Below are 43,489 nucleotides of genomic sequence, written 5' to 3' on the forward strand. Positions count from 1 at the left end.
CCGTGGGGTCCACCCGCAGTCTCGGCGCGCGGTTGCAGTCTCGCGGGTGTGGGGTTGGGGAGACACGCGAGGGGATGCCGGGGCGCGCGGCCCGCGTCGCTTACCGTGGACGCCATGGGTGGGCAGGTGCTGGGCGGCGGCGTGATCGTGTTGGTCGCGGCGCTGCTGTGGCTCGTGTACCTCTTGCCCAGCTGGCACAGCCGGCGGCAGTACGACGCGTCCGAGCGTAACGCCGTGCGCCTCAATCAGGCCCTCCGCGTGCTCGCCGAGACGAGCGAAACGCCCGAAGAGGTGCGGCTCGAACTCACCGCACGCACGGCGCTCGCGCAGCAGAAGCTCGCCCGCCGCGCGCTCGCCGAGCGCGAGCAGGTCGCCCTCGAAGAAGCGCGCATCGAACTCGAGCGTGCGCGTGACGAGCGCGCCGCCGCGCGACTCAGCCCCGAAGCCCGACGCGCCCGCGCGCGCCGCCGCGTGCGGCTGACCGCGATGACGCTCGGTGTCGCCGGGCTCGGAATCGCGGGGTGGGGCGTGTGGACGATCGTGTCCACCGGTGCGCAGCTGCTGCTGTGGGCCGGGCTCGCCGCGACCATCGTGGCCGGCCTCGTGCTGCAGCGCATGGCGCGGGTCGGCGCCCGAGCCGTCACACGCACCGCGCAGGACGCGGGTGAGCGCGTCGCCGTGCACATGCAGGACGTCGAACTCGAGCAGACCCGCCGTGAATGGGCTCCGCGCGAGCTTCCCCGGCCCCTCACCGCGTCGGCCGGTTCCCGCGCCGCCGCCGTGCTCGACGCCGAAGACGCCCGTGAGGCCCTTCGTCTGGCCGCCGTCGACGAGGCGATCCGGCGGCGTGCCGAGGCGCAGCGCCCGACGTCGATCGAGACGGCACGACCGCAGCGCGCGGCATCCGCGGACTTCTCGCGCATGGGATACGTCGACGACGCCGAGATCGAAGCGCACGTGCGCGACGTGCTCCTGCGTCGCGCATCCGGTCAGTAGCGCGTTCGATCACGACTTCTCAGCGTGATAATCTTGCTGAGGTTCACGGGCCTGTGGCGCAGTTGGTAGCGCGCTTCGTTCGCAATGAAGAGGTCAGGGGTTCGAATCCCCTCAGGTCCACCGATCGAAAAACCCCCGGTTAACCGGGGGTTTTTCTGCTTTCTCGAATCGCAGTCTCCTGCCGAATTGCTAGTCGGTGATCCAGTCCAAACGCGACGTGCGCACATAGTGTGTCGATCCGATCGCGGGGTATCGAATCGACGGGCGTCGGCCGGGTGACGTCCGCAGCCGCGCGCCACTGTGCACCGTGCACAGCACACCCGGCGCCACGCGGACATGCGGCCCAATGACGTGCAGGGGAGTGCGGCTTAGCGTTGGCGCACATCACCCGAGCCCTCTAGGGAAGGTATCCGCATGAACCGAAAGCTGCTGGCGGCCCCGGCCGTCCTCCTCGCGGGAATGATGCTCCTCGGCGGATGCGCGAACAGCGCCTCACCGGACGCAAACGGACCGGCGGACGACGACGGTCTATCGATCGCCTTCTTCAGCCCGGTCGCCACGAACACCTATACGGCAGCGAACCTGCGCGGCGTCGAGGCCGCGGCGGAGGAGCTCGGCGGAACGGTCACCATGTTCGACGCGGCATTCGATTCCACGACGCAGGTCGGCCAGATCCAGGACGCGCTCACGAAGGGCGGCTACGACATCTTCGTGATCAACCCGCTCAACCCCGCCGCGCTTGTGCCCGTCGCGACGCAGGCGATCGATCAGGGTGTCCAGGTAGTGTCTCTCATGACGACGATCGGGACCGACCTCACGACGCTGCAGTCATCCGTCGACGGCCTCATCACGGTGGGCGTCAACCTGCCGACGATGGGCACCGAGATCGGTGAGCTCATGGTCGAGGCATGCGGCGACACCGACCCCTGCAAGGTCGCGTACATGCCGGGCGATGCCGCGCAGGCCACGGATCAGCTGCGCACCGCAGCGGTCAAGGAAGCGCTGGCCAAGGCCGCCTCGGTCGAGCTCGTGTCCGAGCAGCCCGGCGGTTTCGACCAGGCCGCGGGCCTCGCGACGACCCAGAACATCCTCACGGCGAACCCTGACCTGAACGTCATCTCGGCGGCCTCAGGTCAGCCGATCGCGGGTGCCCTGCAGGCGATCGAGCAGGCGGGTCGCACGGGCGAGGTCATCGTCGTGAGCAACGGCGGCACGGAAGAGGACATCGAAGGCATCCGCGATGGGGCGGTCTTCGCGGCTCCCCTCGCCCTTCCGTTCACGGAGGGCTATGAAGGAATCATGCTCGCCGTCGCCGCGATGAACGGCGAGACGGTGGAGACAGCCGTCGATGTGCGCGAGAACTCGCCCATCGGGCCGATCGCCACCCGCGAGACGCTCGGGACCGACGCCGGTAAGTCGTTCACTGCGGAGTGGACAGCCGGATGATCCGGGGCGGCCGCGGGAGGAGAGCCCTGCTCCCGCGGCCGTGCCGCTTCTCGAGGATGAGGAACCATGTCGAACACTGATACCGCGATTGCGGACATCGTCTCTCTCACGGGCGTCACGAAGAGGTTCGGCGGTCAGGCGGCACTCGCCGACGTCGACATCGCGTTCCGCCCCGGCGAGATCCACGCGCTTGTCGGCGAGAACGGCGCCGGAAAGTCGACGCTGTGCTCGATCATCGCGGGTGCGCTCGCTCCGGACGACGGCGACATCGCGGTCGACGGGGCGCGGGTCGTGTTCAACACACCCGCCGCTGCGCTCGCCGCGGGCATCAGCCTCATCGCGCAGGAAGTCGCTCTCGTGCCCGCCCTGACCGTTCGCGAGAACGTCTTCCTCGGTCAGGAACCGCATCTCGGCGGTGTGCTGCGCGGGACGGAGCTCGACCGCCGCTACGCCGAACTCGATGATCGGATCGGCTTCGGCATCCCGCCCCGAGCGCGCGTCGGGTCTCTGCCGTTCAGCAGCCAGCAGAAGGTGGAGATCCTCCGCGCACTGGCCCGCGAATCGCGCGTCATCATCCTGGATGAGCCGACCGCCGCGCTCGGGCCGAGTGACGCCGCTCTGCTCTTCGACGCCATGCGCGACCTGCGGGCGCACGGCGCGACAATCGTCTTCATCTCGCACCACCTCGAAGAGGTGCTCGCGATATCCGACCGCGTCACGGTGCTGCGCGACGGCAGGATCGTGCGCACGGCGACGACGGCGGACGAGACACGCGAATCGCTCATCCAGTCGATGCTCGGTCGCCCGCTCACGTCGGTCTTCCCCGCCAAGCAGATCGTGATGACGGCTGCTGCACCGGCGCTGTCCGTCACGGGTCTCAGCCGTTCCGGTGTCTTCGACGACATCGATCTCGAGGTGCGTCCGGGCGAGATCGTCGGACTGGCGGGTCTTGTCGGTGCGGGCAGGTCGGAGGTCGCGCGCGCTGTCTTCGGTGCGGATCCGGTCGACAGCGGGGAGGTCGTCGTGCACGGCCGGCCGGGGCGTCCGCGCTCGCCACGCCGCGCCACGTCGCTCGGCATCGCGATGGTGCCGGAATCCCGCCGCGACCAGGGACTGGTGCTCTCGCTTCCGGTCGAAGAGAACCTCACGATGGCGACAATCGAACGCGATCAGGTCGCCGGAATCGTGCGCACCCGCAAAGTCGCTCGCGCGGCCGCCGAGATGGTCCGCAGACTCGACATCCGGCTCAAGAAGCAGGGTGTGTCGGTCGCGCGACTGTCCGGCGGCAATCAGCAGAAGGTCCTGTTCGGCAAGTGGCTCATGACCGGTCCGCGCATCCTCATCGTCGACGAGCCCACGCGCGGCGTCGACGTCGGGGCGAAGCAGGCCATCTATCAGCTGATCGTCGACCTTGCGGCATCCGGTGTCGCCGTTCTGCTCATCTCGAGCGAGATGGAGGAAGTGATCGGGCTCTCGCATCGCATCGTCGTCATGAGCCGCGGTCGCATCACCGCTCGTCTCGAAAGCGACCAGATGACCGAAGCCGCCATCATGGGCGCCGCCTTCGCCCGCGAAGAGGATTCCGCCGCATGAGCGAGGAGAAGACAATGACTGTCACACACGAACCGACGACAAGTACCAACACGGTGGCGACGCCCGCGGGGCCGCTGCACCACCTTCGCCGCTTCCTGACGCACAACGTGATCGTCGTTATCTGCGCGATCCTCTTCGTCTATATGGCGGTGTCGTCGCCCGTCTTCCTCTCGCCGATCAACATGTCGAACCTGCTCGATCAGTGGGCGACGGTGGGCATCATCGCGTGTGCCGGAACCTTCGTGCTCATCAGCCGCATGTTCGACCTGTCGGTCGGAGCGACGTTCGCCCTGTCCGGGGTGATCGCGGCGACCGTCACGAACGCGACGGAATCGGTCGGGTTCGGCTTCATCGCCGGCCTCGCCACGGGAGTGCTCGTGGGACTCGTCAACGGCATCGCCGTCGCGTTCATCAACATTAATCCCTTCATCGCGACGCTCGCCACCTCGCTCATGCTGGGTGGTGTCGCCGTGGCCGTTTCCGGAGGAGTGCTGGTGAGCGTGTCTGTTCCGGGGTTCACTGCTCTCGGGCAGGGGATGCTGCTGGGACTCACGCTCCCCGGGATCGCGCTCATCGCGGTCTTCCTCATCGCGTGGTTCGTGCTCTCGCGCACGGTTTACGGTCGACGGGTTTACGCTGTGGGCGGAGGCCCCGAGGCGGCGCGTCTGTCGGGCATCCACGTGCGCCTCGTGCACACGAGCGTGTTCGTTCTCTCGGGCCTCGCCGCGTCGATCGCCGGGGTTCTCGCCGCGAGCAAGATCGGCGCGGGGCAGGCCGATGTCGGTGCGAGCATCCCGCTCATGGTGATCGCCGTCGTCGTTGTCGGCGGCACGAGTATCTTCGGCGGTGAGGGCGCGATGTGGCGCACCGCGTTCGGCCTGATCCTCTACGCCATGATCGGCAACGGATTCGCGTTGCTCAATGTCAACACGACGATCCAGCAGATCGTGCAGGGTGCGATCCTTCTGATCGCGGTGGGCCTCGACGCCTGGTCGAGGTCACGTCGGTCCTGAATGGCGAAGGCGATGTCCCGCGGTCAGCCGCGGGGCATCACCGTCATCAGTCCGTGACGCAGGGCGTCGACGTCGCTGCCGGCGGCGAGCAGATCGACGTCGCCCATCCGTGACGTGAGCTCGGGATCGCCGCTGTAGATTCCGTTCGTGAGCCCGCGCGTGCGGGCCGCTTCCAAGACGTGCCGGATGGCGTCGACGACCGGCGCAGCCGTGGGCGACGCAGCTCGCATGGACAGACTCAGGTCGTACGGCCCGACGAAGACGCCGTCGATCCCGTCCACGTCGAGGATCGCGTCGACGTTCTCGAGGCCTTCCGCCGTCTCGATCATCGGCAGAACGAGCGGTTCCGCGATGGATGCCGCGACGAGACCGCGTCGCGCGATGCCGGTGCTGCGCGCACCCCGCGGAGGCACGCGGGTGGCGCGCACGATTGCCTCGGTCTGCGCGGCGGATTCGACGGCCGGCACGATGACCGCGTCCGCCCCGGTGTCGATGATCCGGCCGAGTGCTGCGGGGTCGTGCCCCCCGGCACGCACGGCCACCGGGATCGCATGTCGCTCGCACGCACGCACCATGTCGGCGAGATCGGCGAGGGCGATGTCGCCGTGCTGCAGATCGATGCCGATCCAGTCCGGCCGAGCAGCCGCAGCGATCTCGAGTCCGAATGGGCGCAGCATCGTGACCCACAGACCGATGCGCGCCGGCCCGGCATGAGCCGGATCGACGCGCATCGACGAAGGCTGTGTCACAGCTGGCGTGCCTTGGCGGGCGGCGCCATGTACGTGCGGCGACTCGGCGTCAGTCCCATGCGGACCGAGCTCTCCAGCCACGTGATCGCCGCGCCCGTGGGGTCGACGACGGGCGCGGCGAGTCCGCGTGCGGCCAGGCGTCGCTCGAGCTCGTCGGCGACGCCGAGCATGCCGGTGCAGCCGAGGATGATGACATCCGCCGCGTCGCTCTCGATGACGGCCGCCGCCTGCTCTTCGAGGCGGTCGACGAGCAGGCTGTTGTCCTCCTCGAGTCCCAGAACGGGGATGTCGACGACGCGGATCGCGCCGATGCGGTTGTCGACGCCGTAGCGACGCGCGATCCCTCGGAGCATCGGGAGCACGTTGGGCAGCACCGTGACGATGCCGATGCGCTCGCCGAGGCTCATGGCGGTGAGGACAGCGGGTTCGAATCCGCCCACGACCGGCGCGTCGATGATCTCGCGTGCGGCGTGGACCCCGGGATCTCCGAAACAGGTGATGAAGACTCCGTCGACGCCGTCCGTCACGCACTCTTCGATGCGGTCCAGGATGCCGGGAGCCGAGAGCGCCTCGTCGTACTCGGACTCGATGCTCGCGGTGCCACGTTCGAGGGCGACGACCGAGATCGTCGTCGTCGGAAGCGCCCACGCTTCCGCCTCGGTGCGGACGTGGTCGAGGAGGGACTCTCCGATGACGGGGAGGATGACGCGCAGGTGCATGATTGCTCCTTCATTGGGTGGCGGACACTGTCGTGCTCAGAACCTATGCCGCGCTCGGCGCGCAGAGGATGGGCCGTATGCACACCGCGCGCGAACAGCTGTGCGGCGTGCACCCGCTCAGTCACGCCTCCGGGAGCGGAGTGGCCGGACTGCTGTGCACCGCACGTACCGCCATCTGCAGCGCGAGCCGCAGGCTGGAGTCGTCGAGGTCGACGCCCAGCCGCTCCCTCAGCTGCTGTAGGCGCGCTGTCACCGTGTTCCTGTGCACGTTGAGCGCTTGCGCCGTGAACACGACGGATCCGCCGTTCTGCAGATAAGCCGTGAGGGTTGCGAGCAGGTGGCTGCTCGCGGGATCGCTGATCGGGGCGAGCGCGGATTCCGCAAAGGCGCGCGTCACGTCCGATTGCTGAAGCGTCGCCAGCAGCTGCGCCACACCCAGTTCGTCGGAATGATCTACGGATGGACGGAAGTCCCGGCTGCGCGCGAGGTACGCCGCGTTGCGGGCCTCGCCGAGGGTCTCTCGCAGCCCCACCGCACCGTGATGAGTGCGGCCGACCCCGGCGACGAGACCCCAGTCCCGAGGGAGCGATGCGAGAGCGAGCCGCAGGGCGCGGACGACGCCCCGGCCTTGATCGATCGACGGCTCCGACGGCTCCGACTTCCACAGGGCCCACCCGCCGGCGTGATCCGCGATCCCGCTCGTCACGATGCCCTGCTCGGCGAGTTCGCGGCGCAGGGCGGCGGCGATCGTGTCGCGATCCGACGGGGCGCGCGGGTCGTCGGCGACGACGTAGATCCCGGTGTGCCAGTCCTGCAGTCGCCAGCCGACGCTCGCCGCCTTCTCGATGACTTCGCGACCGGGATCGTCGGCTTCGTGCAGCACCGAGCTCAGCAGATGCGCGAGGAACACGGCATCGCGGTCGAGTCGTGCGGCCTCACCGACGAGCCAAGCGCGCACATACGGCTCGACGAGCGTGAGGATGTCGGTGACGACGCCCTTGCGGACGTCGTCGGTGCCCCGCACATCGGCGATGATCCACGCGCTGGAGTGCGTCATGTCCGGCAGCACGACGGGCTGGGCGACAGCGGTCTCGGTGCGCTGCGCGACAGCCAGGTCGAAACGGATCGCTGGAGCATCCACTGTGCCGGAATCGCCCGCGATGAGGCTGCCATCGGACGTGAGTAGGACGACGACGGCTTCGCACAGCGTGGTTGCGCGGGCCGCGATGGTGGCTGGATCGTGCGCGCCGGCGAGCACCGCGGGCGCGCGGAGTGCCGACTGTGCGCGCGCGATGTGAGGTGTGCGAAGACGGATGGCGAGCTCCACCGTGAGCGCGAACGGGTCCGCACGGGTGATCCACAGGATAGGAATGCCCAAGCGGTCGGCGAGCCGCACACCGGATAGCAACGGCTGTCCCTGTGCGGAGACGACGAGGATCGCGGCTGCGCCGAGGTGATCCGCGCGGCGCACGAGAGCATCGATCCGATACGCGGGTGTCACGTCCGCTTCATCGCACACGAGTACCGCGTGCGAGGCGCTGTCGGGCGCGCGCAGTTCGCGGGTCGCCGCATACGGGCGGACGTCATCCACGGACCGCATGACGCCGCTCTCTCCCGCGACGACCGTGGTGCCAGCGAGCAGGGGATCGGCGACCAGTTCCGCGATGGTTGTCATCGGCGAGTCTCCTCGAAATGGATACCGTAAGCTCCAGGGCCGACGAGATCTGCGGTTGTGTCGCCCCACTCGTGCAGAGCAGGCAGGCTCATCAGAAGCACGGTGTTGCCCGTTCGCAGCTCGTGTGAAAGGAGCGGGCGGAACGTCGTGTGATCGATCGCGATGATGACATTGGGAGCGGCCGCCACGGCGACGCCGTCTGACGAGACGAGGACATACTCCTCGAGATAGTCCAGGCGCAGGATCGACCCGTCAGTGACGTCGTGCAGGGACGCGCTGCCGATGTCCGGACCGTTACGGGCGATGACTTCGTCAATACGCGCCCGCCCGATCGGGTGGGCGCCGATGGCTAGCGCGATGGCATCGAGGTCGCCGCTGCGATCCGTGGCGATGTGCTCTCGGTAGCGACGCCCGTACGATCGAGCGGCCGTCACCGAGCCGCTGATCCCATCTGCCGACAGCTGGGAGGCGGTGACCGGGTACATCGCGACGGCAGCCAGTCCTCCCATCGCTGCGATGCCGCTAAGAAGAAGCCGCTGCCGGGCAGCGGGGGTCCGTCCCTCGTACACGGCGACGTCGCCGGACGGCGAGGTCAGCACGAGCGGGTCAGGGCGATGCCCGGCACGGGCGAGAGTCGTCTGCTCGATGAAGGGGAAGGCACGGCCCATGATGTCGCCGTCGATAAGGGGCAGGTCCATCGTGATCGCACTGATAGGGGCCAGGAGCGCGTTCAGGCCGCCGATCTCGATCACGCCGATAGCCGCGACACGGCGCTGGAGGCGGCGCTCCATCATTCGAACCGCCGCGGCGACGTCGCGGGGGTCGATCAGGCGCTCAGCGAACACATCCGGTGAACCGGCGATGCCCACGTGGACGATGAGATCGTCGGGTGCGAGGTCTTTCGCGGCGACGACCGTCAGTCCGCGCCCGTCGTGAGCGGCGGCGGCGAGGGTGCTCGTCAGCAGGAGTTCAGCGGTCGCCACCTCGCCCCCGCCGCCGGAAGCGAGCAATTGCGCTCCGGCGGCGAGGTCGGCGGCATCGGCAGGGCCGAAGGCGTCACTGGTCACGAGCCCATGATCCCAGGCACGAGGCGTCGCGTCAGATGGGCTGGTACGCGTGCGAGTAGCCGAAGTACTCGGGGCCTGCCAGAGCCAGGCCCTCGGGAGAGCGCCAGCGGGGATCGCACGGCGACGCGATGACGCTCACCCGCAGTCCGTAGCGGAGCCTCTCGGTCGTCACGGCCTCGCCGCTCTCGGTGTCCAGGATGGAGATCAGGTCCGGCACGCTCGCGAGCACTTCGTCGCCGCGTCGCGCCACGAGGTTCTCATTCTGGAAATCGACCTCGAGCGTCGTGTCGGCGTCAGTGCCCGTGCCTTCCACGCGAGCCAGACCTCGGTTGAATCCTCCGACGGTCGTCCGCTCGACGTCCGTCAGCTTGCCGCGGAAGAGCAGTCGTCCATTGAGGGAATCGACGGCGGCGAGAACCGGATCGACGTGCGACTCGCGGGCTTCGCGCACAGCACGGCCGATCTCCTCGCAGAGCGTGAGAGTGTCGCGCACCATGTGGTCTTTGAGCTGTCGTCCCGTGAGCACGTAGAGGCTCATCCCGCCGCTGCATCCCATGTCGGTGACGACCGAACGAGCTAGCCGTTCCGCCCACGCGTTGTCGATCGTGTCGAAGGCGACGGCGTTCCCACGTTCGTCTGCCATGGCCATGGGGCTGGCGGTGATGCCGCCCAGCGTCGGCAGCAGCATCTGCAGCTCGGGGTAGGCGCGTCCCATCCCGTCGGCGTCGACGAGGGGAATCCCGAGCTCGGCGGCGGCGACGAACGGGATCATCGAGTTCAGACCGCCGGCTTCGAGCGAGACGGTGTGGGTCGCGGGCCGGCCGATCACTCCTTCGATCGCGCGGAGCGACGTGACCATCTCAGAGCCCGAGGGCATCTTCTCGAGCATGACTGTGGGCGCGCCCATGAACGCGGTTGGGACGATCGTCGCGTCGTCATCGACCTCGTCGACGGACAGCAGCGTGACGGGACCATGTTTCTTGATCGCCTGCTCGGCGAGCAGCATCCCGACGTACGGGTCGCCACCACCGCCCGTCCCGAGGATCGCGGCGCCACGCGCCATATCGGCCAGATTGTCGACGTTGATCTCACGCATTGCCCGCACCTCCGAGGGTCAGTGTTCCGACTGCCTTGACGCGGATGCGCGCCGCATTGCCCGGCAGGTAGGCCAACGGCACCTCTTCGACGTCGACGACGCGAACGCTCGACGGGTCGGCTCCGGCGGCCACCGCGCGGTCGACGGCCTCTTGGCGTGCGTCGTCGAGAACGCCCTGGCGAGTCGCCGACGTGACGCTGAAGACGCGATCGACTTCGCCGCCGATCTCGGCGATCGCCGCGCCGATCGCGTTCGCGACGGCGTAGTGCTCGGGGCGGTGGACCGCGGAAGCCGCGGGCATCGCATCCGGCACGAGGAAGCTGCCACCGCCAACGGCGACGACGGGCACGGCGGCCGACGACACCTTCATGCGGTCGACGACATCGTTGACGTCTCGCGCGATGCGGTCGAGCGTCGCCGCGACGAGCGCACGATCGAGGCCGCTCACCTGGGCGCTGTCGCCGAACGCGACGGTGCCGTGCGCCACCGCGATGTCCGACGCCGTGAGGCGCGTGCCGCCGAACACGAGCGCTTCGCTCGTGAGCCGGTGCCCCACGCTCTGCGGGCCGACGCGGACTCCGTCGTGGTCGTCCAGGACGAGCGATCCGCCACCGATTCCGACCGACAGGACATCGGGCATGCGGAAGTTCGTCTGGACGCCCGCCACTGCGACGTCGGTCGTCGCTTCGCGCGGGAAGCCGTTCTGCAGCATCCCGACGTCGGTCGTTGTGCCACCGACGTCCACGACGACGCAGTCCTGCACGTCGGAGAGGAAGGCAGCGCCGCGCATCGAGTTCGTCGGTCCCGACGCGAACGTTGCGACGGGGTACCGGCGGGCGTAGTCGATATCCATGAGCGTGCCATCGTTCTGGCTCAGGAACACGGACGCCGTGATCCCCGCTTCATCGACGGTGCGACGCAGACCCGTCGTGACCTGCTCGGCGAGTTCGCGAAGCGAGGCGTTGATGATGGTGGCGTTCTCGCGGCCGAGGATGCCCATGCGCCCGATCTCGTGCGACAGGCTGACGGCGGCATCCGGAAGCTGCTCGCCGATGATCTGCGCGGCGCGCTGTTCGAACTCGGCGTTGACGGGCGAGAACACCGACGAGATGGCGAACGACCGGATTCCGGCGGTATGTGCATCGTCGAGCGCGCGCATGAACTCATCTTCGTCGAACGGCGACAGTTCGGACCCGTCGTACTCGTGGCCGCCGTGGCAGAGATAGCTGCGTCCCTGCAGTGCCGCGATGAGACGGTCGGGCCAGCCGATGAGCGGCGGCAGCGAACTGGTCGCCGGCAGCGCGAACCGGATTGCGGCGGTCGGTGCGAGGCGATCCGCCTCGATGAGGGCGTTGATGAAGTGCGTTGTGCCGATCATGACGCCCGCGATGGCGCCGGGGTCGACCTTGGTCTCGCGTTCGATGCCCGCGAACGCCTGCACGATGCCGGTTGTGACGTCGGCGCTCGTGGACGCCTTCGCGGCGCCGAGCACACGGGTGCCGTCGATGAGCACGGCGTCGGTGTTCGTCCCGCCGACATCGATTCCTAGCCTCAGCACGGGGTCTCCTTCCCAGCGCCGCACGGGAGGTGCAGCGACAGTGAGAGAGTAGATCGCGGTGCCGCGAGAGGAAGTGGGCGATCTGCCCAACAGCCTTGTCCCGTGCGGGCGTCATGCCCGGCCGTGCTCAACGCCGCAGTTGCGACACCAGGCCGTGCCGCGGGCTGAAGATCCAGACGAGGCCGAAGACGGCGCCCTGCACGAGCACGACGAGGCCGCCGGATGCGGCATCCATCCAGTAGCTCAGGTAGATGCCGATGACGGCGCTTGCCGCGGAGAGCAGGGGCGCGAGCAGCAGCATCCGGCTGAAGCGGTCGGTGAGCAGGTAGGCCGTCGCGCCGGGGATGATGAGCATCGCCACGACGAGGATGACGCCGACGACCTGGAGAGCGACGACCGAGGTGAGGGCGATCAGGCCGAGCAGCAATGCGCCGAGCAATCGCGGGTTCAGTCCGATCGCGAAGGCGTGCGTCGCGTCGAAGGCGTAGAGCGTCAGGTCGCGGCGCTTGACGAGCAGGATCGCCAGTGCGACGGCGGCGAGGATGCCGATCTGGGCCAGATCGGCGGCGCTCACGCCGAGGATGTTGCCGAAGATGATGTGGTTGAGATCGGTCTGGCTGGGGGTGACCGAGATGAGCACGAGCCCCAGCGCGAAGAGCGTCGTGAAGACGATGCCGATCGCGGCATCCTCTTTCACCCGCGTCGTGCCGCGGATCGCACCGATGAGTCCCACCGCCAGAAAACCGAAGACGAGCGCACCGATCGCGAACGGCGCGCCGACGACATAGGCGATCACGACCCCCGGCAGCACCGCGTGCGACACGGCGTCGCCCATGAGCGACCAGCCGACGAGCACGAGCCAGCACGACAGCAGCCCGCACACGACCGCGGCGATGACCGTCGTGACGAGCGCGCGCACCATGAAGTCGTACTGCAACGGCTCGAGCAGGATGTCGATCACGGCTGCTCCTCGTCTCGGACATCCGCGCCGAACGCCAGCGCCAGGTTCTCCGGGGTCAGCACGTCGGCGACGGGTCCGTGCGCGAGCACACGTCGCTGCAGCAGGACCGCGTCATCGGCCAGCCGCGCCAGCCCCGCGAGGTCGTGCGTCGACACCAGCACGGTGCGCCCCTCGCGCGCGAGATCGGTGAGCAGTCGCACGATGAGGGCCTCGGAGCGTCGGTCCACGCCGGCGAACGGCTCATCGAGCAGCAGGATGCCGGCATCCTGAGCGATCCCGCGTGCGACGAACGCGCGCTTGCGCTGCCCACCCGACAGGCGCCCGATCTGCCGATCCGCGAGGTCGGTGAGCTCGACCCGCGCGAGAGCCGCCTCGACGGCGGCGCGATCCGCCCGGCGCGGCCGGCGGGTGAGGCCCATGTTGCGATACCGGCCCATCAGGACCACGTCGCGCACCGAGATCGGGAAGGCCGGGTCGATGTCCTCGGTCTGCGGTACGTACCCGAGAGCACCGCGGCGCCGGGCGACGGCCGGATCGGCATCGTCCAGGAGCACGCGCCCCCGGTCGGGGTGCAGCATCCCCATGATCGTCTTGAAGAGGGTGGACTTGCCCGATCCGTTGGTTCCGATGAGGCCCGTCACGTGCCCCGGCTCGATCTCGAGCGAGACATCGTCGAGGGCGAGGACGTCGCCGTAGCGCACCGAGACGCCCTGCACGTCGATCGTCATGACCGCCGGCCCGTGAGTCCGTCGATGATCATGCGGGTGTCGTGGCGCAGCAGGTCGAGGTAGGTGGGCACGGGGCCGTCGGGTTCGGACAGCGAGTCGACATAGAGGGTTCCGCCGAACGCGGCGTCGGTCGCCTCGACGACGCGCTGCATCGGCGCATCCGACACGGTCGACTCGCAGAAGACGGCGGGCACGTCGTTGTCGCGGACGAACTCGATCGTCGCGGCGATCTGCTGCGGCGTCGCCTGCTGCTCGGCGTTGACGGGCCAGATGTACTGCTCGGTGAGTCCCGCGTCGCGCGCGAGGTACGAGAACGCGCCCTCGCACGTGACGAGCGCGCGGTGCTCTTCGGGAAGGCCGCCCAGCGTGTCGACGAGCTCGTCGTGCACCGCCTGCAGCTCGGCCTTGTACGCCTCGGCGTTCGCCGCGAACTCGTCGGCGTGCTCGGGGTCGAGCTCGGCGAACGCCGGAACGATCGCGTCGACGTAGATCTGCGCGTTGAGCGGACTCATCCACGCGTGCGGGTTCGGCGTGCCGGTATAGGCGTCGTCGGTGATGTCGATGACGTCGACGAACTCGCTCACGACGACGTGGGGGACCTCGGCGGATTCCACGAACCGAGCGAACCAGGCCTCGAGGTTCAAGCCGTTGTCGAGGATGAGGTCGGCCTCGGATGCCTTCGCGACATCGCGCGGGGTCGGCTCGTAGCCGTGCACCTCGGCGCCCGGCTTCGTGATCGACTCGACGCGGATGTGGTCGCCGGCGACGTTCTGCGCGATGTCGGCGAGCACGGTGAACGTCGTGAGGGCGACGGGCCGGTCATCGGTCAGGTCGACCGTGGAGGTGCAGCCGGTGAGGACCCCGAGCGCGGCGATCGTCGCGATCCACGACGCGCGGCGAGTTTTCGGCATACCGAAAACCTAGAACTTCGGCGCACCGAAAACAACTCTGGGGCGGGGGCGGGGTGCGGGCCCGTGCCGCCCCGGGCCGGGCCTCCGCGCCGACTCGGTGCGCGCGCCCGCGCCGCTCGCGCCGCTCACGTCGACTTGCGCCTTGTGTCGGGGCGCGACGGCGTGTCGCCGACACAAGGCGCAAGCGAAGTACGGGGGAGCGGGCGCGGGGGCAGCGCGCACTTGAGGCCTCGCGCGGTGAGCGGTCGATTCCGTCGACCTGCCGCCGCCCCCCGGCGCCGACTTGCGCCTTATGTCGGCGCGCGACGGCGTGTCGCCGACACAGGGCGAAAGTCGGCTGCGGCGGGGGAGGGTCAGTGCACGTCGGCGGCCACGCGGCCGGCGGCGAGCCGTTCGGCGGCGAGGGCCTCGGCGGCGGCGAGGGGCGTGATGCCGCGGCTCTCGGCCTCGTCGAAGATGCGGCGGACGCTGTCGCCGATCGCGGAGACGCGGTCCATGATCTCGGCGCGCGTGCCCACCTGCTTGGCCTCGAGGTCGAGGTAGATGACACCGCCGGCGTTCACGACGAAGTCGGGGGCATAGAGGATGCCGCGCGCGGCGAGCCGGTCGGCGCCTTCGCGGCGCGCGAGCGGGTTGTTGGCGGGGCCGCACACGGCCTTCGTGTCGAGCGCGTCGATGACCTCGTCGGTGAGGAGGCCGCCGATGCCGGCCGGCACGAAGACGTCCGATGCGACGTGGTGCTCTTCGCCCGGGGCCATCCACTGCGCACCGAGCTCGCCCGCGAGGTTCTGCTTGGCGGGGTTCACGTCGGTGACGGTGAGCACCGCGCCCTCGGCGGCCAGACGCACCGCCAGACGGCTGCCGACCTGGCCGAGGCCCGAGATCGTGATCCTGCGGCCCGAGACATCCGCACTGCCCGTGACGCGCTCGAGCGTCGCCCGCAGCGACTCGTACACACCGAGGCTCGTGGGGCCGGCCGGCTCACCCGAGCCGCCGCCCGCCTCGGGCAGACCGACGACGTGGGCCGTGCGCTCGCTGACGACGAGCATGTCCTCGGTCGTCGACCCGACGTCCTCGGCCGTGCGATAGAGGCCCTGCATCGTCTCGACGGCGTCGCCGAGGTCGAGGAAGGCCGCACGGCGACGCTCCGCGTCGAGCACGACGCCTTCGGGAAGCGCGATGACCGACTTGCCGCCGCCCGAGTCCAGACCGGCCGCGGCGTTCTTGAGCGTCATCGCAGCGGAGAGGCGCAGCGCGTCGCCGAGCGCGTCGCTCCAGTGCGGGTAGGTCCACAGGCGCGCGCCGCCCAGCGCCGAGCCGAGCACGGACGAGTGCAGCGCGACGGCGATGAAAAGACCGCTGCGTCGCCCCGTGGTCACCTCCACGCGCTCGTGCGTGAAATCGGGCAGGGGCAGGGTGTGCGTCATCGCGTTCTTCTTTCGGCGGGCCTTGTGGGCAGTGCGCTGGTGATCGCCGCAGCTTTGCGGCATCCGCGACCATTGCACCACCGATGTGCGGATCGTTCAACCGAGCCGCGCCGAGTTCAGCACATCGACAAGCGCGGCGCGCGGCGCGCCCGCGCGGAGTGGGCAGTGTGCGAGCGGCGGGGCCTAGGCTGGGGTGGTGACCGAGCACCTGCATCCCCGAAGTCGACTCGTCCACGAGGCCCTGCGCGCGGCCGGCATCGACGGCGAGATCGTCGTTCTGCCCGACGCCGCCTCGACCGCTCCGCTGGCCGCCGCCGCCCTGGGCGTCGAGGTGGGCGCGATCGCCAACAGCCTCGTGTTCTGGTCGGACGAAGAGCCCCTGCTCGTCATGACGAGCGGCGCCCACCGCGTCGACACGGCCGCGCTCGCCGAGCGGCTCGGCCGCGAGAGCATCGTGCGGGCGACGGCTCAGCAGGTGAGGGATGCCACCGGTCAGGCGATCGGCGGCGTCGCGCCGACGGGGCATCCGGCGCCCCTCACGACCGTCGTCGACGAGGATCTCGCCGCGTTCCCCGAGATCTGGGCCGCGGGCGGCACGCCGCACACCGTCTTCCCGCTGACGTACGACGAGCTTGTCGCGCTCACGGGCGGGCGCGTCGCGAAGGTCGACTGAGGACGGCGTCCACGTCTCAGGATGGACTGGGCTTTTTGCCGGTGTCAGGCCGGTGACGCCCATTCATCCTGAGTACGCGACACCTCACCGCGGAACGGTCACCGGAAAGCGCAGCGTCGCGGCGACGGGGGAGCCGTCGACGAGGTCGCGTCGCCGCACGGCGCGAACGCGCCCTCCGCTGTGCAGCACGCGGGCGGCGATCTCGTCGACGAGCGGCGTGGCGTCTGCTTCCCGCTCGACCTGGCCGAACTCGTCGATCGTGCCGGTCGCGTCGGCCTCGCGGTCGAACCGCAGTTCATCGATCGCGGCCTCGGCCGCCGCCGCGGCGACCTCGACGAGGCGGCTCGTGGCGAGGCCCTGCGCGCGCAGCGTGCCGAACCGCTCCTTCCACGCGCTCGTCGCGCGGGCCTGAGCGTCCTCGACGATGCTCCGCGCGGCATCGGCGAGCGCCCGGTCGTCGAGCGACCCGGGGTGAGCGTCGATACCGTCATCGGTGAGGCCGGCCTGCGTGCTGACGGCGCGGTACGCCGGGGCGAGATCGGACGACGCCGCGAGCACGAAGCACGCGCCGTCGGGCACGATGCGCGCCACTTCGTCCTGCACGACGCGGCAGTACCGCTCATGCTCGATGCGGTCGCCCTTCGCGCCCTGTGCGCGCCGCATGTCGAACCGACCGTCGTTCTCGGCCTGCTCGAGCACCGATTCGTGGTCGTCGGGCAGGGACAGGGGCTGTTCGACCACGCGGCCGTCGGCGCCGATGCGCGTCAGGCGGGCCAGGCCTTCCGCGAGCTGCAGCACGTACACGTCGTCATCGTCGGTCGCCGCACGCAGCAGCGGCGCCGCCTGGAACCGGTCGGCCACCGCGACGATGTCGCGCACGTGCGAGGGCAGCCGATAGGCGGCGGTGCGTCCGGGCGAGGCGAGCACGACGAGGCCGTCGGACTGCGTGCCCCAGAACTCGTCGTCGGTGAGCAGCCCTCGCAGCGTCTCGAGCACGGCGTTGCGCGTACCGGCCGCGACCTCGCGCTCGTGCATCCGCCGTTCCGCCTCATCGATCGCGTCGCGCAGGGCGATCCGGATCCGCTCATGATCGCGCGGACTCGGCGACGACGCGAGTGCGATCGTGACGCACACCTCGTCGCGGTGGTCCATGAGAGCGAGGAGTCCGGTCTGGTCTGGGGTCTCTTCGGGCGTCATACTCCGACGGTAGACACGGCCGCCGGTCCCGCCCAGGGGCTTGCATGCCGTGCAGGCTCGCGCTAACCGACGCGGCCGATGCGGCGCTCGAGCTCTCGCGCCGCGTTGGCCGCGAGGGCCGGGTCGGGCGCGGCGGCATCGGCCGGCCAGGTGACGGCGATCGCGGCGGCCGGCCATCCGCCGTGGTCGCGCACGACGACCCCGATCGACCGCAGGCCGAGTGTGACCTCGCCGTTCTCCGTCGCCCAGCCGCGCTCGCGGGCTTCGCGCAGCACGTCGCGCAGTTCGCCCGGCCGGCGCGGACCCCGACCCGTGCGATCGGCGAAGGCCGCGGCATCCGGATACAGCGCTCGCACCTGTTCGCGTGGGAGCGCCGCGAGCATCGCGCGCCCCGTCGCGGTGAGGTGGGCGGGAAGGCGCACGCCGACGTCGGTCACGAGCGCCGGGCGGCGCGGCGCGCGCTCTTCGACGATGTAGAGCACGTCGCGCCCGTGCATGACGGCGAGGTGCGCGCTCTCGTGCGCGCGATCCACGAGGTCGGCCAGGACGGGGCGCCCCACGCGGGCGAGCGGCTCCTGGCGCGCATAGCCGCCGGCGAGCTCGAACGCCGCGATCCCGAGACCCCAGCGTCGCTCTTCGGGCAGGTGCACGACGAACGCGTGCTCCTGCAGCGTCGCGAGCAGGTGGTAGACGGTCGATCGCGGCAGATCGAGCGCCGTCGCGATCGTCGCGGCGGGAACCGGACCGCGCTGCTTCGTGAGGTGCGCGAGGATCCGCAGCGTCTGGTCGGCGGCCGGGACTTGGGGCCGCGCGCGCGGAGGCTCCGGGCGGCGCGCCGGCAGTGCGCGCGGGGAGGAGTTGTCTGGCATCTCAGACACAGGATGCCAGAGCCGGGCGCCGCGCACCATGCCGAGCGTGTGGAATCGAGCCATGACCACTCCTGCCCTCGCCGTCGTCGTCGGTGCCGCGCCCCTGCAGCCCGAGGACGTCGTCGCCGTCGCACGGCACGGTGCGCCCGTCGAACTCGATCCCGACGCGATGCGGCGGGTCGCGGCATCCCGTGCTCTCGTCGAGGGACTCGCCGACGACCCCGAGCCGCACTACGGCGTGTCGACCGGATTCGGCGCGCTCGCGACGACCTTCATCGCGCCCGAGCGGCGTCGTCAGTTGCAGCTGAGTCTCATCCGCTCGCACGCCGCGGGAACCGGCGACGAGGTCGAGACCGAGGTCGTGCGCGCCCTGCAGCTGCTGCGTCTGCAGACCCTCGCGAGTGGACGCACGGGTGTGCGGCCCGTCGTCGTCGAGACCTACGCCGCCATGCTGAACGCCGGGATCACGCCCGTCGTGCGGGAGTACGGTTCGCTCGGCTGCTCGGGAGACCTCGCGCCCCTCTCGCACGTCGCCCTCGCGGCGATCGGCGAGGGCGAGGTGCGCGTCGACGGCGAGATCGCTCCCGCCGGCGCCGCGCTCGCCGCGGCGGGCATCGCGCCGCTGGAGCTGCAGGAGAAAGAGGGACTGGCCCTCATCAACGGCACCGACGGCATGCTCGGGATGCTGCTGCTCGCGCTGCACGACATCCGGATGCTGCTGGACACGGCCGACGTCGCCGCTGCCGCCTCGATCGAGTCGCAGCTGGGCACCGACGCCGTCTTCGCCGCCGACCTGATGGCGCTGCGTCCGCAGCACGGGCAGGCGGAATCCGCCGCTCGGCTGCGCCGCTTCCTGCGCGATTCCCCGATCGTCGCATCGCACAAGGACCCCGCGCAGTGCACGCGCGTGCAGGACGCCTACTCGCTGCGCTGCTCGCCGCAGGTGCACGGCGCCGCGCGCGATACGGCCGATCACGCGGCACTCGTCGCGTCGCGGGAGCTCGCCTCTGCCGTGGACAACCCCGTCGTGACCCTCGACGGTCGGCTCGAATCGAACGGCAACTTCCACGGCGCGCCGGTCGGGTACGTGCTCGATTTCCTCGCGATCGCCGTCGCCGACGTCGCCTCGATCTCGGAGCGCCGCACCGACCGCGCCCTCGATCCGGCCCGCAGCCAGGGGCTCCCGCCGTTCCTCGCCGACGAGGTCGGCGTCGATTCGGGGCTCATGATCGCGCAGTACGCCGCGGCGGGGATCGTCTCCGAGCTGAAGCGCCTCGCCGTGCCGGCATCCGTCGACTCGATCCCCTCGTCGGCGATGCAGGAGGACCACGTCTCGATGGGGTGGGCTGCCGCGCGCAAGCTGCGCCGGGCCGTCGACGGGCTCGCGCGGGTGCTGGCGATCGAGGTCATCACGGCGACGCGGGCGCTGGACCTGCGGGCACCGCTGCAGCCCGGGCCCGCGACCGGCGCGGTCCGCCGTCTCCTCCGCGAGGCGGGCATCGACGGCCCCGGACCCGACCGCTTCCTCTCGCCGGACATCGAGACCGCGGCCGCCCTCGTCATCTCCGGCGCCGTCGCCGCGGCGGCATCCGGATCCCCGCACCCAGAACAGGATGCTTCGGCGTCCTGAGCCAGAACACCTGTTCTCGACCGAACCGACCGAGGAGCACGCCATGACCACCCCTGAAGCACGCACCGTCCGCGCCGCGCGCGGCGCCGAGCGCACCGCCAAGAGCTGGGGCGCCGAAGCCGCCAAGCGCATGCTCATGAACAACCTCGATCCCGAGGTCGCCGAGCACCCCGAAGACCTCGTCGTCTACGGCGGCACGGGCAAGGCCGCGCGCTCGTGGGAGGCGTACGACGCGATCGTGCGCACTCTCGACGAGCTCGAGTCCGACGAGACGCTGCTCGTGCAGTCCGGCAAGCCCGTCGGGGTCTTCCGCACGCACGAGTGGGCGCCGCGTGTGCTCATCGCCAACTCGAACCTCGTGGGGGACTGGGCGACGTGGCCCGAGTTCCGCAAGCTCGAAGAGCTCGGCCTCACGATGTACGGGCAGATGACGGCGGGGTCGTGGATCTATATCGGCACGCAGGGCATCCTGCAGGGCACGTACGAGACGTTCGCCGCCGTCGCGCGCTCGCTGGGTCGCGATGACCTGACCGGAACGCTCACGCTGACGGGCGGATGCGGCGGCATGGGCGGCGCGCAGCCGCTCGCTGTCACCCTCAACGGCGGTGCCGTGCTCATCGTCGACGTCGACGAGTCGCGCCTCGCGCGCCGCGTCGAGCACGGCTACCTCGACGAGTACACGACCGACCTCGACGCGGCGGTGGAGCGCGTCCTCGCCGCTCGCGAGGCGGGCGAAGCGCGGTCGGTCGGTGTCGTCGGCAACGCGGCCGAAGTGTTCCCCGAGCTGCTGAGCCGTGGCATCCCGATCGATATCGTGACCGATCAGACGAGCGCCCACGATCCGCTCGCCTACCTTCCCGTCGGTACCGCGTTCGAGGACTGGCGTGCCGCGGCCGAACGCGACCCCGACGGCTTCACCGAGCGCGCGCGGGAGTCGATGGCGGCGCAGGTCGCGGCGATGGTGGGCTTCCAGGATGCCGGAGCCGAGGTGTTCGACTACGGCAACTCCCTCCGGGCCGAGGCGAAGCTCGGCGGGTTCGAGAACGCGTTCGCGTTCCCCGGATTCGTGCCGGCATACATCCGTCCGCAGTTCGCCGAGGGTCGCGGGCCGTTCCGGTGGGTCGCGCTCTCGGGCGATCCCGAGGACATCCGCAAGACCGATGAGGCCGTCAAGGCGCTCTTCCCGGACAACGCCGGGCTCGTGCGCTGGCTCGAGAAGGCCGGCGACGCCGTGCACTTCGAGGGGCTGCCCGCGCGCATCTGCTGGCTCGGCTACCAGGAGCGGCACCTCGCGGGGCTGAAGTTCAACGAGATGGTCGCCTCGGGGGAACTGTCCGCGCCGATCGTGATCGGCCGCGACCACCTCGACTCGGGTTCGGTCGCCTCGCCCTACCGTGAGACCGAGGCGATGGCCGACGGCTCCGACGCGATCGCGGACTGGCCGCTGCTCAACGCCCTGCTCAACACGGCGTCGGGTGCGTCGTGGGTGTCGATCCACCACGGCGGCGGCGTCGGCATCGGCCGTTCGATCCACGCGGGGCAGGTCACGGTCGCCGACGGCACGCCGCTCGCCGCCGAGAAGCTCGCCCGCGTGCTCGTGAACGACCCCGGCACGGGCGTCATGCGCCACGTCGACGCGGGGTACGATCGGGCCGCCGAGGTCGCCCGGGAGCGCGGCCTGAACGTGCCGATGCTGTGATGCCGGCGGACTCTGAAGGAAAGCGGATGCCGTGACCACGACCCTCATCACGAACATCGGCGAGCTCACGACCAACGTCGCCTCCGACGGCGACCAGTACGGCACGATGCACGACGCCGCCGTCCTGATCGAGGACGGCCGCATCGCCTGGGTCGGCTCCGCCGCCGACGCTCCGCGCTTGGACGACGGTGCCCGGGGCGGCGCCGGCTCCGGCTCCGGCCCCGCGGCCGGGCGCGGCCCCGACCCCGCCGCCGGGCGCGGCCCCGACTCCGCGGCCGGGCGCGGCCCCGACTCCGCGGTCGGGCGCCCCGCGTCCGACGCCCCACCCGCGGCATCCATCGACCGCGAGACTGCAACCGGCGGCCGAGACCGTGGGTATTACCCGCAGTCTCGCCCTCCCGCTGCAGTCTCGCGGTCAACGGTGGATGCCGGGGGGCGCGCGGTCATCCCGGGGTTCGTCGACTCCCACACGCACCTCGTCTTCGGCGGAGACCGGGCCGACGAGTTCGAGGCCCGCATGACCGGCGTGCCGTATGCCGCGGGCGGCATACGGCGGACCGTGGCCGCCACCCGCGCCGCGACGGACGACGAGCTGCGTGCCCGTCTCGCCGGCTTCGCCGACGAGCTGCACGCCCAGGGCACGACGACGTTCGAGGTCAAGACGGGCTACGGCCTGTCGGTGCACGACGAGGAGCGACTCGCCCGAATCGCGGCCGAAGTGACCGACGAAGTCACGTTCCTCGGCGCGCACGTCGTGCCCGCCGAGTTCGCCGACGACCGCGACGCCTACGTCGACCTCGTGTGCGGCGAGATGCTCGACGCGTGTGCGCCGCACGCCCGCTGGATCGACGCCTTCTGCGAGCGCGGCGCCTTCACCCCCGAAGAGTCCGAGCGGATCCTGCGGGCGGGCATCGCACGAGGCCTTCAGGCGCGCGTGCACGGGAATCAGCTCGGCCACGGCGACGGTGTGCTCGTCGCGGTGGCTTCAGGCGCAGCATCCGTCGATCACTGCACGTACCTCTCCGATGCCGACGTCGCCGCGCTGGCGGCATCCGAGACCGTCGCGACCCTGCTTCCGGGCGTGGAGTTCTCGACCCGGCAGCCGTACCCCGACGCGCGGCGGCTCATCGACGCCGGCGTCACGGTCGCCCTCGCGAGCGACTGCAACCCGGGGTCGTGCTTCACGAGCTCGATGCCGCTCATGATCGCGCTCGCCGTGCGCGAGATGGGCATGTCGCCGGCCGAGGCCGTCTGGGCGGCGACGGCGGGCGGAGCCCGGGCACTGCGCCGCGACGACATCGGCGTGATCGCCCCCGGCCTGCGGGCCGACCTCGCGCTGCTCGACGCCCCGACGCGCGTGCACCTGGCCTACCGACCGGGCGTTCCGCTCATCGACGCGGTGTGGAAGGACGGCGCCCTACTCTGAGCGCGGCGTGCTCCACGTCCACTCTTCGGGGTCGACGCTCGTCGCGACGTCCCAGTCGCCGACATCCCATCGGAAGGTCGCAACGGCGCACGTCGGCATGTGTCCGATCCCGCCGCCGGACAGCTCGCCCGCGAGCACGCTCATGCCCGGGTCGTGCGCGACGACCACGACCGACCGGGCCCCCGATTCGGCCGCGGCACGCAAAAGCAGCGACGCCGGGGCTCCGTAGAGCCGCTCCTGCTGCTGCACCGGCACGCCCAGCGCGCCGCTGAAGAAGTCCGCCGTCGTGACGGCGCGCAGCGCGGTGCTCGACAGGAGCGCGTCGACCCGCAGCCCCGTCGCCGCGAGGCGCTCGGCCATCCGCGGGGCATCGCGCAGTCCGCGCGCGTTGAGCGGACGATCGTGATCGTCCAGGGCCGGATCGCCCCAATCGGACTTGGCGTGCCGCACGAGCACGAGCCGGGTCACGACGCCGCTCCCGCGAGCCCGGCGAGCATCTCGAGCACGCACAGCGCCGCGAGCCGCACCGTGCGCCCGTCCGCGGCATCGGCCGTCGCGTCGACCTCGACGATGTCGGCTGACCGCACGCGCGGATCGGTCGAGATGCCGCGCACGAGCGCGCGCAGCTCCCACGCGGCGAGCCCGCCCGGCAGCGACGCGGGACACCCCGGCGCCACCGAGCGGTCGCACACGTCGACGTCGATATCGAGATGGATGCCGCCACCCCCGGCCCCCGCGACCTCGAGCGCGTGGGCCGTGACCTCGGCGATCCCGCGGCGGCGCAGGTCGTCGAGCGTCACGACGGTGATCCCGAGGTCGGCGGCGCGGCGGGCGTAGGCGAAGGAGTTCGCGAAGTCGGCGATGCCGAGCTGCACGATGCGGCGCGGGTCGAATCCGGCCTCGATCAGCCGGCGCACGGGGGACCCGTTGGACACACCGTCGCGCAGGTCGAAATGGGCGTCGAGGGTGATGAGGCCCGAGGCGCCGGCGCCGCGGGCGACGGCGTACGTGATGGAGTTGTCGCCGCCGACGGCGATGACCCGTCGAGACTGTGCCGCGAGCGCCCGCACGCGCTCCTCGGTGCGCTGCTCGCCGGCGGGTCCGTCGGGGTCGTCGACGTCTCCTCCGTCGACGACGTGCAGGGCGCCCAGATCGACCGGGGGCGGTCCCATCACGGCCGGGCTGAACCGCTGCAGCGAATCCCGCACGGCGGCGGGGGTCGCGTGGGCGCCGGTCGGGGACAGCGACGTCGCGTGTGCGGGGACGCCGAGGATCGCAGCATCCGTCGTCTCGTCTCCGGCGGGCGGCCAATCGCCCGCGCGAGGCCAGAGGGGATCGTGAGAGAGAGCCATCACTCTCACGCTACTGCAGTCAGTTCGCGACGTAGACCCACGCCGAGCGGCCGCTGGCGAGCACGACCGCGACGCGCCGGTACAGCGACGCCTCGTACTCGTCGCACGCGTCGAGCTCCGATTCGGTCAGCCACATCGTGCGCCCCACGACCTTGTCGAGCGGATCACCGGTCGGCCGCAGCATCGGCTGCCGTCGACGCTGCGATGCATCCTCGACCCGTCGGTCCTGAACCTCGACGTAGTCGAGCCGGTACCCCGGCAGGACATCGGGCTCGTCCTCGAGATGCCTGCCGACGGTGTCGAGCTGCACGTCGGGGCGCTGCAGCGTGCCGTAGGAGAAGAGGAGCTGGTCGGCGTCCACGGCATCAGGCTACGCCGTCTCACCCCAGCAGCGCATGCGCGATCGTGAAGATCGCCAGACCCGCCAGGGCTCCGACGACCGTGCCGTTGAGGCGGATGTACTGCAGATCGCGGCCCACCATGAGCTCGATCTTCTCCGTCGTCTCCGCCGCGTCCCACTTCTCGACCGTGTCGGTGATGATCGAGGCGATGTCGTGGCGGTAGCGGTCGACGAGGAACACCGCGGCATCCGTCGCCCAGCGGTCCACGCGGCCCTGCAGGGCGGCATCCGTCGTGAGCCGCTCGCCGACCTCGGCGAGGGCCGCCGCCGCGCGACGACGCAGCGGGCTGTCGGCATCGGCGAGTGAACGCAGCAGCCCGGCTTTCGCCGTGCCCCACGCCTGCGCCGCGAGATCGCGCACGCGCGGGCTGTCGAACACCGCCGCCTTGGCGTCTTCGAACCGGCCGATCGTCGCGGGGTCGTGCCGGAGGTTGTCGGCGAGGCGCACGAGGTATCCGTCGATCGCGAGACGTGCCGGATGCCGAGGATCGGCGCGGACCGCCGCGACGAACTTCGTCGCCTCACGGTAGGCGGTGTCGTCGATGAGCCGGTGCGCGACCGAGGGGAGCCAGCCCGGCAGACGGCGCGAGAGCAGTCCCGCGAAGGCCTCCTGGTTGTTCTCGAGCCATGTCGCGATGCTGTCGGCGGCGAGGTCGACCGCGGCGTGATGCGCGTCGGCGTCGACGATGCGCGAGAGCCAGTCGCCGAGCGGCGGACCCCACTCGGGGGCGATGAGGTGCTCGCGGGCGAGATCTTCGATGACATGCTGCACGTCGTCGTCGCTCAGCGCGCTGAGCACGCCCGCTGCCATCACCGACGCCTCGGCGGCGATGCGGTCGGCATGGTCCGGCTGCGAGAGCCATTCGCCCAGCCGTGCCGACAGCGCGGTCGCCTCGAGCTTGGTGCGCACGACGTCGCCGCGCAGGAACTCGGTCTCGACGAACTCGCCGAGCGTGCGCCCGATCTCGTCTTTGCGGTTCGGGATGATCGCGGTGTGCGGGATCGGAATCCCGAGCGGGTGGCGGAACAGCGCCGTCACGGCGAACCAGTCGGCGAGGGCGCCGACCATGCCGCCCTCCGCCGCCGCCCGCACGTAGGCGAGCCACGGGGCCTGCTGCTGCAAGACGAAGGCGACGACGAACACGATCGCCATGAAGATCAGCGCGCCGAGCGCGACGCCCTTCATGAAGCGCAGTCCGCGACGCCGCTCCTGATCGGCCGGACTCAGCAGATGAGTCGGGGTGCGCGCCATGGCGTCATCTTCGCACGGGGCGGGGCGGGCGGAGGCCGACGCGGCGGGGCCGAGGGCAGGTCGGGTGGCGAGCCGACGGGGAGGGTGGTCGGTCAGGTCTGTCGACGCGCAACCGCCGCGACCCCGTCGCCGTCAGGACTCGAGCGGCCCGAGCCAGGCCGAGGCGGCCGTCGCGTGGGCGGACTCGGGGTCGGAGGGGTGGAAGAGCCCCGCGACCACGTCGCGGTAGAGCCGGCTGAGCTCGGACCGCGTGAAGTACGACGACCCGCCCGCCGCGAGCACGGCGTCGTCGACGACGGACTTCGCCATCGTCACGGCCCGGTGCTTGACGCCGCTCAGCAGCGTGAACCAGCGCGGACCGTGGTCGACGAGCCCGTCGACGTCGCGGCAGAGCGCCTCGATCTGCGGCGGCAGCGCGTCGTAGGCGAGGGCCATGTCGGCGATGCGCCAGCGGATGTCCGGGTCCTGGCTGTACGTCGTGCCCGTCTTCTTCGACGTGCGCTGCCGCACGGTCTCGACGGCGACGTCGAGCGCTCGCCGTGCGATGCCGGTGTAGACCGAGGCGAGCAGCAGTTCGAAGACGCTGAAGATGCCGAACACGATCGGATCGGGATTCGGCCCCGGCGCCACCCGTCGCACGACCCGGTCGGCGGGCGCGACGGCGCCGTGCAACTCGGTCGTGCGCGACTGCGTGCCGCGCATGCCGAGCGTGTCCCAGTCGTCGCGCGTCACGACGGCCTCTGACCGCGGAACGAAGGCGTACGCCAGCTGCGGGGCATCGGGCGAGCTCGTGTCGAGGCCGTGCAGCCCCAGCTGCGTCCAGACGGGTGCGAGCGAGGTGAAGATCTTCGTCCCGGTGAACGCGTACCCGCCGTCGGCCCGGGGCGCAGCATCGGTATCGCTGCCGAACAGTACGAGGTCGTTGCCGGCCTCACTGATCCCGAACGCGAACACCTCGCCGGCGGCGGCGCCCTCCTGCACGAACCGCATGCTGTCGATGCCACGATCGGCGAGCACCTTGGCGACCCCCGTCCAGACGAGGTGCATGTTGATCGCGAGCGCCGTGGCCGGTGCGGCCGTCGCGAGGCGCTGCTGCAGAACGGATGCCTCGGCCAGGCCGAGGCCCGCACCTCCGAGTTCGCGCGGCACGAGGATCGCGAGGTAGCCGATCGCCGTCAGCTCGGCGAGGTCCTCGTCGGGGAACGTGTTCTCACGGTCGTGGATCACCGCTCGAGCACGGAACCGCTCGAGCAGCTCGTCGGGCAGCATGCCGGCGGGGTCGAAGGTCGTCATGACAGTGCCTCTCTCAGATGCCGGATGGTGTCCTCGGGCTTGTCGCGGTGCGGCGAGTGCCCGGCGCCCGTCACGACGGACATCGTCACCCGCGGATTCGCGAGCACCTCGGCGGCGAGCTCACCCGCGAAGATCGAGTAGACCTTCGGATCCGACGCGATGATGTGGGTCGGAACCGACAGACGGGATGCCGCCTCCCTTTCGTCCCACGCCGGGTTCTGGACGCTCGTCTGCTCGACCGCCCACCGGCTGGCCTGCTGTGCCGACAGTGCCTTGAGCTCGACGTCGTTCTCGTGCCACGTCGGGTGCTCGGCGCGGACGGCGGCTGCGGTGGGGTCGGCGAACGAGCGCTCCTGGCTGTTGCGGACGATGTCGCGGTCGCGCGGGCTCAGGTGGACGGCCGGGTCGATCAGCACGAGCCGGCGCGTCCACGCGGGATCAGCCGCTGCCGCCGACGTCGAGGCCGCCGCGCCGAGCGAGTGGCCGATCACGAGGTCCCACGCGCCGGCGTCGTCGGGCCGTGTCAGCGCGAGATCGGCGGCGTAGGCCGCGATCGTGTAGTCCAGGGCGCGCGGCGCCGTGCCGTGGCCGCGCAGGTCGATCGCGATCGCGTGCCAGCCGTCGTCGGCGAGAGCCACGCCGTAGCGCCACATGAGCGCGCCGTTCGACCCGAGACCGTGCACGAGCAGAGCGCGACGCTCCGCAGCGGGATCACCCCACGACAGGCGGGGGAGAGTCAGGGGAGTCGGCATGTTTCCAGGGTATGCCGCCTCGCGTCATCGTCGAGGGCGTGCCTCCCGTCACAGGCCGAGGACGTCGCCGCCGAAGACGACGACGGCGGATGCGAGCACGGCGACGGCGGCCGTCGCGAGCACGATGAGCACGAGGATGTTGCCCAGCAGTGTGAGCACGAAGGCTCCGAGGGGAAAGACGTTGTTCGTCACACTCCGACGCTACGAACGGGGCCGGGGTCGCGGCATCCGTCTGCGGCACGATCCGCGTACCTCTCGAGGATGATCGCGTCAGGGTCGGGCGATCGGCCCCGTGATCGTCGAGATCGGCTCGGTGTCGGGGATCGGGCTCACGTCGCGATGGCGCAGGTCGGGGAACCAGCGCACGAAGACGACGGCGACGAGAAGCCCGACCGCCGCGAACCCGGTCCCGGCGATGTAGGCGCCGCTCGGGCCGATGTCGTCGATCAGGAAGCCCGCGATCGCCGACCCCGTCGCGGCGCCGATGAGCTGTCCCGTGCCGACCCAGCCGTAGGCTTCGGCGGTCTCGCTGAACTTCACGCTCGCCGAGGTCATCGCGAAGATGACGGCGAGGGCGGGGGCGATCCCGATGCCGGCGAGGACGAGGGTGCCGCCGAGCCACCACACGTCGAGCGAGAGCATCGTGAGCGACAGGCCCACCGTGACGATGGCGAGGCGCCGCGCCATCGACCAGCGTCCCATCGGCAGGTGGCCGAGGGCGAGGCCGCCGCCGAGGCTGCCGAACGCGAAGACGGCGAGCACGAGACCCGCCTCGAGGCCGCCGTGGTCGAATGTCGCGACGACGCCGGCTTCGACGGCGGCGCACGCGCCGATCAGCAGGAAGCCCACGACCGTCGCGAGCAGGACGGGCGGCTTGGCCAGCACGCGCCCGATTCCGCGGCGGCTCGGCGGGATCCGCACGCGCCCGAGCTCGGGGGAGAAGAGGAACCACGTGCCGCCGCCGACCAGGACGACCACGACGACCAGGAGCGCCGGGACGGTTCCCACCTGCGTCGCGACGAACGTGATGACGACGGGCGCGAGGATCCAGATGACCTCTTGCAGCGACGCGTCCAGCGAGTACAGCGGCGTCAGCTGCTTGGCCGTGACCATCTTCGGGTAGATCGTGCGGACGGCGGACTGGACGGGCGGCGTCGACAGGCCGGCGATGAGTCCGAGCACCATGTACAGCGGCACGGGCAGGACGAACAGGGCGATCGAGAGGATCGCGAGCACGCAGACGGCGAGGGCGATCGAGATGACGCGCCGCATGCCCCACCGGCCCATCCAGCGACTCGTCACGGGGCCCGCGACGGCCTGGCCGATCGAGGTGGCCGCGAGCACGAGGCCGGCGGCGCCGTACGAGCCGGTGACGTGCTCGATGTGCAGCAGGACCGCCAGGCTCGTCATCCCGTTGGGGAAGCGAGCCGTCAATTGTGCTGCCATGATGCGCCCGACCCCGGGCGTGCGCAGAAGCTCCCGGTACCCCGCCACGGATCAAAGGTAGTGCCTTCGGATGCTGCCGAGCGACACGCCGACGACACGCCAGGGCGTCCATCCACAGGCCGATCCGATGTCGGAACCCCCTCGTAGCGTCCCACCTGTGGATCGTTCGAGTGTCCGGCATCCGAAACAGGCGTGATCCTGGTCTTTTCGGACGCCGAAGACAGGGCGCGTCCTGTGGATGAATCGGTGGACAACTTGTGTTGTACCTGTAGAGAACGGTGGAAAACTACACGGATGTAACTACTAGACCTTGTGGTGCTATCGAATGTCGGTACCCATATGTAGTATTGGACTCCCGGTGGGGGGAAACCGCCGGAAAGCATCGAATGTAAGGGGGAGACGGATCCATATGGCGATCACGGTCTACACGAAGCCGGCGTGCGTGCAATGCACCGCGACGTATCGGGCACTCGACTCGAAGGGCCTCGAATACGAGGTTCTCGACCTGTCCGAGGATCCCTCGGCCCTCGAGCAGGTGAAGGCGCTCGGCTACCTGCAGGCGCCTGTCGTCATCACCGACGAGGACCACTGGTCGGGCTTCCGTCCCGACAAGATCGACGAGCTCGCGTCTCGTCTCTGACCAGGAACACATCACTGAGGGGGAAGGCCATGCAGGTCGCCGTTGAGGCACCGCTGCTGGTGTACTTCTCGAGCGTTTCCGGCAACACCGCCCGCTTCATCGAGAAGCTGGGCATGCGTGCCGAGCGCATCCCGCTGTATTCCTCTCACGAACCCCTTCTCGTGAACGAGCCGTTCGTCCTGGTCACCCCCACCTACGGGGGCGGCCAGGGCCGCGGCGAAGAGAAGGGGGCCGTTCCCAAGCAGGTGATCCGGTTCCTCAACGACGAGCGAAACCGTCGTCACATCCGCGGAGTCATCTCCGCGGGGAACACCAACTTCGGCGATGCGTTCTGCCTCGCCGGCGACATCATCAGCCGCAAGTGCCGTGTGCCCCACTTGTATCGGCTAGAAGTATTCGGCACGCCGGACGACATCGATCGCGTGAGCGACGGATTGGAACAATGGTGGAATCTGCAGTGACCGAGGCGCGGACCGACTTCAAGCACAACCCCGCGTTCGAAGGGCTGGACTACCACGCCCTCAACGCGATGCTGAATCTGTACGACGCCGACGGCAAGATCCAGTTCGACGCGGACAAGCGCGCGGCGCAGGAGTACTTCCTGCAGCACGTGAACCAGAACACGGTGTTCTTCCACTCGCTCAAGGAGCGGCTGGACTACCTCGTCGAGAAGGAGTACTACGAGCCGGCCGTGCTCGAGAAGTACTCGTTCGACTTCATCTCGAAGCTCAACGACTTCGCGTACTCGAAGAAGTTCCGGTTCGAGACGTTCCTCGGCGCCTTCAAGTACTACACGAGCTACACGCTCAAGACCTTCGACGGCAAGCGCTACCTCGAGCGCTTCGAGGACCGCGTCGTCATGACCGCCCTCGGCCTCGCCGACGGTGATGAGAAGCTCGCCATGGACCTGGTCGAAGAGATCATCTCGGGGCGCTTCCAGCCGGCGACGCCGACGTTCCTCAACTCGGGCAAGGCGCAGCGCGGCGAGCTCGTCTCGTGCTTCCTGCTGCGCATCGAAGACAACATGGAGTCGATCTCGCGCGGCATCAACTCGTCGCTGCAGCTGTCCAAGCGCGGCGGCGGTGTCGCCCTGCTGCTGTCGAACATCCGTGAGGCCGGCGCGCCGATCAAGCAGATCGAGAACCAGTCGTCGGGCATCATCCCCGTCATGAAGCTGCTCGAAGACAGCTTCAGCTACGCCAATCAGCTCGGTGCGCGTCAGGGTGCGGGGGCGGTCTACCTCAACGCCCACCACCCCGACATCATGCGCTTCCTCGACACCAAGCGTGAGAACGCCGACGAGAAGATCCGCATCAAGACGCTGTCGCTGGGCGTCGTCGTGCCCGACATCACGTTCGAGCTCGCCAAGAACGGCGAGGACATGTACCTGTTCTCGCCCTACGACGTCGAGAAGGTCTACGGCGTGCCGTTCGGCGACATCTCCGTCACCGAGAAGTACCGCGAGATGGTCGACGACGCGCGCATCAAGAAGACCAAGATCAACGCGCGCGAGTTCTTCCAGACGATCGCCGAGATCCAGTTCGAGTCGGGCTACCCGTACATCATGTTCGAGGACACGGTGAACAGGGCCAACCCGATCAAGGGCCGGATCAACATGTCCAACCTCTGCAGCGAGATCCTGCAGGTCAACACGCCGACGACGTACAACGAGGACCTGTCGTACGACCAGATCGGCAAGGACATCTCCTGCAACCTGGGGTCGATGAACATCGCCCTCGCGATGGATGGCGGCAACCTCGGCCAGACCGTCGAGACGGCGATCCGGGGGCTCACCGCGGTGAGCGACCAGAGCCACATCGCCTCGGTGCGCTCGATCGAAGACGGCAACGACCGTTCTCACGCGATCGGCCTCGGCCAGATGAACCTGCACGGCTATCTCGCCCGCGAGCACGTGCACTACGGCTCGGAAGAGGGCCTGGACTTCACGAACATCTACTTCTACACGGTGGTGTACCACGCGCTGCGTGCGTCCAACCTCATCGCGAAGGAGCGGGGCGAGGTCTTCGACGGGTTCTGGGATTCCACCTACGCGTCGGGGGAGTTCTTCGACAAGTACATCGACCAGCAGTGGATTCCGCAGACTGAGCGCGTCGCTGAGCTCTTCGCCGATGTCCACATCCCGACCCAAGAGGACTGGACGGCGCTGAAGGCCAGCATCCAGGAGTACGGCATCTACAACCAGAACCTGCAGGCCGTCCCGCCGACCGGTTCGATCTCGTACATCAACAACTCGACGTCGTCGATCCACCCGATCGCATCGAAGGTCGAGATCCGCAAGGAAGGCAAGCTCGGTCGCGTCTACTACCCGGCGCCGTTCATGACGAACGAGAACCTGGAGTACTACGAGGACGCGTACGAGATCGGCTACGAGAAGGTCATCGACACGTATGCCGCGGCGACGCAGCACGTCGACCAGGGCCTGTCGCTCACCCTGTTCTTCAAGGACACCGTCACCACGCGCGACATCAACAAGGCGCAGATCTACGCGTGGCGCAAGGGCATCAAGACGATCTACTACATCCGCCTGCGGCAGCTGGCGCTCGAAGGCACCGACATGAACGAGTGCGTTTCCTGCACGTTGTGAGTGATCCCTCCCGGTGATCGAGTAGCCGCCGAAGGCGGCGTACCGAGATCCCCGAACTGACGAAGATCTGCGAACCGACGAAGAACTGAAGGACTCTGATGGCCCCCGAGAAGCTGCAGCTCCTGGACCACGTCCAGGCGATCAACTGGAACCGCATCCAGGACGACAAGGACCTCGAGGTGTGGAACCGCCTCGTGAACAACTTCTGGCTTCCCGAGAAGGTGCCGCTGTCCAACGACATCCAGTCGTGGAACACGCTCACCCCCGACGAGCAGACGATGACGATGCGCGTGTTCACGGGGCTCACGCTCCTCGACACGATTCAGGGCACGGTCGGTGCGGTGTCGCTCATCCCCGACGCACTCACCCCGCACGAAGAGGCCGTGTACACGAACATCGCCTTCATGGAGTCGGTGCACGCCAAGAGCTACTCGTCGATCTTCTCGACGCTGTGCTCGACGAAGGAGATCGACGAGGCCTTCCGCTGGTCGACCGAGAACGTCAATCTGCAGAAGAAGGCGCAGATCATCGTCGACTACTACCGTGGCGATGACCCGCTCAAGCGCAAGGTCGCCTCGACGCTGCTCGAGTCGTTCCTGTTCTACTCGGGCTTCTACCTGCCGATCTACTGGTCCTCGAAGGCGAAGCTCACGAACACGGCCGACCTCATTCGCCTCATCATCCGCGACGAGGCCGTGCACGGCTACTACATCGGCTACAAGTACCAGCGCGGGCTCGAAACGGTCGACCAGGCTCGGCGCGACGAGCTCAAGGACTACACGTTCTCGCTGCTCTACGAGCTCTATGACAACGAGGTGCAGTACACGCAGGACCTCTACGACAACGTCGGCCTGACCGAGGACGTCAAGAAATTCCTGCACTACAACGCCAACAAGGCGCTCATGAACCTCGGCTACGAGGCGATGTTCCCGTCGTCGGTGACGAACGTGAACCCCGCGATCCTGTCCGCGCTCTCGCCGAACTCCGACGAGAACCACGACTTCTTCTCGGGTTCGGGCTCGTCGTACGTCATCGGCAAGGCCGAGGCCACCGAAGACGACGACTGGGACTTCTAGAACTCAGGGCGCCGCTACCGTGGCACGTATGAAGCGTTCTGTGCTCGTCCCCGCCGTCGCCCTGGTCTTCGTGCTCACCGGCTGTGCAGGGTCGGACCCGTCGCCTACGGCCACGCCGAGCAGAACCGCGACGGTGGCCGGAACGCCGACACCGGCGGCCGAGACACCGGCGGCCGAGACGCCGACAGCGGATGCGCCGACCGAGGCAGCGCCGACGGACGACGCGCCGTCGGATGACGCACCGGCCGAAGGCGACACGCTGACCTCACTGAACATCGTCGCTCCCGAGGCCACGGGTGTGCGGGAGACCGGGCCGGGGCGCTGGGAGATCTCCACCAGCATCCCCACCCCGCGCGGCGAGCCCGGCAGCCCGGAAGCGCAGGCGGCGCTGGCGCTCTGTGAGGAAGCGATTCGCCTCGGGGCAGCCTACGTCTCGGTTCTCGATGCCACCGGGACCGCCCTCGTGCTCTACGGCGACCCTTCATCCGGCGACGCCTGCACCGAGGTGTGACGGCGTCCCGCGACGCGACAGAACGGATTCGTAGCGTCGCCCGTGCTGACACTCACTGCGGGCGAGCGTCCCCGGTGTTCGGGGTCCACCCGAACCACTGACCGCCGGAGCGGATGACGCTCCACTCGCCGCACACGAACACCGTATCGGCCTTGTACGCGTCGGGGGCGTTCTCGAGCGTGAGCGTCGGGCTGGAGTTGCGTTCGGTCTCCTCGCACGGGTCAGCGAGGTCGGATGCCGACGTGAGGAGCAGGACCGCCGCTCCGCTGTCGGTCTCGACCGGCGTGCGGACGGTGATCTCGGTCGCGTCCTCCGGAACCCAATCCGCGGACACGGCCGCCCCCTCCGCCATCTCCGCGACGTTGTCGTGGTGGGTGGTGACCTTCCGCTCGAGCAGGTCGTTCGCGGTGGAGCACCCACTGAGGATGCCGGCGGTGCAGGCGGCGAGCAGGAGGGCGGCAACGGCGGTGGCGGGGCGGTTCTTCGTCATGGTTCCAGCATCTCGGCACGTTTCCCGCGGCACATCGCCCGCGCGGACGACATCGCATACCTCCCGGGGATGACGCAACACGTCTGCGCGGTCGGCGGCCTGGGATACCGTGAGCGAAGCGTCGGAGAATCCCTCCGATCGACCGAGCTTCGAGACGAGAGTGAGCCGATGAAGGCGATCGCACGCTGGCTGCTGGCCGGATCCATGGTCTTCGCGGGGATCAGCCACCTGTTCTGGGCCCGTAAGGAGTTCCAGGCGCAAGTGCCCGACTTCACGGCCCGAGTCATGGACAAAGACGGTGTGGTCGTGGCATCCGGTGTCGTCGAGGTCATGCTCGGCGCGTCGCTCGTGGCGTTGCCGCGCTCGCGCCGCACGATCGGAGCGATCCTCGCCGCGTTCTTCATCGCCGTCTTCCCCGGCAATATCGAGCAATGGCGCCTGAAGCGCGACGGCTTCGGGCTCGACACCGACCGCAAGCGCCTCGTCCGGCTGTTCTTCCAGCCGGTGCTCGTCGCCTGGGCGTTCTGGTCGACGCGCGACTGAGCGTCAGCGTCAGCCGATGAGGTCGGTGAGCGCGTCGAGACCCATTCCGTAGTTGATGCGTACCGTCGGCAGGGCGAGCTTGTCGGTTCCGATCGACACATAGCCCGGTTCGATCGTGCGGGCCAACTCCCAGCCGGCTTGCCTCAGCGCTTCCTTCGAGGTGTCGTTGTAGTGCCCGAAGGGGTAGGCCATGACTTCCTTCACGCCGAGAGCAGCGCCCGACGTCTCCATGTCGGCGACGATCTCGGGCACCGACCAGTTGACGATCCGGCCGTCGCCGTTCGCGCCCGCCTGGTGCATGTCATGCGTGTGCGACCGGCGGAGCACGTAGGGCGACGGCGCCGGATCCTGCCGGTACGCCGTGACCATGAACGACGTGGAGAGCACCTCGTGTGCATCGACGACGGGCACCGCGAGATCGAACCAGGTCTGATCGGCGTCATCGTCGGTCACGATGACCGAGCGATTCGGCAGGAACAGTCGCCCGTCGATGAATGCGGACAGTTCGTCCCAGGTCGGCAGATAGAAGCCGGTGGAGGCGATGTGGCTCATGTGCGCGTCGAAGTCGCCGATGTACGCGTAATTTCCGCGCAGCCAGCCCGCTTCGCCCTCCGGCTTCGCGGTGAACTGGTGATACATGAGGATCGGGATGCGCGCGCCCTCTGCGGCGTTGAGCTCGGGGGACATCCACGAGCCGTGCAGCGTGACCTGCTGGTCGCTGCATTCGACGGCCTCCGACCCGTTGATCCGCCCGGGGACCGCGTAGGCCGCGGCATCCGCCGACGTCGCGTACCAGCCGGCGAAGACAGCACCGTCCTGCGCCGGAATGGGCAGTCCGGTGTAGAGCGCCCCCTGCGTCTGCAGCATCGGCGGATCGGCGATCCCGTCGCCCGCGAAGGTGACGACGCACGCGTTCGGGTCGTCGGTCGACGCGAGCAGTTGTTGCTGCACCGTGAGGGGCGTGGGAGTCGGTGTCGGGCGGGGTGAGGATGCCGCGGGGGAGGGAGTCGACCGGCCACCGGCATCCGTGGTGATGGCCATCGTCGCCGCGACCCCGGCCGCGCCGATGAGCACGGTCGCCGTCGCGATGACCGCGACCGTCGTCGCCCAGCGGCGGCCGGGGGCTGTGCTGTTCAACGGGGTCCCTTCGCCGGCGATGCGCCACGGCGCCATCCTGGCGAGATCTTTCCCGCAGACGACCGTGCATCAGTCAGTTGTAGCGAAATTCGGGCTGCTTCGTGGGACGTGTGGCACTGGCCGCGATCACCCGAGCGACAGATCGCTTGACCCGGCAGGCATGGCAGGGCACGCTGGGCGACGAGATGGAAGCCAGCGCCGGAGCCGACACACCGCTCCTCGCGCACGCTCGACTCGTGGCGCTCACGCTCGCCCCGCCGACGAAGGCGACGCGAGCATGACGATGTCCGCCGCGAGCACCTCGCTGCAGCGCACGTATCGCTACGTCCGGCTGTCGCTCGTCGGCATCGTGGTGATGCTCGCCGCGGCGATCGCGGTGCAGTGGATCAACAGTGGCCCGCTCGGTTCGGTGAGCGCGGCGTACTACACCGCAGCCGGCCCGATCTTCGTCGGTGGTGTCTTCGCCGTCGCCCTCGCGCTGCTGGTGCTGTCCGGCCGCAGCTTCGGGCAGGTGTCGCTGGACCTCGCCGCGATCGTCGCCCCGCTGATCGCGGTCGTGCCGGCACCGGTCTTCGCGGGTGACGTGCCCGGCCTCACGCTCACGTGCCCGCGCGGTGTCGAGCCGTGCGTGCCCGAGGCCTTCGTGCCGGCGGTCGCCACCGGCATGACGGCGCTGCTGGTGACCGCGGCTGTGGGCTGGGGGAGCGTGTTCGTGCTGGCCATCGTGCAGGGAGCGGTGTCGAGACGACTGCTCACGCTCGTCGTCTCAGGGGTGCTCATCGCCGCCACGACGGTGTGGTGGTTCGCGGCATCCGACAGCTTTCTGCGGGTCGGCCACGTCATCGCCGCAGCCTCGTTCTTCGCCTTCATCGCGCTCGCCGCCCTCGCGTCAGGGATCGACGCCGGTCGTGCGCGCGCGTTCGGATATCGAGCCGTCTATCTGACGATCGCGATCGCGATCGTCGCCATCCTGCTGGCCTTGCTCGCGGTGGTCATCGCCGGCTCTCTCGGCGCCGCGGTGCCCGAGCCGTGGGGGATCTCCCCGGTCTTCCTCGGAGAAGCCGCCGCCCTCGTGCTCTTCGCGGCCTTCTGGGTCGCCCAGACGATCGAGACGTGGAACGATCCCGACCCGACGTTCCGCTCGGGAGCCGCCGGCAACCGGCTCTCCGCGCCCCGCTAGGCTGACCCCGATGCCTCTTCTCTCGCTCCTCGTCATCGGCGTGATGGTGTTCTCGCTCGTCGACATCATCCGTCGCGACGATTTCCAGGTGAAGCACCTGCCCAAGACGATGTGGATCATCATCGTGATCCTGCTGCCGATCATCGGCAGCGTGCTGTGGTTCACGCTCGGACGGGTGTACCCGGAAGACGGTCCGCGGATGCCGCGCCCCGCCGCGCGACCGCGGACTCAGCCGGCCCCGGCCCCGGCCCCGATCCGTCACGACGTGCGCACGACCGAGCAGCAGCTCGCCGAGCTCGAGCGGGAGATCGAAGAGGACCGGCTGCGCGCCGAACTCGCCCGGCGTCGGCGCGAGCAGTCCGGCGAGAGCGCCTGATCCTCGACGTGCTCTCGGTGCGGCGACCTCCGCCGCGGCGTGTCACCGCCGCGTGGACGCGGTGACGGTGAACTTCGCGTTGCGCGCGATCTGACGGGTCGGACCGACGATCTTCTCGAGCGCCGCGCGGTAGCGCAGGCCCGAATTGAACACCGTCCACAGCTCTCCGCCGGGGCGGAGCACCCGCGCGGCATCCCGGAAGAAGCGCTCCGCGAGGTCTTCGGTCACGGCGCTGCCGCTGTGGAACGGCGGATTGAGCGCGATGAAGCCGGCGCTGTGGGCGGCGAGCGCGCCGAGCAGGTCGTCGCGCTCGACCCGCACGCGGTCGGCGACGCCGTTCGCCGCGGCCGTCGCGCGGGCCGAGGCGACCGCCGCCGCCGACTCGTCCGAGGCGTACACGGTCAGGTCGGGGTGACGCAGCGCGAGCGAGGTCGCGACGATGCCCGTGCCGCAGGCGAGGTCGATCGCCGGAGCGGCCACGCGATCGGGCAGGTGATCCCGCAGCAGCCTCGTGCCGATGTCGATCGACGGTCCGGCGAACGCGCCGCCGAACGCGCAGACGACGAGGCCATCGTGCTCCCGTGTGCGAGGCGTGGGGTCGTGCCCGTCACGCGGGCCGCGAGCGATCAGGACCCGTGACTTCTGGCGTGCGTGCGTGATGTCGAGTCGGTCGAAATTCGCGCGCAGCACCTCGTTCATCGCGAGCGTCATGTGCTTGATGCGCCCGCCGGCGAAGACGACGACATCGGATGCCGCGTGGGCGGCGATGAGCGCGGCGATATCGCGCAGCGCGTCGAGCGAACGGGGGAGCCGGACGAGCACGACGCGGGCACCGGCCACGAGCGACGCATCGAGACCGTGCGAGACGAACGTGTCGGAGAGCCCGGCGCGCTCGGCGTTGGCGGCGAGCGCCCGCTCGCCCGTCAGAGCGTCCTGGTGGACGCGGATGCCCCGGACCCCCTGCGCGGCGGCGCCGAGCGCGAGGGCGCCGTACGCGTCGCCGATCACGGCGAGCTCACCGGGGGCGAGGTCGGCGAGCGCAATCGCGGACTCGTCCAGCAGCAGTCGGTCGGCGGCGTCCACGGCGACGAGCCCGGGTGCGTCGAGGTCGGGCCAGCGTCGCAGGTCGTCGAGCGAGAACATCACCGCTCCACGCTAGTCCGCGGCATCCGGTGTCGTCGGCAGGTCACGCGCGAACGTAGGCTTGAACGCACCCCCCACCCGAGGAGACCCGTGTTCCGCACGCCCCAGACCCTGTTCCGCACGCTGGCGATCGCCGAGGCGATCTCGTGGACGCTCCTCATCACGGGTCTGATCCTGCGGGCGACGCTCGACCTGTCCATCGCGACGACGATCGGCGGCGGCATCCACGGGTTCGTGTTCTTGTCGTACGGGGCGACGGCGATCCTCGTCGCTAAGAACCAGCGCTGGCGTCCGGGCCCGACGATCAGTGCCATCGTGAGCGCGATCGTGCCGTACGCGACGATCCCGATGGAGATCTGGCTGCACCGCTCGGGCCGGCTCCGCGGAGCGTGGCGGCTGGAGCAGACGACCGACCCGCGGGATGCCGCGTGGCACGACCGGCTCATGCGCTGGTTCCTGCGCCGGCCGTGGGTGCTGGCGATCCTGCTGGCGCTCGCGGTGATCCTCGTGTTCGTCGTGCTGTTGATCATCGGCCCGCCGGGTGGGCGGCACTGATCAGGCCCCGTAGTCCGGGAGTTCCTGCAGCGTCCACGTGTTGCCATCGGGATCGTCGAAGGTGACGAAGCGTCCCCACGACTGCTCGTCGACGCCCTTCGCGTCGACGCCGACACCGTGCAGATGCGCGAGCGCCTCGTCGGCGTCGGGAACGACGACCTGGATCGTGTCCTGCCGGCCGGGTTCGAGCGAACCGCCGAGACCCGTGCCGAGCGCGATCGAGCACGCCGAGCCGGGCGGTGTCATCTGCACGAACCGCAGCCCCTCGACCGGGGTCTCGTCGTGGTCGGCGATGAAGCCGATCGTGACGTAGAAGTCCTTCGCGCGGTCGACATCGGTCACCGGCACGAAAATGAGTTCGATCTTCCAGTCCATGAGGGATTCCTCTCGTTCTTCCGGATGGCACGTTCACGGTAGACGTCGTCGAGGACATCGATCGTCCGCAATGACGTGCCGCGCGAAACCGCGTGTGCTGTTCGCCCTGGGCGATCGCGTCAGGGAATAGGCGTCGCGGACGCTCGTTGAACTTGATATGACTATGCTCAACTTTGTAAGTTGATAGTCCTCTACTCAAGTTTCACAGGAGAGATGGCATGCCCGAAGACTTCACCCCCTCGACCGGATCCGACGCCAACGACGGCTCGTTCGACGAGTTCCTCGCGCGGTACCTCGCGGGCGAGCGCGCCCGAGCGGGTCGCTCAATCGACCTCAGCCGCTTCCTCGGCTCGCGCACGCAGGAGATCCTGCAGCGCGCCGGCCGGTTCGCGCTCGAGCGCGGCCAGCACGAGCTCGACGCGCTTCACGTGCTGCGCGTGCTCGTGGCGGAATCGCCCGCGAAGGACGCCGTCGAGCGCATCGGCGCCGATCCCGCCGCGATCGCCCGCGCGACCGAAGAGCGTCTGCCCGCGGCATCCGGTGCCGCCGGTGTCGAGGGTGCCGTTGTTACACCGTCGGTGCAGCGCGCTCTGTTCCACGCGTTCCAGGTGGCACGCTCGTCCGGATCGACCTACGTCGATCCGGAGCACCTCTTCTTCGCGCTCGTGCTCGCCCAGGACACCCCCGCCGGTCAGGTGCTGGCGCACGCCGGCGTGACCGCCGAGGCACTCACACAGGGAGCGCGTGAGACCGTCACCCCGGGCGGCGTGGGCTCCGAGCAGCAACCGGATGCCGCGGCATCCGCCACGCCGATGCTCGACCGATTCGGCACCGACCTGACCGCGCTCGCTCGGGCGGGCGAGCTGGATCCGGTGATCGGCCGCGCCGCGGAGATCGAGCAGACGATCGAGATCCTCAGTCGACGCACGAAGAACAACCCCGTCCTGGTGGGCGAGGCCGGCGTCGGCAAGACCGCCGTCGTCGAAGGTCTCGCGCGGGCGATCACGGCCGGCGAGGTCCCCGACCAGCTGCGCGACAAGCGCGTCATCGCGCTCGACCTGCCCGCGATGCTCTCGGGCACGCGCTACCGCGGCGACTTCGAAGAGCGACTCACCGGAACGATGGACGAGATCGCCGCGCAAGACGGCGAGCTCATCGTCTTCATCGACGAAGTGCACACCGTCGTCGGTGCGGGAGGCGGCGGCGAGGGCTCGATGGACGCCGGCAACATCCTCAAGCCGCGTCTCGCCCGCGGCGACCTGCGCCTCGTCGGTGCGACGACGCTCACGGAGTACCGCGTGATCGAGAAGGACTCCGCGCTCGAACGCCGCTTCCAGCCCGTCCGCGTCGGCGAGCCGTCGGTCGAAGACGCCGTGCGCATCCTGCACGGGCTCAAGCCCGCCTACGAAGACCACCACGGCATCGTCTACACCGACGAGGCGCTGCGCGCCGCCGTCGAGCTGAGCGATCGCTATCTCACCGAGCGCGTGCTGCCCGACAAGGCGATCGACCTCATCGACCAGGCCGGTGCGCGCCTGCGGCTGCGCCTGGGCGCGAAGGTCGACGTGAGCGCGCTCATGGCGCAGCTCGCATCGCTCGAGGCGGACAAGAACGCCGCCGTCTCGGCCGAGCACTACGAAGAGGCCTCGCGCCTGCGCGACGAGATCGCGGCCGTGCAGGCGAAGATCGAGCACGCGGCCGAGAACCCCGCGCGCGTCGAGCGGGACGCGACGCAGCATGTCGTCGACGAACCCGAGATCGCGGGCGTGATCAGTCGCGCCACCGGCATCCCCGTCGCCCGTCTCACCCAATCGGAACGCGACCGGCTCGCGCGCCTCGAGGACGAGTTGCACGCGCGCGTCATCGGGCAGGACGACGCCGTCGCGGCCGTGGCGAAGGCCGTGCGCCGCAGTCGCACGGGAATGGGTGACGCGCACCGCCCCGTCGGATCGTTCCTCTTCCTGGGTCCGACCGGAGTCGGCAAGACCGAGCTCGCGAAGGCGCTCGCGAGCTCGTTGTTCGACGACCCTTCGACAAGCTCAGGGACCGGGGCGACAACCTCAGGGACCGGGGTGGCAGGCTCCGGGTCCGGGGCGACAAGCTCAGGGACCGGCGTGGCAGGGTCGGGGAACAGCGTGATCCGGTTCGACATGAGCGAGTTCGGCGAACGGCACACCGTGTCGCGACTCGTCGGTGCCCCTCCAGGCTACGTCGGGTACGACGAAGCCGGGCAGCTCACCGAGCGTGTGCGGCGCAATCCGTACTCGATTGTGCTGTTCGACGAGATCGAGAAGGCGCATCCGGATGTCTTCAACCTGCTGCTGCAGGTGCTCGACGACGGCCGACTCACCGACGGCCAGGGGCGCACGGTGGACTTCCGCAACACGGTGATCGTGATGACCTCGAACCTCGGCTCGGAGTTCCTCGCGTCGCGCGGCGGCGCCATCGGCTTCCTCGCCGACGGCGGCGGGTCCACCGGCTTCGGGTCGGAGAAGGACCTGCGCGATCGGGTCATGGGCAAGCTGCGCGAAGCGATGCGACCGGAGTTCCTCAACCGCATCGACGAGATCGTGCTGTTCCGCAAGCTGGAGAAGTCGCAGCTGCGCACGATCGTGCACCTGCTGCTCGGCGCGACCGAGGCCCGACTGGCGCGGCGTGACGTGACGTTCGCGGTGACCGACGCGGCGATCGAGTGGCTCGCCGAGCACGGCTACGAGCCCGAATACGGGGCGCGGCCGCTGCGCCGGCTCATCCAGCGCGAAGTCGATGACCGGCTCGCCGAGCTGTTCGTGACGGGCGCCCTCACCGAAGGCGGTTCCGTGACGGTGGATGCCACCGCCGACGGCCTCGTCGCGATGTCGGGCGCACCGCTGGCCGCCGCCGCCTGAGCGGATCGTCGACACCCGCGTCGACACCGATCGGCGCGGGTG

The 43,489-nt window shown here is 69.6% G+C and carries 43 protein-coding genes and 1 tRNA gene; 20 read left to right on the forward strand and 24 right to left on the reverse strand.

Annotated elements, in window-relative coordinates; all coding sequences use genetic code 11:
• Positions 1-114 precede the first annotated feature (114 nt).
• From ACFC3F_RS11080 to ACFC3F_RS11100, 5 genes are all read left to right on the forward strand, one after another.
• Positions 115-996: a large exoprotein gene (locus tag ACFC3F_RS11080; protein ID WP_376129370.1), complete on the forward strand. Its 882-nt coding sequence runs from the start codon at positions 115-117 to the stop codon at positions 994-996.
• A 47-nt stretch (positions 997-1,043) separates the two neighbouring features.
• Positions 1,044-1,116 (forward strand) — tRNA-Ala (locus tag ACFC3F_RS11085).
• 294 nt (positions 1,117-1,410) lie between these two features.
• Positions 1,411-2,442, forward strand: coding sequence for a sugar ABC transporter substrate-binding protein (locus ACFC3F_RS11090; RefSeq protein ID WP_376129372.1), 1,032 nt, complete (start codon positions 1,411-1,413; stop codon positions 2,440-2,442).
• A gap of 66 nt (positions 2,443-2,508) precedes the next feature.
• A complete protein-coding gene (locus tag ACFC3F_RS11095; RefSeq protein WP_376129374.1) occupies positions 2,509-4,035 on the forward strand; it encodes a sugar ABC transporter ATP-binding protein in 1,527 nt (508 codons plus the stop codon).
• A 14-nt stretch (positions 4,036-4,049) separates the two neighbouring features.
• Positions 4,050-5,048, forward strand: a complete 999-nt coding sequence (locus ACFC3F_RS11100) for an ABC transporter permease (RefSeq protein ID WP_376129375.1) — start codon at positions 4,050-4,052, stop codon at positions 5,046-5,048.
• Between the two features lie 23 nt (positions 5,049-5,071).
• On the opposite strand, the gene ACFC3F_RS11105 is transcribed toward ACFC3F_RS11100, so the two are convergent.
• From ACFC3F_RS11105 to ACFC3F_RS11150, 10 genes are all read right to left on the reverse strand, one after another.
• Positions 5,072-5,779, reverse strand: a complete 708-nt coding sequence (locus ACFC3F_RS11105) for an HpcH/HpaI aldolase/citrate lyase family protein (protein WP_376129376.1) — start codon at positions 5,777-5,779, stop codon at positions 5,072-5,074.
• A gap of 14 nt (positions 5,780-5,793) precedes the next feature.
• Positions 5,794-6,516, reverse strand: coding sequence for an aspartate/glutamate racemase family protein (locus tag ACFC3F_RS11110; RefSeq protein WP_376129378.1), 723 nt, complete (start codon positions 6,514-6,516; stop codon positions 5,794-5,796).
• A 121-nt stretch (positions 6,517-6,637) separates the two neighbouring features.
• Positions 6,638-8,191, reverse strand: a complete 1,554-nt coding sequence (locus ACFC3F_RS11115; protein ID WP_376129380.1) for a PucR family transcriptional regulator — start codon at positions 8,189-8,191, stop codon at positions 6,638-6,640.
• Positions 8,188-9,258: a DUF917 family protein gene (locus ACFC3F_RS11120; protein ID WP_376129382.1), complete on the reverse strand. Its 1,071-nt coding sequence runs from the start codon at positions 9,256-9,258 to the stop codon at positions 8,188-8,190. The genes ACFC3F_RS11115 and ACFC3F_RS11120 overlap by 4 nt, the downstream gene beginning before the upstream one ends.
• 31 nt (positions 9,259-9,289) lie before the next feature.
• Positions 9,290-10,354, reverse strand: coding sequence for a DUF917 domain-containing protein (locus ACFC3F_RS11125; RefSeq protein ID WP_376129384.1), 1,065 nt, complete (start codon positions 10,352-10,354; stop codon positions 9,290-9,292).
• The gene (locus ACFC3F_RS11130) at positions 10,347-11,909 is read right to left on the reverse strand and encodes a hydantoinase/oxoprolinase N-terminal domain-containing protein (RefSeq protein WP_376129444.1); all 1,563 of its coding nucleotides are present in this window, start codon (positions 11,907-11,909) and stop codon (positions 10,347-10,349) included. Before ACFC3F_RS11130 ends, ACFC3F_RS11125 begins: the two co-directional genes overlap by 8 nt.
• A gap of 130 nt (positions 11,910-12,039) precedes the next feature.
• Positions 12,040-12,834 carry a metal ABC transporter permease gene (locus ACFC3F_RS11135; RefSeq protein WP_376129446.1) on the reverse strand — a complete coding sequence of 265 codons (795 nt, stop codon included), beginning with the start codon at positions 12,832-12,834 and terminating at the stop codon, positions 12,040-12,042.
• A gap of 35 nt (positions 12,835-12,869) precedes the next feature.
• Entirely contained in the window at positions 12,870-13,601 is a 732-nt protein-coding gene (locus ACFC3F_RS11140; RefSeq protein ID WP_376129385.1) for a metal ABC transporter ATP-binding protein, read from the reverse strand.
• Positions 13,598-14,512 carry a metal ABC transporter substrate-binding protein gene (locus ACFC3F_RS11145; RefSeq protein WP_376129387.1) on the reverse strand — a complete coding sequence of 305 codons (915 nt, stop codon included), beginning with the start codon at positions 14,510-14,512 and terminating at the stop codon, positions 13,598-13,600. Before ACFC3F_RS11145 ends, ACFC3F_RS11140 begins: the two co-directional genes overlap by 4 nt.
• Before the next feature lie 353 nt (positions 14,513-14,865).
• On the reverse strand, positions 14,866-15,939 hold the full coding sequence (locus tag ACFC3F_RS11150; protein ID WP_376129388.1) for a Glu/Leu/Phe/Val dehydrogenase dimerization domain-containing protein: 1,074 nt from the start codon (positions 15,937-15,939) through the stop codon (positions 14,866-14,868).
• A gap of 196 nt (positions 15,940-16,135) precedes the next feature.
• Between ACFC3F_RS11150 and ACFC3F_RS11155 the strand changes: the two genes are divergently transcribed.
• Positions 16,136-16,612, forward strand: a complete 477-nt coding sequence (locus tag ACFC3F_RS11155; RefSeq protein WP_376129390.1) for a YbaK/EbsC family protein — start codon at positions 16,136-16,138, stop codon at positions 16,610-16,612.
• Positions 16,613-16,696: 84 nt separating this feature from the next.
• On the opposite strand, the gene ACFC3F_RS11160 is transcribed toward ACFC3F_RS11155, so the two are convergent.
• Both ACFC3F_RS11160 and ACFC3F_RS11165 read right to left on the reverse strand, forming a co-directional pair.
• On the reverse strand, positions 16,697-17,809 hold the full coding sequence (locus ACFC3F_RS11160) for a hypothetical protein (protein WP_376129392.1): 1,113 nt from the start codon (positions 17,807-17,809) through the stop codon (positions 16,697-16,699).
• A gap of 62 nt (positions 17,810-17,871) precedes the next feature.
• Positions 17,872-18,741, reverse strand: a complete 870-nt coding sequence (locus tag ACFC3F_RS11165) for an IclR family transcriptional regulator (protein ID WP_376129393.1) — start codon at positions 18,739-18,741, stop codon at positions 17,872-17,874.
• Between ACFC3F_RS11165 and hutH the strand changes: the two genes are divergently transcribed.
• Genes hutH through hutI form a run of 3 tightly spaced genes read left to right on the forward strand, consistent with a single transcriptional unit; the run spans position 18,740 to position 23,433 of the window.
• Positions 18,740-20,308 carry a histidine ammonia-lyase gene (gene hutH, locus ACFC3F_RS11170; RefSeq protein ID WP_376129394.1) on the forward strand — a complete coding sequence of 523 codons (1,569 nt, stop codon included), beginning with the start codon at positions 18,740-18,742 and terminating at the stop codon, positions 20,306-20,308. The two genes, ACFC3F_RS11165 and hutH, sit on opposite strands and share 2 nt — an antisense overlap.
• A 43-nt stretch (positions 20,309-20,351) precedes the next feature.
• The gene (gene hutU, locus ACFC3F_RS11175) at positions 20,352-22,007 is read left to right on the forward strand and encodes a urocanate hydratase (RefSeq protein ID WP_376129396.1); all 1,656 of its coding nucleotides are present in this window, start codon (positions 20,352-20,354) and stop codon (positions 22,005-22,007) included.
• A 31-nt stretch (positions 22,008-22,038) separates the two neighbouring features.
• Positions 22,039-23,433, forward strand: a complete 1,395-nt coding sequence (hutI, locus tag ACFC3F_RS11180) for an imidazolonepropionase (protein ID WP_376129397.1) — start codon at positions 22,039-22,041, stop codon at positions 23,431-23,433.
• Here hutI and ACFC3F_RS11185 read toward each other — a convergent pair.
• The 8 genes from ACFC3F_RS11185 to ACFC3F_RS11220 form a co-directional block, all read right to left on the reverse strand.
• Positions 23,425-23,901, reverse strand: a complete 477-nt coding sequence (locus tag ACFC3F_RS11185) for a histidine phosphatase family protein (RefSeq protein ID WP_376129398.1) — start codon at positions 23,899-23,901, stop codon at positions 23,425-23,427. The two genes, hutI and ACFC3F_RS11185, sit on opposite strands and share 9 nt — an antisense overlap.
• On the reverse strand, positions 23,898-24,785 hold the full coding sequence (locus tag ACFC3F_RS11190) for an arginase family protein (RefSeq protein WP_376129400.1): 888 nt from the start codon (positions 24,783-24,785) through the stop codon (positions 23,898-23,900). The genes ACFC3F_RS11185 and ACFC3F_RS11190 overlap by 4 nt, the downstream gene beginning before the upstream one ends.
• A gap of 19 nt (positions 24,786-24,804) precedes the next feature.
• Positions 24,805-25,146 carry a gamma-glutamylcyclotransferase family protein gene (locus ACFC3F_RS11195; protein ID WP_376129401.1) on the reverse strand — a complete coding sequence of 114 codons (342 nt, stop codon included), beginning with the start codon at positions 25,144-25,146 and terminating at the stop codon, positions 24,805-24,807.
• A gap of 19 nt (positions 25,147-25,165) precedes the next feature.
• Entirely contained in the window at positions 25,166-26,437 is a 1,272-nt protein-coding gene (locus tag ACFC3F_RS11200) for a DUF445 domain-containing protein (protein WP_376129403.1), read from the reverse strand.
• A 132-nt stretch (positions 26,438-26,569) separates the two neighbouring features.
• Positions 26,570-27,730 (reverse strand): acyl-CoA dehydrogenase family protein, encoded by a 1,161-nt coding sequence (locus tag ACFC3F_RS11205; protein WP_376129405.1) that lies wholly within the window; start codon positions 27,728-27,730, stop codon positions 26,570-26,572.
• Positions 27,727-28,482 carry an alpha/beta fold hydrolase gene (locus ACFC3F_RS11210; protein WP_376129407.1) on the reverse strand — a complete coding sequence of 252 codons (756 nt, stop codon included), beginning with the start codon at positions 28,480-28,482 and terminating at the stop codon, positions 27,727-27,729. Before ACFC3F_RS11210 ends, ACFC3F_RS11205 begins: the two co-directional genes overlap by 4 nt.
• A 48-nt stretch (positions 28,483-28,530) precedes the next feature.
• Positions 28,531-28,674: a hypothetical protein gene (locus ACFC3F_RS11215; protein ID WP_376129408.1), complete on the reverse strand. Its 144-nt coding sequence runs from the start codon at positions 28,672-28,674 to the stop codon at positions 28,531-28,533.
• A 78-nt stretch (positions 28,675-28,752) separates the two neighbouring features.
• Positions 28,753-29,976, reverse strand: coding sequence for an MFS transporter (locus tag ACFC3F_RS11220; protein WP_376129409.1), 1,224 nt, complete (start codon positions 29,974-29,976; stop codon positions 28,753-28,755).
• 361 nt (positions 29,977-30,337) lie between these two features.
• Here ACFC3F_RS11220 and nrdH point away from each other — a divergent pair, with 361 nt between their 5' ends.
• From nrdH to ACFC3F_RS11245, 5 genes are all read left to right on the forward strand, one after another.
• Positions 30,338-30,568, forward strand: a complete 231-nt coding sequence (nrdH, locus tag ACFC3F_RS11225) for a glutaredoxin-like protein NrdH (RefSeq protein ID WP_376129410.1) — start codon at positions 30,338-30,340, stop codon at positions 30,566-30,568.
• A gap of 29 nt (positions 30,569-30,597) precedes the next feature.
• Entirely contained in the window at positions 30,598-31,029 is a 432-nt protein-coding gene (gene nrdI, locus ACFC3F_RS11230) for a class Ib ribonucleoside-diphosphate reductase assembly flavoprotein NrdI (RefSeq protein ID WP_376129412.1), read from the forward strand.
• Positions 31,011-33,173: a class 1b ribonucleoside-diphosphate reductase subunit alpha gene (gene nrdE, locus ACFC3F_RS11235; RefSeq protein ID WP_376129415.1), complete on the forward strand. Its 2,163-nt coding sequence runs from the start codon at positions 31,011-31,013 to the stop codon at positions 33,171-33,173. Before nrdI ends, nrdE begins: the two co-directional genes overlap by 19 nt.
• 98 nt (positions 33,174-33,271) lie before the next feature.
• The gene (gene nrdF / locus ACFC3F_RS11240; RefSeq protein ID WP_376129417.1) at positions 33,272-34,249 is read left to right on the forward strand and encodes a class 1b ribonucleoside-diphosphate reductase subunit beta; all 978 of its coding nucleotides are present in this window, start codon (positions 33,272-33,274) and stop codon (positions 34,247-34,249) included.
• 28 nt (positions 34,250-34,277) lie between these two features.
• Positions 34,278-34,760: a hypothetical protein gene (locus ACFC3F_RS11245; RefSeq protein WP_376129419.1), complete on the forward strand. Its 483-nt coding sequence runs from the start codon at positions 34,278-34,280 to the stop codon at positions 34,758-34,760.
• A gap of 52 nt (positions 34,761-34,812) precedes the next feature.
• On the opposite strand, the gene ACFC3F_RS11250 is transcribed toward ACFC3F_RS11245, so the two are convergent.
• On the reverse strand, positions 34,813-35,250 hold the full coding sequence (locus ACFC3F_RS11250; protein ID WP_376129421.1) for a hypothetical protein: 438 nt from the start codon (positions 35,248-35,250) through the stop codon (positions 34,813-34,815).
• A 168-nt stretch (positions 35,251-35,418) separates the two neighbouring features.
• Here ACFC3F_RS11250 and ACFC3F_RS11255 point away from each other — a divergent pair, with 168 nt between their 5' ends.
• A complete protein-coding gene (locus ACFC3F_RS11255) occupies positions 35,419-35,793 on the forward strand; it encodes a hypothetical protein (RefSeq protein WP_376129424.1) in 375 nt (124 codons plus the stop codon).
• A gap of 9 nt (positions 35,794-35,802) precedes the next feature.
• Here the strand turns inward: ACFC3F_RS11255 and ACFC3F_RS11260 are convergent, their stop codons facing one another.
• A complete protein-coding gene (locus ACFC3F_RS11260; RefSeq protein ID WP_376129427.1) occupies positions 35,803-36,930 on the reverse strand; it encodes a xylanase in 1,128 nt (375 codons plus the stop codon).
• Between the two features lie 146 nt (positions 36,931-37,076).
• Between ACFC3F_RS11260 and ACFC3F_RS11265 the strand changes: the two genes are divergently transcribed.
• From ACFC3F_RS11265 to ACFC3F_RS11275, 3 genes are read left to right on the forward strand one after another with little or no spacing between them, the layout of a single operon-like run.
• A complete protein-coding gene (locus ACFC3F_RS11265; RefSeq protein WP_376129430.1) occupies positions 37,077-37,211 on the forward strand; it encodes a hypothetical protein in 135 nt (44 codons plus the stop codon).
• The gene (locus tag ACFC3F_RS11270; RefSeq protein ID WP_376129432.1) at positions 37,208-38,110 is read left to right on the forward strand and encodes a hypothetical protein; all 903 of its coding nucleotides are present in this window, start codon (positions 37,208-37,210) and stop codon (positions 38,108-38,110) included. The genes ACFC3F_RS11265 and ACFC3F_RS11270 overlap by 4 nt, the downstream gene beginning before the upstream one ends.
• A 10-nt stretch (positions 38,111-38,120) precedes the next feature.
• Positions 38,121-38,486, forward strand: a complete 366-nt coding sequence (locus ACFC3F_RS11275) for a PLDc N-terminal domain-containing protein (RefSeq protein ID WP_376129434.1) — start codon at positions 38,121-38,123, stop codon at positions 38,484-38,486.
• Between the two features lie 42 nt (positions 38,487-38,528).
• Here ACFC3F_RS11275 and ACFC3F_RS11280 read toward each other — a convergent pair whose 3' ends face one another.
• The gene (locus ACFC3F_RS11280) at positions 38,529-39,629 is read right to left on the reverse strand and encodes a class I SAM-dependent methyltransferase (RefSeq protein ID WP_376129449.1); all 1,101 of its coding nucleotides are present in this window, start codon (positions 39,627-39,629) and stop codon (positions 38,529-38,531) included.
• A gap of 90 nt (positions 39,630-39,719) precedes the next feature.
• Here ACFC3F_RS11280 and ACFC3F_RS11285 point away from each other — a divergent pair, with 90 nt between their 5' ends.
• Positions 39,720-40,184, forward strand: a complete 465-nt coding sequence (locus tag ACFC3F_RS11285) for a DUF3817 domain-containing protein (RefSeq protein ID WP_376129436.1) — start codon at positions 39,720-39,722, stop codon at positions 40,182-40,184.
• Here the strand turns inward: ACFC3F_RS11285 and ACFC3F_RS11290 are convergent, their stop codons facing one another.
• A complete protein-coding gene (locus ACFC3F_RS11290; protein ID WP_376129438.1) occupies positions 40,185-40,559 on the reverse strand; it encodes a VOC family protein in 375 nt (124 codons plus the stop codon).
• Positions 40,560-40,777: 218 nt separating this feature from the next.
• On the opposite strand from ACFC3F_RS11290, the gene ACFC3F_RS11295 reads away from it, so the two are divergent.
• On the forward strand, positions 40,778-43,447 hold the full coding sequence (locus ACFC3F_RS11295; protein ID WP_376129441.1) for an ATP-dependent Clp protease ATP-binding subunit: 2,670 nt from the start codon (positions 40,778-40,780) through the stop codon (positions 43,445-43,447).
• Positions 43,448-43,489: the final 42 nt, after the last annotated feature.

Source organism: Microbacterium sp. NPDC055910 (genome assembly GCF_042271185.1).
Classification (GTDB): Bacteria; Actinomycetota; Actinomycetes; order Actinomycetales; family Microbacteriaceae; genus Microbacterium.

What these genes read in the sequence shown, in the direction of transcription:
- ACFC3F_RS11080 (WP_376129370.1), top strand. Translation starts at nt 115, where the DNA reads ATGGGTGGGCAGGTGCTGGGCGGCGGCGTGATCGTGTTGGTCGCGGCG.
- ACFC3F_RS11090 (WP_376129372.1), top strand. Translation starts at nt 1,411, where the DNA reads ATGAACCGAAAGCTGCTGGCGGCCCCGGCCGTCCTCCTCGCGGGAATG.
- ACFC3F_RS11095 (WP_376129374.1), top strand. Translation starts at nt 2,509, where the DNA reads ATGTCGAACACTGATACCGCGATTGCGGACATCGTCTCTCTCACGGGC.
- ACFC3F_RS11100 (WP_376129375.1), top strand. Translation starts at nt 4,050, where the DNA reads ATGACTGTCACACACGAACCGACGACAAGTACCAACACGGTGGCGACG.
- ACFC3F_RS11105 (WP_376129376.1), bottom strand. Translation starts at nt 5,779, where the DNA reads ATGCGCGTCGATCCGGCTCATGCCGGGCCGGCGCGCATCGGTCTGTGG.
- ACFC3F_RS11110 (WP_376129378.1), bottom strand. Translation starts at nt 6,516, where the DNA reads ATGCACCTGCGCGTCATCCTCCCCGTCATCGGAGAGTCCCTCCTCGAC.
- ACFC3F_RS11115 (WP_376129380.1), bottom strand. Translation starts at nt 8,191, where the DNA reads ATGACAACCATCGCGGAACTGGTCGCCGATCCCCTGCTCGCTGGCACC.
- ACFC3F_RS11125 (WP_376129384.1), bottom strand. Translation starts at nt 10,354, where the DNA reads ATGCGTGAGATCAACGTCGACAATCTGGCCGATATGGCGCGTGGCGCC.
- ACFC3F_RS11135 (WP_376129446.1), bottom strand. Translation starts at nt 12,834, where the DNA reads ATGGTGCGCGCGCTCGTCACGACGGTCATCGCCGCGGTCGTGTGCGGG.
- ACFC3F_RS11140 (WP_376129385.1), bottom strand. Translation starts at nt 13,601, where the DNA reads ATGACGATCGACGTGCAGGGCGTCTCGGTGCGCTACGGCGACGTCCTC.
- ACFC3F_RS11145 (WP_376129387.1), bottom strand. Translation starts at nt 14,512, where the DNA reads ATGCCGAAAACTCGCCGCGCGTCGTGGATCGCGACGATCGCCGCGCTC.
- ACFC3F_RS11150 (WP_376129388.1), bottom strand. Translation starts at nt 15,939, where the DNA reads ATGACGCACACCCTGCCCCTGCCCGATTTCACGCACGAGCGCGTGGAG.
- ACFC3F_RS11160 (WP_376129392.1), bottom strand. Translation starts at nt 17,809, where the DNA reads ATGACGCCCGAAGAGACCCCAGACCAGACCGGACTCCTCGCTCTCATG.
- hutH (WP_376129394.1), top strand. Translation starts at nt 18,740, where the DNA reads ATGACCACTCCTGCCCTCGCCGTCGTCGTCGGTGCCGCGCCCCTGCAG.
- ACFC3F_RS11165 (WP_376129393.1), bottom strand. Translation starts at nt 18,741, where the DNA reads ATGGCTCGATTCCACACGCTCGGCATGGTGCGCGGCGCCCGGCTCTGG.
- hutU (WP_376129396.1), top strand. Translation starts at nt 20,352, where the DNA reads ATGACCACCCCTGAAGCACGCACCGTCCGCGCCGCGCGCGGCGCCGAG.
- ACFC3F_RS11190 (WP_376129400.1), bottom strand. Translation starts at nt 24,785, where the DNA reads ATGGCTCTCTCTCACGATCCCCTCTGGCCTCGCGCGGGCGATTGGCCG.
- ACFC3F_RS11200 (WP_376129403.1), bottom strand. Translation starts at nt 26,437, where the DNA reads ATGGCGCGCACCCCGACTCATCTGCTGAGTCCGGCCGATCAGGAGCGG.
- ACFC3F_RS11205 (WP_376129405.1), bottom strand. Translation starts at nt 27,730, where the DNA reads ATGACGACCTTCGACCCCGCCGGCATGCTGCCCGACGAGCTGCTCGAG.
- ACFC3F_RS11210 (WP_376129407.1), bottom strand. Translation starts at nt 28,482, where the DNA reads ATGCCGACTCCCCTGACTCTCCCCCGCCTGTCGTGGGGTGATCCCGCT.
- nrdH (WP_376129410.1), top strand. Translation starts at nt 30,338, where the DNA reads ATGGCGATCACGGTCTACACGAAGCCGGCGTGCGTGCAATGCACCGCG.
- nrdI (WP_376129412.1), top strand. Translation starts at nt 30,598, where the DNA reads ATGCAGGTCGCCGTTGAGGCACCGCTGCTGGTGTACTTCTCGAGCGTT.
- nrdE (WP_376129415.1), top strand. Translation starts at nt 31,011, where the DNA reads ATGGTGGAATCTGCAGTGACCGAGGCGCGGACCGACTTCAAGCACAAC.
- nrdF (WP_376129417.1), top strand. Translation starts at nt 33,272, where the DNA reads ATGGCCCCCGAGAAGCTGCAGCTCCTGGACCACGTCCAGGCGATCAAC.
- ACFC3F_RS11245 (WP_376129419.1), top strand. Translation starts at nt 34,278, where the DNA reads ATGAAGCGTTCTGTGCTCGTCCCCGCCGTCGCCCTGGTCTTCGTGCTC.
- ACFC3F_RS11250 (WP_376129421.1), bottom strand. Translation starts at nt 35,250, where the DNA reads ATGACGAAGAACCGCCCCGCCACCGCCGTTGCCGCCCTCCTGCTCGCC.
- ACFC3F_RS11255 (WP_376129424.1), top strand. Translation starts at nt 35,419, where the DNA reads ATGAAGGCGATCGCACGCTGGCTGCTGGCCGGATCCATGGTCTTCGCG.
- ACFC3F_RS11270 (WP_376129432.1), top strand. Translation starts at nt 37,208, where the DNA reads ATGACGATGTCCGCCGCGAGCACCTCGCTGCAGCGCACGTATCGCTAC.
- ACFC3F_RS11275 (WP_376129434.1), top strand. Translation starts at nt 38,121, where the DNA reads ATGCCTCTTCTCTCGCTCCTCGTCATCGGCGTGATGGTGTTCTCGCTC.
- ACFC3F_RS11280 (WP_376129449.1), bottom strand. Translation starts at nt 39,629, where the DNA reads ATGTTCTCGCTCGACGACCTGCGACGCTGGCCCGACCTCGACGCACCC.
- ACFC3F_RS11290 (WP_376129438.1), bottom strand. Translation starts at nt 40,559, where the DNA reads ATGGACTGGAAGATCGAACTCATTTTCGTGCCGGTGACCGATGTCGAC.
- ACFC3F_RS11295 (WP_376129441.1), top strand. Translation starts at nt 40,778, where the DNA reads ATGCCCGAAGACTTCACCCCCTCGACCGGATCCGACGCCAACGACGGC.